The 56,896-nt window shown below is 73.8% G+C and carries 50 protein-coding genes, 1 tRNA gene and 1 pseudogene (1 of these 52 cut by a window edge); 30 read left to right on the forward strand and 22 right to left on the reverse strand.

Annotation, left to right across the window (positions count from 1 at the left end; genetic code table 11):
- Nucleotides 1-342: ABC transporter permease (locus ACZ34W_RS27325; protein WP_465607841.1), on the forward strand; the 342-nt coding region annotated here is incomplete at its 5' end.
- Between the two features lie 279 nt (nt 343-621).
- Nucleotides 622-1,683 (forward strand): LacI family DNA-binding transcriptional regulator, encoded by a 1,062-nt coding sequence (locus tag ACZ34W_RS27330; RefSeq protein WP_465607843.1) that lies wholly within the window; start codon nt 622-624, stop codon nt 1,681-1,683.
- 78 nt (nt 1,684-1,761) lie between these two features.
- On the opposite strand, the gene ACZ34W_RS27335 is transcribed toward ACZ34W_RS27330, so the two are convergent.
- From ACZ34W_RS27335 to ACZ34W_RS27345, 3 genes are all read right to left on the reverse strand, one after another.
- The gene (locus ACZ34W_RS27335) at nt 1,762-4,242 is read right to left on the reverse strand and encodes an RICIN domain-containing protein (protein WP_465607845.1); all 2,481 of its coding nucleotides are present in this window, start codon (nt 4,240-4,242) and stop codon (nt 1,762-1,764) included.
- 90 nt (nt 4,243-4,332) lie between these two features.
- Nucleotides 4,333-5,772 carry an RICIN domain-containing protein gene (locus ACZ34W_RS27340; protein WP_465607847.1) on the reverse strand — a complete coding sequence of 480 codons (1,440 nt, stop codon included), beginning with the start codon at nt 5,770-5,772 and terminating at the stop codon, nt 4,333-4,335.
- Nucleotides 5,773-6,436: 664 nt separating this feature from the next.
- The gene (locus ACZ34W_RS27345; RefSeq protein WP_465607849.1) at nt 6,437-7,033 is read right to left on the reverse strand and encodes a DUF1349 domain-containing protein; all 597 of its coding nucleotides are present in this window, start codon (nt 7,031-7,033) and stop codon (nt 6,437-6,439) included.
- 296 nt (nt 7,034-7,329) lie between these two features.
- Here ACZ34W_RS27345 and ACZ34W_RS27350 point away from each other — a divergent pair.
- Nucleotides 7,330-8,054 (forward strand): annotated as a pseudogene (locus ACZ34W_RS27350) (hypothetical protein).
- 228 nt (nt 8,055-8,282) lie between these two features.
- Entirely contained in the window at nt 8,283-9,077 is a 795-nt protein-coding gene (locus ACZ34W_RS27355; protein ID WP_465607851.1) for a DeoR/GlpR family DNA-binding transcription regulator, read from the forward strand.
- A 71-nt stretch (nt 9,078-9,148) separates the two neighbouring features.
- Here ACZ34W_RS27355 and ACZ34W_RS27360 read toward each other — a convergent pair whose 3' ends face one another.
- Nucleotides 9,149-9,535 (reverse strand): hypothetical protein, encoded by a 387-nt coding sequence (locus ACZ34W_RS27360; RefSeq protein ID WP_465607853.1) that lies wholly within the window; start codon nt 9,533-9,535, stop codon nt 9,149-9,151.
- A 378-nt stretch (nt 9,536-9,913) separates the two neighbouring features.
- On the opposite strand from ACZ34W_RS27360, the gene ACZ34W_RS27365 reads away from it, so the two are divergent.
- Nucleotides 9,914-10,438 (forward strand): peptidylprolyl isomerase, encoded by a 525-nt coding sequence (locus tag ACZ34W_RS27365; RefSeq protein WP_329491613.1) that lies wholly within the window; start codon nt 9,914-9,916, stop codon nt 10,436-10,438.
- A 52-nt stretch (nt 10,439-10,490) separates the two neighbouring features.
- Here ACZ34W_RS27365 and ACZ34W_RS27370 read toward each other — a convergent pair whose 3' ends face one another.
- Together ACZ34W_RS27370 and ACZ34W_RS27375 are read right to left on the reverse strand one after the other, a co-directional pair.
- Nucleotides 10,491-10,844, reverse strand: coding sequence for an EF-hand domain-containing protein (locus ACZ34W_RS27370; RefSeq protein ID WP_465607855.1), 354 nt, complete (start codon nt 10,842-10,844; stop codon nt 10,491-10,493).
- A gap of 295 nt (nt 10,845-11,139) precedes the next feature.
- Nucleotides 11,140-11,298, reverse strand: coding sequence for a hypothetical protein (locus ACZ34W_RS27375; protein WP_465607856.1), 159 nt, complete (start codon nt 11,296-11,298; stop codon nt 11,140-11,142).
- Between the two features lie 366 nt (nt 11,299-11,664).
- Here ACZ34W_RS27375 and ACZ34W_RS27380 point away from each other — a divergent pair.
- The 3 genes from ACZ34W_RS27380 (at nt 11,665) to ACZ34W_RS27390 (ending at nt 12,656) form a co-directional block, all read left to right on the forward strand.
- Nucleotides 11,665-11,744: transfer RNA gene (locus ACZ34W_RS27380), tRNA-Tyr, on the forward strand.
- A gap of 215 nt (nt 11,745-11,959) precedes the next feature.
- Nucleotides 11,960-12,166, forward strand: coding sequence for a hypothetical protein (locus ACZ34W_RS27385; RefSeq protein ID WP_329491617.1), 207 nt, complete (start codon nt 11,960-11,962; stop codon nt 12,164-12,166).
- Between the two features lie 28 nt (nt 12,167-12,194).
- Complete coding sequence (locus ACZ34W_RS27390) at nt 12,195-12,656, forward strand: glycine-rich domain-containing protein (protein WP_465607859.1); 462 nt, start codon at nt 12,195-12,197, stop codon at nt 12,654-12,656.
- Between the two features lie 75 nt (nt 12,657-12,731).
- On the opposite strand, the gene ACZ34W_RS27395 is transcribed toward ACZ34W_RS27390, so the two are convergent.
- From ACZ34W_RS27395 to lanL, 7 genes are all read right to left on the reverse strand, one after another.
- Nucleotides 12,732-14,432, reverse strand: coding sequence for an ABC transporter family substrate-binding protein (locus tag ACZ34W_RS27395; protein WP_359809763.1), 1,701 nt, complete (start codon nt 14,430-14,432; stop codon nt 12,732-12,734).
- Between the two features lie 154 nt (nt 14,433-14,586).
- A complete protein-coding gene (locus ACZ34W_RS27400) occupies nt 14,587-16,740 on the reverse strand; it encodes an ABC transporter ATP-binding protein (protein ID WP_465607861.1) in 2,154 nt (717 codons plus the stop codon).
- Nucleotides 16,737-17,822, reverse strand: a complete 1,086-nt coding sequence (locus tag ACZ34W_RS27405) for an ABC transporter permease (protein WP_465607863.1) — start codon at nt 17,820-17,822, stop codon at nt 16,737-16,739. The genes ACZ34W_RS27400 and ACZ34W_RS27405 overlap by 4 nt, the downstream gene beginning before the upstream one ends.
- Nucleotides 17,823-17,870: 48 nt before the next feature.
- Entirely contained in the window at nt 17,871-18,848 is a 978-nt protein-coding gene (locus ACZ34W_RS27410; protein ID WP_465607865.1) for an ABC transporter permease, read from the reverse strand.
- Between the two features lie 739 nt (nt 18,849-19,587).
- Nucleotides 19,588-19,707, reverse strand: coding sequence for an ALQxL family class IV lanthipeptide (locus tag ACZ34W_RS27415; RefSeq protein WP_329491623.1), 120 nt, complete (start codon nt 19,705-19,707; stop codon nt 19,588-19,590).
- Between the two features lie 29 nt (nt 19,708-19,736).
- A complete protein-coding gene (locus tag ACZ34W_RS27420; protein ID WP_329491624.1) occupies nt 19,737-19,856 on the reverse strand; it encodes an ALQxL family class IV lanthipeptide in 120 nt (39 codons plus the stop codon).
- Between the two features lie 5 nt (nt 19,857-19,861).
- The gene (gene lanL / locus ACZ34W_RS27425) at nt 19,862-22,558 is read right to left on the reverse strand and encodes a class IV lanthionine synthetase LanL (RefSeq protein ID WP_465607868.1); all 2,697 of its coding nucleotides are present in this window, start codon (nt 22,556-22,558) and stop codon (nt 19,862-19,864) included.
- Nucleotides 22,559-23,311: 753 nt separating this feature from the next.
- On the opposite strand from lanL, the gene ACZ34W_RS27430 reads away from it, so the two are divergent.
- The 5 genes from ACZ34W_RS27430 (at nt 23,312) to ACZ34W_RS27450 (ending at nt 27,153) form a co-directional block, all read left to right on the forward strand.
- The gene (locus tag ACZ34W_RS27430; protein WP_465607870.1) at nt 23,312-23,650 is read left to right on the forward strand and encodes a DUF6247 family protein; all 339 of its coding nucleotides are present in this window, start codon (nt 23,312-23,314) and stop codon (nt 23,648-23,650) included.
- The gene (locus ACZ34W_RS27435; RefSeq protein WP_329491627.1) at nt 23,647-23,907 is read left to right on the forward strand and encodes a hypothetical protein; all 261 of its coding nucleotides are present in this window, start codon (nt 23,647-23,649) and stop codon (nt 23,905-23,907) included. The genes ACZ34W_RS27430 and ACZ34W_RS27435 overlap by 4 nt, the downstream gene beginning before the upstream one ends.
- Nucleotides 23,908-24,196: 289 nt before the next feature.
- A complete protein-coding gene (locus ACZ34W_RS27440; protein WP_465607872.1) occupies nt 24,197-25,372 on the forward strand; it encodes a C40 family peptidase in 1,176 nt (391 codons plus the stop codon).
- Nucleotides 25,373-25,741: 369 nt separating this feature from the next.
- A complete protein-coding gene (locus ACZ34W_RS27445) occupies nt 25,742-26,902 on the forward strand; it encodes an inorganic phosphate transporter (protein ID WP_465607874.1) in 1,161 nt (386 codons plus the stop codon).
- On the forward strand, nt 26,899-27,153 hold the full coding sequence (locus ACZ34W_RS27450; protein ID WP_329491630.1) for a hypothetical protein: 255 nt from the start codon (nt 26,899-26,901) through the stop codon (nt 27,151-27,153). The genes ACZ34W_RS27445 and ACZ34W_RS27450 overlap by 4 nt, the downstream gene beginning before the upstream one ends.
- 26 nt (nt 27,154-27,179) lie before the next feature.
- Here ACZ34W_RS27450 and ACZ34W_RS27455 read toward each other — a convergent pair whose 3' ends face one another.
- A complete protein-coding gene (locus ACZ34W_RS27455; protein WP_465607876.1) occupies nt 27,180-27,359 on the reverse strand; it encodes a hypothetical protein in 180 nt (59 codons plus the stop codon).
- 321 nt (nt 27,360-27,680) lie between these two features.
- Here ACZ34W_RS27455 and ACZ34W_RS27460 point away from each other — a divergent pair, with 321 nt between their 5' ends.
- The 5 genes from ACZ34W_RS27460 (at nt 27,681) to ACZ34W_RS27480 (ending at nt 34,735) form a co-directional block, all read left to right on the forward strand.
- Nucleotides 27,681-30,413 (forward strand): DUF7824 domain-containing protein, encoded by a 2,733-nt coding sequence (locus ACZ34W_RS27460; RefSeq protein WP_465607878.1) that lies wholly within the window; start codon nt 27,681-27,683, stop codon nt 30,411-30,413.
- 585 nt (nt 30,414-30,998) lie between these two features.
- Nucleotides 30,999-31,688: a polyprenyl diphosphate synthase gene (gene uppS / locus ACZ34W_RS27465; RefSeq protein WP_465607982.1), complete on the forward strand. Its 690-nt coding sequence runs from the start codon at nt 30,999-31,001 to the stop codon at nt 31,686-31,688.
- 128 nt (nt 31,689-31,816) lie between these two features.
- A complete protein-coding gene (locus tag ACZ34W_RS27470; protein WP_465607984.1) occupies nt 31,817-33,256 on the forward strand; it encodes an oxygenase MpaB family protein in 1,440 nt (479 codons plus the stop codon).
- Nucleotides 33,257-33,427: 171 nt separating this feature from the next.
- Nucleotides 33,428-33,904 (forward strand): hypothetical protein, encoded by a 477-nt coding sequence (locus ACZ34W_RS27475; RefSeq protein WP_329491633.1) that lies wholly within the window; start codon nt 33,428-33,430, stop codon nt 33,902-33,904.
- A gap of 315 nt (nt 33,905-34,219) precedes the next feature.
- Nucleotides 34,220-34,735, forward strand: a complete 516-nt coding sequence (locus tag ACZ34W_RS27480; RefSeq protein ID WP_465607880.1) for a hypothetical protein — start codon at nt 34,220-34,222, stop codon at nt 34,733-34,735.
- Nucleotides 34,736-34,897: 162 nt separating this feature from the next.
- On the opposite strand, the gene ACZ34W_RS27485 is transcribed toward ACZ34W_RS27480, so the two are convergent.
- Nucleotides 34,898-35,815: an RNA polymerase sigma-70 factor gene (locus tag ACZ34W_RS27485; protein WP_465607882.1), complete on the reverse strand. Its 918-nt coding sequence runs from the start codon at nt 35,813-35,815 to the stop codon at nt 34,898-34,900.
- Nucleotides 35,812-37,008 carry an NAD(P)/FAD-dependent oxidoreductase gene (locus tag ACZ34W_RS27490; RefSeq protein ID WP_465607884.1) on the reverse strand — a complete coding sequence of 399 codons (1,197 nt, stop codon included), beginning with the start codon at nt 37,006-37,008 and terminating at the stop codon, nt 35,812-35,814. The genes ACZ34W_RS27485 and ACZ34W_RS27490 overlap by 4 nt, the downstream gene beginning before the upstream one ends.
- 1,032 nt (nt 37,009-38,040) lie before the next feature.
- Here ACZ34W_RS27490 and ACZ34W_RS27495 point away from each other — a divergent pair.
- Entirely contained in the window at nt 38,041-39,888 is a 1,848-nt protein-coding gene (locus ACZ34W_RS27495; RefSeq protein WP_465607886.1) for a phospholipid carrier-dependent glycosyltransferase, read from the forward strand.
- 382 nt (nt 39,889-40,270) lie between these two features.
- Nucleotides 40,271-41,515 carry a glycoside hydrolase family 16 protein gene (locus tag ACZ34W_RS27500; protein WP_465607888.1) on the forward strand — a complete coding sequence of 415 codons (1,245 nt, stop codon included), beginning with the start codon at nt 40,271-40,273 and terminating at the stop codon, nt 41,513-41,515.
- A 364-nt stretch (nt 41,516-41,879) separates the two neighbouring features.
- Here the strand turns inward: ACZ34W_RS27500 and ACZ34W_RS27505 are convergent, their stop codons facing one another.
- The 4 genes from ACZ34W_RS27505 to ACZ34W_RS27520 all read right to left on the reverse strand — a co-directional run bounded on the left by ACZ34W_RS27505 (nt 41,880) and on the right by ACZ34W_RS27520 (nt 44,072).
- Nucleotides 41,880-42,548 carry a phosphatase PAP2 family protein gene (locus ACZ34W_RS27505; protein ID WP_465607890.1) on the reverse strand — a complete coding sequence of 223 codons (669 nt, stop codon included), beginning with the start codon at nt 42,546-42,548 and terminating at the stop codon, nt 41,880-41,882.
- Nucleotides 42,545-43,162, reverse strand: a complete 618-nt coding sequence (locus ACZ34W_RS27510; RefSeq protein WP_329491641.1) for a phosphatase PAP2 family protein — start codon at nt 43,160-43,162, stop codon at nt 42,545-42,547. The genes ACZ34W_RS27505 and ACZ34W_RS27510 overlap by 4 nt, the downstream gene beginning before the upstream one ends.
- Complete coding sequence (locus tag ACZ34W_RS27515) at nt 43,159-43,809, reverse strand: DedA family protein (protein ID WP_465607892.1); 651 nt, start codon at nt 43,807-43,809, stop codon at nt 43,159-43,161. The genes ACZ34W_RS27510 and ACZ34W_RS27515 overlap by 4 nt, the downstream gene beginning before the upstream one ends.
- A 107-nt stretch (nt 43,810-43,916) precedes the next feature.
- On the reverse strand, nt 43,917-44,072 hold the full coding sequence (locus tag ACZ34W_RS27520) for a hypothetical protein (protein ID WP_465607894.1): 156 nt from the start codon (nt 44,070-44,072) through the stop codon (nt 43,917-43,919).
- Between the two features lie 141 nt (nt 44,073-44,213).
- Here ACZ34W_RS27520 and ACZ34W_RS27525 point away from each other — a divergent pair, with 141 nt between their 5' ends.
- The 6 genes from ACZ34W_RS27525 (at nt 44,214) to ACZ34W_RS27550 (ending at nt 50,070) form a co-directional block, all read left to right on the forward strand.
- A complete protein-coding gene (locus ACZ34W_RS27525; protein ID WP_329491643.1) occupies nt 44,214-44,891 on the forward strand; it encodes a response regulator transcription factor in 678 nt (225 codons plus the stop codon).
- Nucleotides 44,884-46,365 carry a HAMP domain-containing sensor histidine kinase gene (locus ACZ34W_RS27530; protein ID WP_465607896.1) on the forward strand — a complete coding sequence of 494 codons (1,482 nt, stop codon included), beginning with the start codon at nt 44,884-44,886 and terminating at the stop codon, nt 46,363-46,365. Before ACZ34W_RS27525 ends, ACZ34W_RS27530 begins: the two co-directional genes overlap by 8 nt.
- Before the next feature lie 266 nt (nt 46,366-46,631).
- The gene (locus ACZ34W_RS27535) at nt 46,632-46,949 is read left to right on the forward strand and encodes a hypothetical protein (RefSeq protein ID WP_329491645.1); all 318 of its coding nucleotides are present in this window, start codon (nt 46,632-46,634) and stop codon (nt 46,947-46,949) included.
- 302 nt (nt 46,950-47,251) lie between these two features.
- Entirely contained in the window at nt 47,252-47,992 is a 741-nt protein-coding gene (locus ACZ34W_RS27540) for a class I SAM-dependent methyltransferase (protein WP_465607898.1), read from the forward strand.
- A gap of 152 nt (nt 47,993-48,144) precedes the next feature.
- On the forward strand, nt 48,145-48,591 hold the full coding sequence (locus tag ACZ34W_RS27545) for a DUF1772 domain-containing protein (protein ID WP_329491647.1): 447 nt from the start codon (nt 48,145-48,147) through the stop codon (nt 48,589-48,591).
- Between the two features lie 387 nt (nt 48,592-48,978).
- Nucleotides 48,979-50,070, forward strand: a complete 1,092-nt coding sequence (locus ACZ34W_RS27550) for a vWA domain-containing protein (RefSeq protein WP_329491648.1) — start codon at nt 48,979-48,981, stop codon at nt 50,068-50,070.
- Between the two features lie 37 nt (nt 50,071-50,107).
- On the opposite strand, the gene ACZ34W_RS27555 is transcribed toward ACZ34W_RS27550, so the two are convergent.
- Nucleotides 50,108-50,899, reverse strand: a complete 792-nt coding sequence (locus tag ACZ34W_RS27555; RefSeq protein WP_465607901.1) for a hypothetical protein — start codon at nt 50,897-50,899, stop codon at nt 50,108-50,110.
- Between the two features lie 464 nt (nt 50,900-51,363).
- Between ACZ34W_RS27555 and ACZ34W_RS27560 the strand changes: the two genes are divergently transcribed.
- Together ACZ34W_RS27560 and ACZ34W_RS27565 are read left to right on the forward strand one after the other, a co-directional pair.
- A complete protein-coding gene (locus ACZ34W_RS27560; RefSeq protein WP_465607903.1) occupies nt 51,364-52,680 on the forward strand; it encodes a M23 family metallopeptidase in 1,317 nt (438 codons plus the stop codon).
- Nucleotides 52,681-53,162: 482 nt separating this feature from the next.
- Nucleotides 53,163-54,062 carry a cytochrome P450 gene (locus ACZ34W_RS27565; RefSeq protein WP_465607905.1) on the forward strand — a complete coding sequence of 300 codons (900 nt, stop codon included), beginning with the start codon at nt 53,163-53,165 and terminating at the stop codon, nt 54,060-54,062.
- A gap of 127 nt (nt 54,063-54,189) precedes the next feature.
- On the opposite strand, the gene ACZ34W_RS27570 is transcribed toward ACZ34W_RS27565, so the two are convergent.
- On the reverse strand, nt 54,190-54,489 hold the full coding sequence (locus ACZ34W_RS27570) for a DUF4193 domain-containing protein (RefSeq protein WP_329491654.1): 300 nt from the start codon (nt 54,487-54,489) through the stop codon (nt 54,190-54,192).
- Between the two features lie 587 nt (nt 54,490-55,076).
- Between ACZ34W_RS27570 and ACZ34W_RS27575 the strand changes: the two genes are divergently transcribed.
- Entirely contained in the window at nt 55,077-55,829 is a 753-nt protein-coding gene (locus ACZ34W_RS27575; RefSeq protein WP_359809551.1) for a (5-formylfuran-3-yl)methyl phosphate synthase, read from the forward strand.
- Nucleotides 55,830-55,837: 8 nt separating this feature from the next.
- Nucleotides 55,838-56,896: the 5' portion of an aldehyde dehydrogenase family protein gene (locus ACZ34W_RS27580; protein WP_465607908.1), read on the forward strand. It continues 348 nt past the right edge of the window; the window shows 1,059 of its 1,407 coding nt (coding positions 1-1,059); its start codon is at nt 55,838-55,840; its stop codon lies off the right edge, out of view.

A 56,896-nucleotide genomic window follows, 5' to 3' on the forward strand; every position in this document is an offset into this window, starting at 1 on the left:
TACCTCGTCTCCGTCTACGCCCTCATCGGCATCGTCGCCGCCGTCGCCGGCATCCTCCTCACCGCCCGCACCGGCTCCGGCCAACCCACCTCCGGCAGCGAAGGCCTCGAACTCAAGGCCATCACCGCCGCCGCCCTCGGCGGCTGCGCCCTCAAGGGCGGCAAGGGCGGCATCGGCGGCACCCTCCTCGCCGTCGCCCTCCTCGGCTGCCTCGAGAACGGCCTCACCGTCGAAGGCATCAACTCCTTCTGGCAGAACGTCGCCCAGGGCGCCCTCCTCGTCGCCGCCGTCGTCATCCAGCAGCGCCGCAACGGCGAACGCGCCATCGGCCTCCCCGCCTGAGGCCTGCCACCCTCCAACCCCCTGATCCTCCGCCCCCTCGCGGAGCCGGACAGCGGCCGCCCCATGGCTGTGGCGTCCGCGGCTCCTCGGGAGGGCGGACCGGCGGCGCGCCGCTGAGGGTCGGCCGCGCCGCCACCGGCTGCCGGTTCCCCCGCCTCCTTACGGGCGGGCGGGGCCGGCAGCCTCCCTTTTTCTCAGCGCATTCCCAGGACCTGCGCCGGTGGCCCCGGGCGGCGCACCGTCTACGATGTTCACGCAGACACGAGAGAACGGACCGGTATGGACCACAGCGTGACGCCCGGCAGCACCACCCGCGGCAAGCAGCGCCCGCCCTCCCAGGCGGACGTCGCCGCGCTCGCGGGCGTCTCCTCCCAAACGGTCTCCCGCGTGGCCAACCACCGCCCCAACGTGGAGCCCGAGACGCGTGACCGGGTCCTGTCCGCCATGCGGATGCTGGGCTACCAGCGCAACAGTGCCGCCCGGGCCCTCACCCTCGGGCGCTTCCACGTCCTCGGTGTGGTCACCTTCGACATCGCCGCCCAGGGCAACGCCCGCACCCTGGCCGCCATCTCCCGCGCCGCCCAGGCGGCCGGGTACTCGGTGAACGTGGTCTGCGCCGAGGCCCAGACCGAGGACGCCGTGCAGCAGGCCGTCCGCCAGCTCACCGACCAGGCCGTGGACGGCCTGATCGTCATCGAGGCGCAGATCCTCGACCGGCGCGGCTTCGACATCTCCTCCGGCGTCCCGGTGGTCGTCGCCGACGGCGACCCCGAACGCCGCTTCCCCTCGGTGGACACCGACCAGGCCGCCGGCGCGATCGCGGCCACCCGCCACCTCCTCGACCTCGGCCACCGCACCGTCTGGCACATCGGCGGCCCGCAGGACTCCTACGCGGCGCGCCGGCGCGCCGCCGCCTGGCACAGCACGCTCAAGGAGGCCGGCGCCCCCGTCCCGCCCCTCGCCCTGGGCGACTGGACCGCCGCCTCCGGGTACGAGCTCGGCCGGGAGCTGGCCGCCCGCCCCGAGGTCACCGCCGTCTTCGCCGCCAACGACCACATGGCCCTGGGCCTGTCGCTGGCCCTGCGCGAGGCGGGCCGCCGGGTCCCGGAGGACGTCAGCGTGGTGGGATTCGACGACGTCCCGGAATCGGCGTACTTCGCGCCCCCGCTGACCACCGTCCGCCAGGACTTCGAGGAGGTCGGCCGCCAGTGCGTCGCCCTCCTCCTCGACCGGATCGACCCGCCGGGCGGACAGCGCGCCGGGACGGAGCCCGTCTCCGTCACACCCCACCTGCTCGTCCGGTCCAGCTCGACCCGCCCCCCGGCCGTCGGCCGGGCCTGAGCACCGCAGGCCTCCCGGGCGCACCACGGGTGCCGGGCCGCCGACGGTGATCACCGTCCGCGGCCCGGCACCCGGTCGTCAGCTCAGCTTGATCTGCTGACTGCGGCCGCCGCCGCAGGTGTTCTGCACCAGCGGGGCGCCGTCGGCGGTCGAGGCCCCCGAGATGTCCAGGCACTTCCCGCTGTGCCGCGCCAGCAGGGTGAGGTAGCCGCTGCCCGTGCTGCGCACCGACCACTCCTGGTTGGCGCCGCCGTTGCACGTGTACTGCACCAGCGGGGCGCCGTCGGCGGTCGAGGCCTCGGCGACGTCCAGGCACTGCCCGCTGCCCCGCGCGACCACGTTCACGTAGCCGGGGCTGCTCGCCCGCAGCGACCACTGCTGGCCGGTGGCACCGTTGCAGGTGGACTGCACGGCGGGCGCGCCGGCCGTGCCGGGGGCGCCGGGGACGTCGGCGCACTTGCCGCTGCTCCGCAGCTGGAGCGCCTTCCAGCTGTCGGGTGCCGTGCTGCGCAGGTTCCAGGACTGGTTGCTCCCGGTCGTGGGCCGGTAGACCCCCACCGGAGCCCCGTCACCCGTGGACGCGCCCGTGACGTCGAGCAGGTCGCCCGTCGCCTTGTTGACCAGGGTGCCGTGGCCGTCGCCGTTGGTGGAGAGCATCCACAGCTGCTGCGCGGACGAGTTGGCCGCCGCGAAGCCGAGCGTGCCCGGGGTGGCGGTGGCGGTCAGGGCCTTGCCGTTCGCCGTGTTGGTCAGGCGGTAGGCGGCCGTGTTGTCGGAGCCGCCGGAGACCTTGGTGAACTTCCACTGCTGCGCCGGGTCGGCCGGGTTGGCGGGGTGCTGGACGGGGCCGCCCTGCGCGCTCGCGGCCGCGGACAGCGCCAGGCCGCTGTTGTCGCTGACGAGCTGCCGCACCTGCCCGGCGGGGGCGGCGGCGGTCACCGCGGCGTCGGTGCCGGTGGCGCCGGGGATGACGAAGGTGGTCACCGAGCCCGGGCCCACCGTGGTGGTGAGCGTCTTGGCGGCGGTGGCCCGCAGGTCGCCGTCGCGCTGCAGGTTCTTCCCGGCGTCGGTGGTGTAGCGCTCCACGGGGGTGGTGGTGCTGACGCTCTGGAAGGCCGCCAGGTCGAGGGTGACGCTCTGCGGCGCGCCGGTGGGGTTGGTGTAGACCGCCACCGTGCCCGTGCCGCCGGGGCGCAGGGCGGCGAGGGTGTTCGCGGAGTCGGTGGTGATCACCCTGGCCCCGGGCCGGATGAAGCGGCTGTAGTTGGCCATGGCCCAGTACTTCTTGTTCTTGCGGATCGGCTCGGCGCCCGGGTTCGTGGAGGTGAAGTCCACCTGGACGAGGCCCCAGTTGGCGTTCTCGTGGGCGGGCGTCATGTTGGCGTAGTCCTCGACGGCCTGCCACATCACCCAGGCGCTCGGCTCCAGCTCCCGGATGTCGTCGGTGACGTGCTGGGCGAAGTCGAGGGCGGGTGACATGTCGGTGAAGCTCTGCGGGACGGTGCCCCCGAGGTCGACCTCGGACATCCACAGTGGCTTGCCGGCGCCCTTGGCGATGTCGCGCGCCCCGGTGCGGCCGCCGGTCTCGTACGTGTGGGTGTTGAGCTTGCCCACGGTCGAGCGCACCGCCGGTGCGTAGGAGTTCCAGTCGGAGCGGAACAGGTCGGGCCTGGTCTCGTCCATCGCCGAGACCGGGGTGCTCACGCCGGCCGCGTCCAGTGCGCCGCGCAGCGCGGTGACCAGGTGGGCCTGCGAGGCGACGTCCCAGTGGGAGCCCTCCTGCCTGCCGCCGGCGCCCCAGTAGGAGGTGCTCGGCTCGTTCATCGGGGAGAGGGCACCGAAGGTCACGCCGGTGGCGGTCTGGGCCCGCTGCAGGGACCCGGCCAGGTAGGCGGCGAAGCGGTCGTACTGGTCGGGGCGGAGGTTGTCCTCCCAGCTGTTGGCCGCGCCGGAGACCAGCCCGCTCCTGGTCATGAAGTAGGGCGCGGAGTTGGAGAAGGCCTCGAAGGTGTCCGCGCCGCGGGTCTTCGCGGCCTTGAGCCACCACTGCTGGTTGGCGTCGGCGGCGGCGTTCCAGTGCGTGGGGTCGGCCGGGTTCCACCAGTCGGCGGGCTCGGTCCAGCCGGCGGTGCCGGAGGCCGGCGGGCCGAACGCCGCGGGGCGGTTCCAGTACCCCGGCACCGCGGCGCCCGGGCGGAGGTAGGGCGTCGTCTCGGGGCTGTCGCCGCCGCCGATGTTGTAGCGGGCGACGGTGAAGCCGAGGCCGTCCGGGCCGAAGAGGTCGTCGGCGAGCTGGGAGCGTTCGGCCTCCGGCCACCCGCCGGTGACGTTGGCGAACCAGGCGAGGGAGGTTCCCCAGCCCTGGAACGGCTGCTGCTGGTAGCCGGGGTCGAGCCGGACGGTGACGTGCGCGGCGGCTTCGTCGGCGAAGGCCGGCGGGGCGCTCAGCGTGCCGGCCGCCAGGGCCGCGGCGGCGGTGACGGCGGCGCCGAGGCCGGTGCGGGCCCGGCGGGTGCGGGCTCTGCCGGCGCGGTCGGTCGGTTGCTTGCGCGGGGACACGGGTCCTCCTGGGCTGATGGTGGTCGGACAGGGCGAAGCCCCTCCGCCGGACACGGTGGTGGTGGAGGGGCTTCGTCGGGGGGGCTCGGGTCAGACGGTGGTGCGCTTCCACTGCTGGTTGGTGCCGGTGCCGCAGGTCCACTGCTCCAGCGCGGTGCCGTCGGCGGTGGACTGGTTGGTCACGTCCAGGCACTTGCCGCTGTGCCGGGCGATCAGGCGGACGTAGCCCGTGGCACCGGTGACCTTCTGGACCTGCCACTGCTGGGACGGCCGGCCGTCGCAGGGGTTCTGGACGGCGAGCGCGCCGTCGGCGGTGGACGCGTCGGCGATGTCGAGGCACTGTCCGCTGTGTCGAGCCATGATCTGGGCGTAGCCGGTGCCGAGGTTCTTGATCCAGAAGTTCTGGTTGGCGCCGTTGCCGCAACCCCACTGGATGAGCTGGCCCGCCCGGGCGAAGGAGTAGTCCCGTACGTCGACGCACTTGCCGCTCTGGCGGCCCGTCAGGCTCTCCCAGGTGGCCTTCATGCCGGCGACGACGCCGGTGGCGGCGTTCACGGTGATCTGCGGGGAGTAGCCCATGGTCATGGTGGTGGCGGTCGGGAACGTCAGCGGCAGCCAGACGTACTGGGAGTCGTTGACCGTCCCGCCGCTGGCGTTGCCCCAGCGGTCGCCCATGTACAGGTAGCCGGTGCCGCCGCTGCCCTGGACGGGCAGCACGAAGGCGGTCTGGCTGGAGTAGGTGACGGAGTCGCCGATGTCCTGGAGGTCGCTCCAGGAGCCGGTGACGCTGGTGGCGGTGCCGTACTTCTGCTGGTTGGGCGCCCAGCCGGTGGCGTGGGAGGAGAGCAGGAAGTAGACGCCGTCGCGCTTGAACATCGCCGGCGCCTCGCGGGACTGGCCGTTCCACAGGCTCTGCACCTGGGCGTCGATGCCGGTGTAGTCGGCGGTGAGCCGGTAGACGTGCAGGTCCCGGTTCTCGTTGGCGGCGGAGATCATGTACCCCGTGCCGTCGTCGTCCACGAAGGTGGTGATGTCACGGGACATCTCGCCCAGCGGCCGGAAGCTGCCGCGCCAGGTGTAGCTGCCGTCGACGGTGGAGGAGACGGCCACCGCGGCCCGGGCCTCGCCGTAGTCCGAGCCGTTCTCCTTGTGCATCCACATGACGAACTGGCCGGTGGCGGCGTTGTACATCACCTTGGGCCGCTCGATCACGGCGTACTGCAGCTCCGGGTCGGTGGACTGGCTCAGCACGTGGCCGCGGAACTCCCAGGTCCGGAGGTCGCTGGAGCGGTAGCTGGAGACGTAGCGGAAGGTGTTGTCGGCGTTGCGGTCCTCGCCGAACCAGTAGTAGTACTTGCCGACCTTGATGACGCCGCCGCCGTGGGCGTGCACCGGGTTCCCGGCGGTGTCGGCGAACTGGGTGCCGTTGGTGATCGTCACCGTGGCCGCCTGGGCGGTGCCGACGCCCTGGAAGAGGGGGAGGAGCAGCGCCAGCAGGGCGCCGAACAGGATCGTTCTCAATCGCGGCATGACTTCATACCTCTGGGTCTCGCAGATGCACGCGTGACGGCCGCGTCCGGTCCTGGTGGCGCGGGACTGCCAGGGCCGACGTGCTGTCAGGCACCCTGTTTCAGGGCATGCCTGACGTCGAATTCCCGCGCACGGCGAATGCGGTGGGGGCGGGACTGTCGTGCGGGCATCTTGGGTGGGGGTGGAATTCGTCGTGCGGGGTCGAGGACGGTGGGCCGGTGGAGCGGCGCGGCGCAGGGGCACTCATTCCCGGTGAAGGAGCTTGCGCGCCGGATCGACAGGCCGGGGGCGGCTTTGTGGGCAGTCCCCGTCGTCCCGTCCGCGGCGTCCGGAGGATGACCGGGGAGTAACCGTCTGTCGGCGCCCCCAGCGCGTCCGTCGCGGGGATGTTGGCGCAAACAAGCGGTCGACGGAGAGTCTCGGAGCGCCGTCCGGCAGTGTCAAGGGTTTCGTCCAAGTTGCGCCCGGACGGGACGAATCGGCCCGTCCGGTAAACTCCGCGTTACCGGTCCATCACTTCTCCGTGACGGAATCGTCGGTGCCGCCCGCAGAAGCGACAGGATCCCCCGGGCGCGCCGGGGATCCTGGTGTGCGTTGTGGTCCGAACATGTGGGTTTCCGGGGTATCCCTCCGAGGGCCGGCGGGCCGCGGCCCGCCGGCGGGCTCAGCGGCCGTCGAACAGGTGGGCCAGCCGGGTGGGCGTCAGGCGGATGTCGTCGAAGTCGACGCGGCAGCCCTCGCCGACCGGCGACTGGACTTCGATGCCGACCCGGACGGGAGCCGGCCCGTCCAGGGCGAACTGCCTGATCAGACGCCAGGTACGGCCGTCGGAGGAGACGTGGAAGGCGAACGCCGGCGCGATCCGGCTGATCCGCAGCCACAGTGCGTCGCCCTCGACCGGTCCCGCGACCGCGTCGTCCGAGCGCCCGCGGGTGACCACCGAGTAGACGCTCGGCGCTCCGTCCGGTGACTGCTCGAAGTTGAGCTTCGCCCAGTGGTCGGCGTCCGACCGGACGATGAGGGCGCCCGCGTCCCACGGCGCCCGGAATCCGACCCGGAGCCGGGCCGAGAACTGCCAGTCCCCGTCCGGCGGGTCGACCAGCGCCGTCGCGGCGTTGCGCCTGGCCTCGCCGGTGAGCGGGTCGGTGAAGACGTCGGTTCGGGGGGCGGCGGTGACGGACAGGACGTGGCCGGCCAGGGAGCAGGCGGCCGGGGCGGGCGCCCAGCGGAGGGGGGAGGCGAATGCGTCGTCGAGGCTCATGGCGTCATTGTTGACACTGGGCGAGGGAGATCCACCAAAGATCCACAGAATCAGCCAGATCCGATCGTCCAGCCGTGATCCGACAAGTCGCCCGATGAAAGACTGTTGCATTATGGTGACTTCGGTTTAATGCTGTGCGTTAATGGAGAGGAGATTCCCGTGGGAGGCGCATCATGAGCAAGTGCACCGGCGACGCCGGCCGCCCGGGCGGCGCGGTCGGGGCCCGCCTGCCGTCGGCCGCCCACCGTCCCACCGCGCCGCGCGTCCCGACAGAACCGTCCGCGAGGGGTGCCGGCGTGCACGGGACGGTCACCAGTCTCGCGGACGGCCGCGAGCTCACCTACTACCACGTCGAGGCCGGGACCGGCCGCGGCACCGCCGACAGCCGCCCGCTCGAACCCACCCCGGGCCACTCCGAAACCAGACTCGACCCGGTGGCCGGCGACTGGGTCACCGTCGCCGCACAGCGCCAGGGCCGCACCCACCACCCACCCGACCACGATGCCTCCTTCGCCGACCTCCCCGAGGAGCGGGCCCGCCTCGTCCTGGACGCCTGGAGCGACCGAACCGCCGCACTGTCCGCCCTGCCGGACGCCGCCGAAGGCGTCGACACCCGCCGCCTGGTCGTCAACGGCGAACACGGGAGCGCCTTCGTCCCGTTCGCCGCCCGCCGGCCCTACGAAGTCCACCTCCACCCCAAGCGCCGGGTGCCCGACCTCACCTGCCTCGACGCGCACGAACGGGCCGAACTCCCCACCTTCTAGCTGTACTTGCTGTGCCGCTCCGCCCGCCTCTGCCACGGCGGAGCGGGCCGGCCGGCCCCGCTCCCCACGTCGCCGCCTGGCACCAGGCCCCCAAGCGGGGCGGGGCGGAGCCGGCCCCGCACCTCGAACTGTTCACCGTCCGCCGGACGGCGGACCGGCTCACGTACCCGGCCGGCGTGGAGCCCGGGGCCGACGCCTTCGTCAACGACGTGTGCCCCGAGGACGCCGCCCGCCGGCTTCGCGAACTCGCCGCGTAGACGCAGGTGGCGGCCGAGTCGGGGGTCTGGCGGTCGGCCCGGCGGCCCGCCGCCGCAGGGCGCCCCGAGCCCTCCCGAGCGCCCTGCCCCCGGCCCCGGGAGGCCGGGGGCGGCCCCCGGGGGCCCGGCTGTCGGTTTCTGATCGTTCCGGCGGTAGCCTGCCCTCTGGACGTAGCGGGACATCGATGCCCGCCCAGGTCGTCAGGGGAGCTCGTGACCGATCAAGGGATGCTGGCACCACAGCGTCAGGCACTGATCCTGGAGGCCGTGCGCCGTCGTGGCGCGATGCGGGTCGCCGAGCTGGTCGAACAGCTCGGGGTGTCGGACATGACCATCCGCCGCGACCTGGACACCCTGGCCCGCCGGGGAACGGTGCAGAAGGTGCACGGCGGCGCCGTGGCGATCGGCGCCTCCAGCACCGACGAGCCGGGCTTCGAGGCGAAGTCCTCGCTGGAGGAGGCCGCCAAGGCCGCCATCGCGGACGCCGCCGCCGCACGGGTGGAGCCCGGCAACGTCGTCGCGCTCTCCGCCGGCACCACGACCTTCGCGGTGGCGTCCAGGCTGCTCAAGGTGCCGCAGCTGACCATCGTCACCAACTCGCTCGCGATCGCCGACCTGGTGTGGGCGGCCGGCCGCGAGGCCGGGGCGAGCACCCCCGCGCTGCTGCTGACCGGTGGATCGCCCACCCGCTCGGCCGCCCTGGTCGGCGCCCTGGCCGAGCAGACGATCCGCTCCCTCCACGTGGACCTGCTGATCCTGGGCGCGCACGGCGTCTCGGAACGGGCGGGCCTGACCACGCCCAACCTGGCCGAGGCGCAGGCCAACCGCGCCATGATCGGCTCCGCCCGCCGGACCGTGGTGGTCGCGGACCACACCAAGTGGGGGGTGATCGGTCTGAGCAGCTTCGCGGAACTCGCCGAGATCGACTGCTTCATCACCGACGACCCGCTGCCGGCGCAGGCCCGCGGCACGCTCGAAGAGGCGGTCGGCGAGCTCGTGGTGGTCTCCACCGCCACCGGCTGACCCGCGCGAGCGGGCGCGGGCGGGTGCGAGCGGGCGCGGGCGGGGCCGAATGCCCCCGCCCGCGGCCGGTCTCAGGCCGCCCGCGCCCCGGACCCCGACCCCGACCGGGGGCGGGGTATCGACACGAAGCGGTCCGGCAGTCTGACCGTGCGACAGTTCGCACCCGCGAACGTGGACGTGATCAGCCGCGCCAGTCGCTCGTCGGTGGAGAACACCCACATGCCCGGCACGAGCACGATCCGGTGCTGCCCGTCGAGGACGGACCTGGTCAGCAGCTCCAACTGCGGGCGCACGCCCGCAGACGGGGCGCCGTTGTCGAAGTAGAGGGTGGGGGCGAGCAGGCCGAGGCGGCTGGCGAAGCGCCGCAGGGCCTCGCGGTGGGCGGCCATGCCCCGGGGGTCGAAGGGGAAGCAGCGCAGATAGGCCGCGGGGGCCAGACGGGCGGTCGGAGCGGTCACGGAAAGCCTCCTCTTCGCAAGCCCCCAGAACCTCGCCGGAACGCCGGCGGCCCACCCTCCGTACGGACGGCCGGGGTGGCGCCGGGCGGACTCTCCCACCCGCCGGTAGCGCCCGGACCGCGTCCTTGCGTTGCATCATCGGGTCCGCCGCGTGCCGAGTCAATGCCCAACCGCATCCTGGGCGGCTCTGGCGTGCGGTCGGCGGTAGCGCGCTCCGCGCGCCGACGCGGCCGCCGCCGTCGGGCAGGGAGGCCGGTGCCGGCCCGGTCGCGGACGGGCGCCGGCGGTGTGATCCACCCCGGGACCGAGCGGTCCTCCGGACGGATAGCCTGAGGGCGTCGCTCGCGTCCGGAGCGTCACGATGTGAGGAGTCCCGACATGGCCGACGCCAAGAACGCTGTGATCCACACCAGCCACGGTGCCATCACCGTGGAGCTGTTCCCGAACCAGGCGCCGAAGACGGTGCGCAACTTCGTGGAGCTCGCCGAAGGCACCCGGGAGGGGGCGACCGACCCGCGTACCGACGAGCCGATCAGCGGCCCGTACTACGACGGCACCCCCGTCCACCGGATCATCGACGGGTTCATGATCCAGGCGGGCGACCCGACCGGAACCGGTCGCGGCGGCCCCGGGTACACCTTCGGTGACGAGCGCTACCCGGACCTCGTCTTCGACAAGCCCTACCTGCTCGCCATGGCCAACTCCGGCCCCGGCACCAACGGCTCCCAGTTCTTCATCACCCTGGGGCCGGCCGCCTGGCTGAACTTCAAGCACACGATCTTCGGCAAGGTCGCGGACGCCGCCTCCGAGAAGGTCGTGGCCGAACTCGGCTCGGTGGCCACCGACGCGAACGACCGGCCGCTTGAGGCGGTCACCATCGACCGGATCGAGATCAAGCGCTGAGACCCCTCGGTGAGCACGAACCGGCCGGACCACCGGCCCCGGGGCGAGTGGCTCAGGGGGACGGGACCGGCGCCGGCGCGGGTCGGCCGTCGCCGTACACGCTCGCCATCGAGGAGGTGCCGGTGGTGAGGAAGTCCCGGATGGCCGCCAGGTAGGTGTCGCGGTCGACGGTGCCGCCGCCGTGGGGGTCGAGGGCGTCGAAGGCCGCGTCGACGTCGCCCTCCGCGTTCCCGGTCGCGGTGCGCAGCCGGCTGAACTCCTCGCGGGTGAGGCGGCCGTCGGCGTCGGCGTCGGCGAGGTCGAACAGCGAGCCGAGGGCGGGCCGGCAGGTCGCCTCGAACGCGTCGTGTCCCGCCCAGGAGCGGTACTCCTCGAAGGTGACGCGGGAATCGTGGTCGGCGTCCATCTGGCGCCAGACCTCCTCGTGGGCGGTCCGGGCCGCGACGACGAGCGGGTCCCGGGCGTCGCGCCCACGGCCGCGGCCGCCCGGTCGACCCGGGCGGCGTACTCCGCCCGCGAGATGACGCCGTCGCCGTCCGTGTCCAGCATGGAGAAGATGCGGCGCTTCGCCGGATCTGACATTGCGTGTCCTCCTGGTGGCTGTCCGGGGTTCTCGCCGGTCGCGCTATCCAGTGGGACCGCCCTGGCGGCGCAGGCGCGTCGACGCCCGACCCGGGCCCGGCTCCGGGCCCGCCCCGGGGTCACAGCCAGCCGCGCTCCTTGGCGCGCAGGGCGGCCTGGAAGCGGGTGGTGGCGCCGAGGCGGGTCATCAGGCCGGCGACGTGGGTGCGGTACCTGCGCAGGGAGATGTTCAGCTCGCGGGCCGCGTTCTCGTCCTTGCTCCTGCCGCTCCTGTTCACGGTCCGCTATCCGACGCTCGCCCGTGCCCGGCACGCGGCCGCGGCGGGCCCGGCCGCCCGGTGAGCACCCCTGACCCCGGTCGCCCGGTCCGTGCGTCGTCCGCGGCGACGGGCCGGGCGGCGTCGTCGTAAGTCGGTTGCCCCGTCCGCCGGGCGGGCGTCACAGTGGGCGCATCGCGCCGAACCACCAGGGAGGAGCGCGACCGTGAACGCCTTCACCCGCTCCCCGTGTCAGCGCTCCCGTATCAGCGCTTCCGGTACTCCCGGATCCGGGGGACGTCCTCGTAGTGCGCCCGCCGGATCCGGCCGGGCCGCCTCGGGGGACGGTCCCCGAGGCGGCCCTCTTCGATGCGGCGCCTCCGCCGAGGGTGAGCTGGGCACGGGAGGGCCCAGGGGTCTGTAACACCCCCGCTTCGGCTGTGACGGTTCGACTCCGTCCTCGCCCACCCAGGCCGGCTCCGCACGGCAGCCGGCTTGCCGCACCGGTGGTCTGACGCTGTTTCAGTGTCAGACCCTCCGAGCATAATGAAGTATCGCCGCAGACGGGGGCCGTCCTGGCGCGGCCGGATCCGCATTCCGAGCGACCCGCGCGAGCGGGCCGGAATCCGTGCGCCGCAGGTCGTCAGGCACCTCGTCCGGCGCCAACTGGGGGAGTGGATAGATGATCATCATCGGTATCGTCATTCTGGCCGGACTCGTCCTGTTCGGCATCATCGCCGGCTCGCTGACGGACGGCGGGGACCGGAAGAGGAAGTCCCGTTACCGCGGCGGGGATTCCGGCAGCGGCGACTCCGGCGGCAGCGGCGGCGGTTGCGGCGGGGGTGGCTGTGGCGGAGGTGGTTGCGGCGGCGGCTGCGGCGGCAGCTGAGCGCCCGGCCGCCGGGAACGGAGCAGGCGTGCTCTCACGAACGTACTCCCGTCGCGTCGACCGCGTTCAGGCGGCCGTCGAGGCGCTCGAACTGCCCCCCGCCGTCTACCGGACGTGCCCGTTCGAACCGCGCGAGCTGGTCGAGACCGGGCTGCGCCAGTGGCTGCGCTGCTGCGGGGCGGCGATGCTGGACCGGGAGGTCATCGGCATGCCGTCGTTCGCCGTGGACGAGGCGTGGCACGGGCTGATCCTCTGCACCGAGCGCTACGCGGCCTTCTGCCGGAGGGCCTACGGGCGGTACCTCCACCACCATCCGCAGGGCGGAGAACTCGCCGGCAGCGCGCGGCGCGCCGGATCGATGGCGGAACAGCTGCGCCGCACCGCCGTGGCCTGGTCGTTCGTGGCCCGGCCCGGTGAGGAGTGCGTCCTGTGGGACCTCGACGTGCGGGTGGGCGTGCCCGAACCGTGGGGCGCGGGCACCCGGCCGTAGTGGCGACGGTGCCCGCGGCCGACATGGTTCGGGGCGGGTCGGCCGGGATTCCGGCCGACCCGCCCCGGGATCGTGTTACTTGGTGAAGCCGATGTTCTCGTACAGGTAGTCCGAGAGGCCCGGGGCACCGAGGTTGGCGACCGACTTCTTCACACCGAAGATGGCGGGGCGCTGGTACAGGGTGACCAGGGCGGCGACCTTCCAGGCCTCGGCGTCGGCCTTGTTGATGGCCGCGAACTCGGTCTCGGGGGTCTGGGCGGCGGCGGCGTCGGCCATCGCCTGGTCCAGCTCGGGGCTGCCGACCTGGCTGTAGTTGGCGCCGCCGTCGGTCTTGAAGTTCGCGGTCGCGGAGCTGGCCGGGAACGGCGTGCCGATCAGCGAGAACGCCGTCATGTCGAAGTCGTACTTGTAGATGTACTTGTCGAAGAACTCGTTCGACGGGGCGGTGAAGATGTTCACCTTGACGCCGACCTGCTGCAGCATCTGGGTGAGCATCGAGCCCTCGTTGGTGGCGATGGTGACGCCGGCCGGGATGACGAACTTGAGGTTGAGCTCCTTGCCGTCCTTCTTGCGGACGTCGCCGTCCATCTTCCAGCCCGCCTCGTCGAGCATCTTCTTGGCGGCCTCGGGGTCGAACTTGCTCAGGCCGTCCGAGTTGTCCTTGTAGCCGTTCTGGTTCGGCACCAGGAAGTGGTTGTTCATCGCGGCGGCCGGCCAGCCCAGGCCGGTGAGGTCCGACTTGGCGATGGTCTCGCGGTCGATGGCCTTGAAGAGCGCCTGGCGGACCTTGGGGTCGGTCAGCATCGGGCTCTTGCCGTTGAACATGAAGTGGCGGAAGTTCGGGCCGCCGGCCTCGCGGACCTCGCCGTCGGCGGTGGACTGGATCTGCTTGAAGCCGGACGCGTCCGGGCCGTTGTCGTAGAAGTCGATCTCGCCGTTCTGGAACGCCTGCGGCATGGTGTTGGTGTCCATGGCCTTGTAGACGATCTTGTCGAGCAGCGGCTTCTGGCCCCACCAGGCGGGGTCGGCGACGACGGTGACGGTCTTGGCGGTCTGGTCGATCTTGTCGAGCTTGAACGGGCCCGCCGAGGTCGGGATCTTGTCGACGTACGCGGTGTTGAAGACGTCCGGGGTGGCGACGTACTTGGCCGGGAACAGCGGCGCGTTGGCGGCGTTGTTGAACAGCGCCTGCCACTCGGAGAACGGCGACTTGAAGGTCATGATCGCCTGGTAGTCGTCGGCACCCTTGACGACGCTCTCGACCTGGTCGAAGCCGGTCGTCGAGGTGGCCTTGAACTCCGGGTTGGTGCCGTTCTGGGCCTTCCAGTTGGCTTCCAGGTCCTGCCAGGTGATCGGCGTGCCGTCGTTCCACTTGGCCTTCGGGTTGAGGGTCCAGGTGACGACCTGCTTGCCGTCCTTGGTCTCGGACTTGGCGTCGAGCAGGTAGTCCTTGTTCGGGGTCTGGGTGCCACCGGCGTCCGAGTGCCAGAAGGTCGGCATGAGCGCCTTCATGACGTCGGTCGTGGAGACCTCGTTGCCGTCCGCCTCCAGCGGGCTCCACTGGCTGGAGAGCTGGTCGATCGCCCAGTTGAGCGTGCCGCCCTGCTTCAGGTCGGCACGGTCCTTCTCGTTCATGGCCCGCTGGGTCATCTTCGGGGCCTCGGACTTGGCGGGAGCGGCGTCCCCTCCGGAGGAGCTGCTGGAGCAGGCGCTGAGGCAGAGCGAGGCGGTGGCGACGGTGGCGACCAGCGCGACCGGGATCCGGGTGTGCTTCAAGGGATTCCCCAGGGAGTGTGCGGAAGGGTGGATGGACCCAGCGGGCCGCCGGAGCGGAAGGTGCTGGAGGGTTGGCACTGCGGACTTGCGGGTGGGGCCGGACCGGGCTGTTCCGCCGGGCCCGGCCCCCTTTCGTGGGGGTCGGATCGTGGGGTCAGATCACTTCGAGGGCGGCGGCGAAGTGGCAGGCGGCGACGTGGTCGTCGGAGAGCCTGCTGTTGCCGGGGTCCTCGTCGCGGCAGCGCTGCTGCTCGGCCTCGCTCAGCGCCGGGTGCTTCGGGCAGCGGTTGCGGAACCGGCACCCGGTCGGCACGTTGGCCGGGCTGGGCAGGTCGCCGCTGAGCAGGATCCGGGTCCGCTCGCGTTCCCGGCGCGGGTCCGGGAGCGGGACGGCGGAGAGCAGCGCCTGCGTGTACGGGTGGGAGGGCGCGTCGAAGATGGACCGGGAGTCGCCCAGCTCGACGATCCGGCCCAGGTACATCACGGCGATCCGGTCGGCGATGTGCCGGACCACCGAGAGGTCGTGGGCGACGAACAGGTAGCTCAGACCGAGCTTCACCTTGAGCTCGTCCAGCAGGTTGAGCACGCCCGCCTGGATCGAGACGTCGAGGGCGGAGACCGGCTCGTCCAGGATGACGAGGCGGGGCTCCAGGGCGAGCGCGCGGGCGATCGAGATGCGCTGGCGCTGGCCGCCGGAGAACTCCTGCGGGTAGCGGTCGGCGTGGTCGGGGTTGAGGCCGACCATCTCCAGCAGCTCGGGGACGCGGGCGGCGATCCGCTCCTTGTCCCAGCGGTGCGTGCGCAGCGGCTCGGCCAGGATGTCACCGATCGGCATCCGGGCGTCCAGGGCCGCCATCGGGTCCTGGAACACGATCTGCATGTCCCGGCGCAGCGCCTTGCGGTCGGCCCGGCCGAGGCCGCGGACGTCCTTGCCGAACACGGTGACGGTCCCGGCCTGGCCGCTGGGCAGGTCCAGGATCTCCAGCAGGGTGGTGGTCTTGCCGCAGCCGGACTCGCCGACCAGGCCGAGCGTCTCGCCCTCGCGGATGTCCAGCGTGATGCCGTCCACCGCCTTGACCACGCCCACCTTGCGCTTGATCACGGCGCCCTGGGTGAGCTGGAAGTGCTTGGTCAGCCCGTCGATCTCCAGCACCTTGGGGCGCTGCTCGCGCGGCACGCTCTCCAGCGTGACGGCGGCCGGGAGTTCGGGCACGGGGTAGATGGTGGCGGGGTCCAGCGCGCCGGCCAGTTCGTGGCTGCGGTGGCAGGCGGTCGGGTGGGTGTTGCCCTCCTTGACCGACAGCGCCGGCTCCACCTCGCGGCAGCGCTCGACGGCGATCGGGCAGCGGGCCGCGAACGGGCAGCCCTCGGGCAGCTCGACCATCGACGGCGGGGTGCCCTCGATCGGGGTCAGGGCCCGGCGCCCGGTGTTGTCCAGCCGGGGGATCGAGCCCAGCAGTCCGATGGTGTACGGCATCCGCGGGCGGTAGTACACCTCGTCGACACCGCCGGACTCGACGGCCCGGCCCGCGTACATCACCTGGACGCGGTCGGCGAAGCCGGCGATCACGCCGAGGTCGTGGGTGATCATCACGATCGCCGCGCCGGTGACGTCCTGGGCCTTCTTCAGGACCTCCAGGACCTGCGCCTGGATGGTCACGTCGAGGGCGGTGGTGGGCTCGTCGGCGATGATCACCTTGGGGTCGTTGGCGATCGCCATGGCGATCATCGCGCGCTGGCGCATGCCGCCGGAGAACTCGTGCGGGAAGTTGTCCACCCGGCGCTTCGGGTCCGGAATGCCCACCACGTCCAGGAGTTCGACGGCCCGGGTGCGGGCCTGCTCCTTGGTCATGTCCTGGTGGATCCGCAGCGCCTCGACGATCTGGGTGCCGACCGAGTAGACCGGGGTGAGCGCGGACAGCGGGTCCTGGAAGACCATGCCGATGTCCTTGCCGCGGATCTTCGAGAGCTCGTTGTCGGACAGGCCGAGCAGCTCACGGCCGCCGAGCCGGACCGAACCGGAGACCTCCGCGGCTTCGGGCAGCAGCCCGAGCACGGCCATCGAGGAGACGGACTTGCCGGAGCCGGACTCGCCGACGATGCCGAGCACCTCGCCCGGGCGGACGGCGTAGGAGACGCCGCGGACGGCGCGGACCTCGCCGGCCTCGCTGGGGAAGGAGACCTGAAGGTCCCTCACTTCGAGTACGGGCTGCGGCTTGTCCAGCCGGGTGTCGGTCACCGGTCGGAGTCCTTCCTTGGTACCGGGGGTGCTGGTGTCGGGCTGCGGGGGCTGGAGCGCGTCCGTCATGACGAGCTCACGACGTCCCGGGTGCCGCCGGGGAGCGTGGCGCCCCGGCGGGCGGCGTTGCGCTCGGCGAGGGCCCTGCGGCGGCGCCCCTTCGACTTCGCCCCGCCGGAGGTCGGGTCGAAGGCGTCGCGCAGACCGTCGCCGACGAACGCGACCGCGATGCCGATCAGCACCAGGCAGGTGGCCGGGAAGTAGAACAGCCACTGGAAGGTCGGCGCGTTGGTGGTGTTGTCGGCGATGATCGTGCCGAGCGAGACGTCCGGTGCCTGCACGCCGAAGCCGAAGAACGACAGGCCGCTCTCGCCGATGACCGCGGCACCGACCTGGATCACCGTGTCGATGATCAGTAGCGAGGCCATGTTCGGCAGGATGTGCCGGATGATGATGACCGGGCCGGGGACGCCCATGTACTTGGCGGCCTTCACGAACTCCCGGTCCTTCAGCGTCAGCGTCATGCTGCGGACCACCCGTGCGGTGATCATCCAGCTGAACGCCGCGAGCAGGACCACGAAGATCAGCCAGCTGGAGTTGCGGAAGATCGGCGACAGCACGGCGATGATCAGGAAGCTCGGCAGGACCAGCAGCAGGTCGACGAACCAGGTCAGGCCCTTGTCGATCCAGCGGCCGTAGTAGCCGGCGAAGGCGCCGACGAAGCCCGCGACCACGGTGCTGATGCCGCCCACCAGCAGGCCGATCACCAGCGACTTCTGCAGTCCGCGCATGGTCAGCGCGAAGAGGTCCTGGCCGCCCTGGTTGGTCCCCCACCAGTGGTTCCCGCCGGGCGGCGCGTTGAAGGCCATGTAGTCGTGGAAGCGGTAGTCGTACTTGCTGAACGACGGGCCGGCGTACGCGGCCACGAACAGCACGACCAGGATGCCCAGGCCGACGAGGGCGAGCCTGTTGCGGGCGAAGCGGCGGGCGGTGAGCCGGCCCCGGCCGGTCCGCTTGCGGGCGGTGGCGGGGGACTTCGGGGCGCTGGCGGCCGGGGTCTGCGGGACACCGGCCGTGGCGGCGGCCAGGGCGGAGACCGCCTCGCCGCCGGCGGCGGAGGTGTTCGAGGGGGCGGGTTGGTCGGCGCTCATGTTCTCTCTCCTCTACGGGTGTTGGGGTGCTCGGCGGGGCGGGGTGCGTCAGCGCACCCGGACCCGGGGATCGAGCGCCGCGTAGAGCAGGTCGGACAGCAGACCGGCGATCAGCACCAGGCCGGCGGTGAACAGGGCCACCGCCGACGTGGTGTTGACGTCGTTGCGGGTGATGGAGTTGATCAGCAACTCGCCCATGCCGTGCCAGCCGAAGGTCTTCTCGGTGAAGGTCGCACCGACGAACAGCAGCACGATGTTGAACACCAGCAGCGGCACCACCGGGAGGATCGCCGTGCGCAGGCCGTGCTTGACCAGGGCGGTGCGCCGGCGCAGGCCCTTGGCCCGGGCGGTGCGCAGGAAGTCGCTGCCGAGGACGTCGAGCATGGTGCTGCGCTGGTAGCGGCTGTACAGGGCGATCTGGATGAGGATCAGCGTCAGGCCGGGGAGCAGCATGTGCTCGGCCCGGTTGCCCAGGGCGGCGAAGTCCCAGCGGCCGGCGAACTCGGCGTCCGTCTCACCGGTGAAGTGGATGGTGCCGGCGCCCAGGAACTTGATCGTCAGCAGCTTCAGGAAGAGGCCGAGCACGAAGACGGGCATCGCGAGGACGAAGAACGAGGCCAGGGTCGTGAACCGGTCGAAGAACTTGTACTGCTTGATCGCGCCGATGGTGCCGAGCGCGACGCCGCCGACCGAGCCGACCAGGGTCGCCAGCAGCAGCAGCCGGGTGGAGACGCCGATCCGGCGGCCCACCTCGCTGTTGACCGGCGAGCCGTCGATCGACTTGCCCAGGTCCCCGTGGATCACACCGTTCGCCCAGGTGCCGAAGCGGCTGACGATCGGGGTGTCGGGGTTCATGTTGACGTCGTCGAGCGTCTTGCTGATGGTCGCCTTGGCCAACGGGGGGTTGCGGCCCTCGTAGTTCGCCTGCGGGTGCAGGCTGAGCCCCGCGACGAAGTACGAGAGAGAAGCCGCAAGTATGACGAGTATCAAATAGTTGGCCAACTTGCGGAGCATGTAGCGGCCCAAGGCGGTTCTCTCCCTCGTGCGGACCCGCGCCCACCGACGGAACAGGACTCCGGGGTCCGTGAGGACGGAGGACCGTGCGCGGACTGCCGTGGAGCGTCTTTGATGTCGGACGGATGGTCGGAAAGGTCGGCCGCCACTGTCAGGCGGCTCGGATGCACATCTTGCTGACCGGGCGGAGGGCTGTCGACTGACGCTTTGTCAAAGGTTAGGTAAAGAAGGGTTCAGTCCTTTGGGTGGCAGCCCTCTTTGACCATGGCTTCCTCGGTCCGAGTCGCAGGCCACGAGGTGTTTTGCAGGCTCAGGGGCTCCCGGAACGCATGGTTCCACCGGTCGAAGTGTTTGTCCGGTTATGTTCGTGCATGTCCCGCCAGTGGCGAGGATTCGCCAACAAACGGACGCCGTGAGCTGCCTGATCGAGCAGTCATTTCACCGCCTCCCAGCTGTCACTCCGGCCCCACGGGACGGTGTCGCGGGATCGTCGGGACGGTTGCGGCAAGGGGGTCTCCCATCGACCTTAGTTGACGTGTGCGCGTCGGGCGTGATCATTTTCGGTCGACCGGGACGGATGCCCTGGCGCGCGGTGCATCGGTGCCCCGGAGGCAGGGCCGTGCGGGTGGGTGTGCGCCGGAGGTTCGGGGCCCGGAACGGGGCCGGTGCGGGTGACCGAGGGGGCTCGGTCACCCGCACCGGGGGTGGGGTGTCGCCGGGGGTGTCGTGCTGCTTCACCCCGTGGTCAGGCTCAGTTGTCGCCCATGCTCCAGTTGCCGCACTGGAAGATGCTGAACGGGAAACAGATGTAGCCGCTGCCGGCCTGCTCCTCGCTGTCGAGCAGCTGCAGGGCGTTGACGTCCTCGGTCATGGTGTTCTCCTTCTGTGGAGGGGGAGTTGTCACATGTCGTTGATGCTCCAGTTGCCGCACTGGAAGATGCTGAACGGGAAGCACATGTAGCCGGTGGTGGTCTGCTCCTCGCTGTCGAGCAGCTGCAGGGCGTTGACGTCCTCGGTCATGGTGGTCACCTCCTTTCGGCCGGGTCGGGGGCGGGGAGCCAGAGGCGCGGTCCGCCGTGGTGGAGCCGTACCAGCAGGCCGAGGGGCCCGCCGAGTCCGGTGTTGTAGCCGACGCCCACCCTGGTCAGGGTGTCGTCGGGGATCAGGAGCAGCCCGTCGTGGACGACGTGGCGTGCGTGGGCGCAGGCGAGGAGTTCCTCGGCGCGGCGCCGGTGGAGGGGCTCGTCGAGGGCGTCGGCGAGGTCGAGGAGGAACTCGGCGTTGCCCGCGAGGCCGTGGCAGGCGGCCGGTGAGCTCTGCCACCGCCAGCGGTACACCTCGGCCGCGGCCTGTTCGGCCGTCTCGCGGTAGCGCGGGTCCCCGGTGGCCTGCCAGAGCCGGATCAGGAAGGTGCCGATGCCGGAGGCGCCGCTGCACCAGTGGGGCGCGTGGGCGGGGGCGTCGGCGCCGCGGTCCTCGACCGGCCAGGCGGCGGCGCCGTCACGGACCCGTGCGGTGGCGAGCAGCGTCTCGGCGGCGACCCGGGCGGCGTGGACGAAGTCCTCCCGTTCGGCGGTGAGTCCGGCGAGGAGCAGGAAGGTCGCGACGCCGGCGACGCCGTGGGCGAAGCCGAGGTGGGTGATGCCCGCGAGTTCGGAGTCGAAGTCGGCCGGGACGGGCCACACCACACCGGAGCGGCCCTGCGCGGCGGTGGTCAGCAGGTGTTCGGCGGCGGTCACCGCGCGTCGGCGGAACTCCTCGTCGCCGGTGGTCCGCCAGAAGTGGAGCTGGGCCAGGCCGGCGCCGGCCACGCCGTGGCAGACGTCGGGGTTGGGCCACCGCAGCGGGACGGCGCGGGCCAGCTGGGCGGCGTGTGCGGCGAGGCCGTCGTCGCCGAGCAGCCGGGCCGCGTCCAGCAGCGCCCAGGCGGTGCCGGAGCGGCCGAAGTGCAGTCCGGGCAGCAGCTGTCCGCCGGTCCCGGCCCGGGCGGCGATCCACTTCGCCGCCTCGGCGACGGTGGCCCGCAGCCGCGGGTCGGCGCGGTGGGCGGCGGCCGCGGTGAGGACGGACAGGACGCCGGCGGCACCGTGCTGCACGTTCAGCGGATCGGTCCCCTCGCTGGAGGGGCCGGCGGGCCAGAGCCGTACCGGGTCCTGCGGGGTCATGGTGTCCATCAGATGGGTCAGCCCGTCGGCGAGCAGCCGTCGCGCGGTCCGGTCGTCCAGGACGGTGCCGCTCCCCGGGGCGGCCGCGGTGGCGGCGGGCAGCGCGGCGAGCGCCGCGCGGGCCTTCGCCAGGCTCCACCGCTCGTTCCGGTCCTCGGCCATGAGCCCGAGGACGAGCGGGCGGAGGTCGGTGAGGTCCGGGCGGTCGGCGAGCGCGGTGGCGAGCAGGGCGGCGGTCCGTTCGTCCCGGCCGCGGGCCGCCCCGCGGTCCGGGGCGAGCGCCGGGTCGGTACCGGTCAGCAGGTGGAACAGCACGGCACCGAGGCTGTAGAGGTCGGACTCCGGCGCGGGGGCGGGGCCGCTCGGTGCGCCGTCGACGACCTCGGGCGCGCCGAAGCCCGGGGTGTGCAGGCGCAGGACGTGCTCCCCGGGGCGGGCGAGGGACTCCAGGTCGATCAGGCGGACCTCGCCGTCCGGGGTGACCATCAGGTTGTTGGGGTTGAAGTCCCGCAGGACCAGGCCGAGTTCGTGGACGGCCGCGACGACGTCCAGCAGTTGCCCGGCCAGGTCGAGCACCTGGGCCCGGTCGGGGCGCAGCCGCTCGGACACCCAGGCGCGCAGGGTGCGCCCGGCGACGAGCTCCTCCACGAGGTACCGGTTGCCGCCCTGGCCGAAGACCTCCACGACCTGCGGACATCGGCCGAGCGGTGCGAGCAGGGCGTGCATGGCGGCCTCGTGGTCGAGCAGGTCGCCGGCGTCGGTGCCTTCGAGGACGGCCCCGACGTGCCGGCGGGCCTCCTTGACGACGACCTCCAGGCCGGTCCGCCGGTCGGTGGCGAGGAAGACGCCGCCCTTGTAGGCGTGCCGGATCGCCTTGTGCACGACGTAGCGGTTGTTCAGCAGCACGCTCGTCCCGGGGGCGGCCGGGGGAGTGTCGGGGAGCGGGAGCGGCGAGGCGGCCCAGGCGGGCGGGGTGAACCCGGCCGTGCGCCGGTCGCGGACGAAGGTCCCGTCCGGCGCCTGCAGCATCGGTTCGACCGAACCGTCGTTGGTGAGCCGCGGGGAGCCACGGAAGGCCCCGTAGCGGTAGTGGACCGGGCTGTCCGGCCGGTACCGGCGGTCGGAGAGGATGCCCGGCCCCGGCAGGTGCGCGGTGGCCCGGTGCAGTTCCTCGGCGAGCCGGCGGAAGTGGTCGTCGTCGTCCGGGTAGACGGTGATGAACTTCCCGCCGCCGCCCCGGTCGTAGCGGGCGGAGACGAGTTCCGTCAGCCGGCCGGGTGTACCGGCGCACTTGAACGGGGCCCGGGCGGCGACGAGCACTTCGGCGGCCCGGGTCAGCACCGTCGGGGCGGAGAGCGGGGTGGCGGACACGTGCAGCTTCCAGCCCTGCCGGCGGCCGAGGCCGGCGTCGCCCGGCCGGACGTGGCACCAGAAGTCCCCGGGAGTGACGGTCCAGCCCCGCGCGCCCTGACGGCGCAGCACCGCCCCGATCAGGTCGGGGTAGAACGTGGCGTACGGATCCGCCGAGCCCTGACCCGCCGTCTGCCCCTCTGCCATCGTTCTTCCTTCGTCCGTGGAGCCCTGCCGGAGCCGGTCGGCCTCCGAGCGCATCGCTGATCCTGGCGGCGCGGGGACGTCCGGTTCATGGGGGACGACCACGTATCTTCCGGCCGTGAACCCCCATGGGGCCGGTCGACGGCTCGCCGAACGGTCCCGACCCCGGGCCGGGTCCGGTGGGTCCGCCGGGGCGCGTGGTGCCGTAACGGCTCCGTCGGCCGCCACGGCCGGCGGGCGGGGGCGGGTTGACGTGCCCGTTACCTGGGCGGAGCGGGAATCGCGCGCAGGTTCGGAAACTGTCGGCCGGCGAGGCGAGGAGTGGGTTGTTCCCGTACCGGGGGGCCGGTTCCGGTCCTGCCCCGGCCCGATCGGGCTTTGAGCCGTACCCGGGGGCGGCCGAGACGCCGGCCGGGGAGCCCGGACGGGCCGGGAGATGCCCGGCTCGGCGCGGTGCGCCGTCGGGCCTGCTGACGCTCCCGGCGCCCGGTCCGCGCGATGAACCGCCCGTTCGGCCCGTCCGCGCGGGGCGGGGGCCTGGTAGCTCCGGGGGAGGAGCCCCCGACCCCCGGGTGGCGGAGCCGTCCTCGGCACCCACGAGGGGCACCGATCCTCGTGAACATGTCCAGCAGCGTCGGCTCCGCCGACCCACCGGTGCGGCCGGCCCCGATCGTCGGCTGTCGGCGCACTCGAATCGGCCAACGTCGGGGGAGATCCGGCTGAGGTCCCGCCGCCGGCCGCACCGATTGCCGTACCGTGACCGGCAGCGAAGTGGAGGACCCTTTGAGCGCCCAGCCCGACCACCTTCCCGCCGCGCCGGCGGCTCCGGCGCCGCGTGCCGCCGCCCGACTGCTCGCCCGTATCCACGCCGAGCCGCCCGAGCGGGCCGCCAGGTGGCTGTCGGCGTTCGAACGGGACTGGGCCAAGGCGCTCGACGACTCGCGTCAGACCTACGACCTCTCCCCGCTGCACCACGTGGTCCGGACCTGGCGGGTCCGTCTGGACAGCGCACCGGCGGTCGACGCGTTCGTCGCCGCCGGCCCGGACGACGGGGACGGGGTCGACCTCGCCGAACTCACCGGGACGGACCGGTGAGCGACCGCGTCTGGCCGGCCCGGCTGTCCCCGCAGGCGGCCAAGACCTTCGTCGACCTCCCCCCACACGCCCAGCGGACGGTCCGCGACCTGCTGGACATCGCCTCCCGAACCCCCTGGGGGTGGCCGCAGTGGGACGCCACCGACCTCGAAGGCGAAGACGTCCGCTGCGCCTCCGTCGGCCAGCTCAGCCTCGTCTACCTGGTGAACCGCCCGGCCGGGCGCCTGCACGTCATCGACATCGTCTGGCTCGGCTGACAGCCTCCGCGGATCCGGCCGACCTTCACGGCGGGGGTCGACCCTCACGGCGACGGCGGCCCGAACGGGCCGCGCCCGACGGTCGCTTCGGACGACGGTCGGCGACGCTCCGGTCCTCCGGACGGCGACCGGCCGTGGCTCCGTGGACGGTCGGGCGGCCCAGGCCGGCGGACCAGAACGACGGCATCCATCGAACCGAAGTGGCGGAACCCCTCGTTCCAAGTGCTGTAGAGGGAACGGCCGTGGAGCACCGTTCTCGACGTTCCGTCCCCCGAAGGAGCCCGCCGCCATGGGAAATCACCGCAAACCCAGCCGTCCGAGCCGGGCCCGCCTCGCTGTCCTCACCACGGCCGTGGCCGGCGGCGCGGTGCTCGCCGCCGGGACGGCGCACGCCGAGCCGGCGCCCACCCTGGCCTCCGTCAAGGAGCAGGTGGACAGGCTCAACGGGGAGGCCGAGCAGGCCATCGAGCGTTACAACGGGTTCCAGGAGAAGCGGCAGTCGCTCCAGGCCGACGCCAACCGCATCCAGGACAAGGTCGCCCGCGGCCAGGACTCGCTCAACGAACTGCGCACCTCGCTCGGCGCGGTGGCCGGTGAGCAGTACCGCAGCAACGGCATCGGCCCGGGCGTCCAGCTGATGCTCGACTCCGACCCGGCCGGCTACCTGGAGCGCGCGGCCGTGCAGAACCAGGTCGCCGACAGCCAGGCCGCGTTGCTGAAGCAGGCCCGCGACGCGCAGCGCAAGCTCGACCAGGACCGCGCCGAGGCCACCGCGATGCTCGCCCGACTCGACGCCGCGGGCGCGTCGCTGGGCGAGGAGAAGAAGCAGATCCAGGCCAAGCTCGCCGAGGCCGAGGCCCTGCTCAACAAGCTCAGCGCCGAGGACCGGGCCAGGATCAACGCCCAGGAGAGCGCCGAGAAGGCCAAGGCCGCCGCCCAGCAGGCCGCTGCGGCCGACCGCGCCGCGCGCGCCGCCGAGCGGCCCGCGCAGGCCGCCGCCACGGCACCCGCGACGCGCCCGGCCGCCGGAGCCACCCCGGCGGGAGCCGCCCCTGCCGGAGCCGCTGCCGAAGCCCCTGCCGGAGCCGCCGCCGGACCCGCTCCGGCGAGCGCGGGCGGCCGGGCCGCCGACGTCGTCAAGTTCGCCACCGCCCAGCTCGGCAAGCCCTACGAGTGGAGCTCCACGGGACCGAACTCCTTCGACTGCTCAGGCCTCACCGGCGCCGCCTACCGCGCGGCCGGCGTCAAGCTCCCCCGGATATCCCAGGACCAGTGGAAGTCCGGCCCGCACGTCGCCCGGGGCGACCTCCAGCCCGGTGACCTCGTCTTCTTCTACGACGACATCCACCACGTGGGCCTCTACATCGGCGACGGCAAGATGATCCACGCTCCGCGCAAGGGGAAGAACGTCGAGGTCCTCCCGATCAGCGTGATGCCGTACATGGGCGCGGTCCGCCCGGCTTGAGCCGCGGTGGCCGGGGCGGCCGTGCCTCGGTACCGCCCCCGGCGCCACGGGCCGGCCGCCCGCGGGCAACGCCGTAGCGAGGCGCTGCCCCGGCGGGGCGCCGTCGGCGCGCTCCTCGGGGAGGGACAGCGGGGCCACGGCGAAGCCGTGTCCGCACCGACGGGCAGGACCGCCGGAGGAACGGGCCCGTCCCGCAGCAACCGGCAGCCCCGTGGGGTGATCACCCGAGGAGGGCGACGCCGGCCCGGCCGTGCTTTTGCGCCCGGTGGCCCGGCGACGGCGTGCCGCCGGGCCCCGTCCGGTCGAAACCCCGGCGCGCCGGGCTCGTCCACGGCCGGTCCGTCCGGGCCGGAAGCTAGGTTCGGCTCCGTGACGGGCAACGACGCGGTCCTGGCCCTGGTGGTCACCACCGCGCTGGGTTTCGACTTCACCAACGGATTCCACGACACCGGCAACGCCATGGCGACCTCGATCGTCACCGGCGCCCTACGCCCGCGCGTGGCGGTCGCCCTCTCGGCGGCGCTGAACCTGGTCGGCGCGTTCCTGTCGACCGCCGTCGCGGCGACCATCGCGAGCGGCCTGGTCGACAGCGCCGACGTGACCCTGGTGGTGGTCTTCGCGGGACTGGCCGGCAGCATCCTGTGGAACCTGACCACCTGGTACCTCGGCATCCCCTCCAGTTCCTCGCACGCGCTCATCGGCGGCGTGGTCGGGGCGACGATGGCGGCGGTCGGGGTCTCGGCCGTCAAGTGGCAGGGGTTGGTCTCCAAGGTGATCGTGCCCGCCACCCTGTCGCCGTTCATCGCCGGGACGGTCGCGGTGGTCGGCACCCACCTCGTCTACCGGCTCACCCGCGACGTCTCCCAGGGCCCGCGCGACCACGGCTTCCGGATCGGCCAGATCGGTTCGGCCTCGATGGTCTCGCTCGCCCACGGCACCAACGACGCGCAGAAGACCATGGGCGTCATCACCCTGGCCCTGATCGCCAACGGCACCCTCCAGGCCGGCGCCACCTCCCCGATCTGGGTGATCACCTCCTGCGCGATGGCCATCGCCCTGGGCACCTACCTCGGCGGCTGGCGGGTCATCCGGATGCTGGGCAAGGGACTCATCGAGATCGAGTCGCCGCAGGGCATGGCCGCCGAGTCGGCCTCGGCGGCGGTGATCCTCTCCTCCACCGACTTCGGCTACTCGCTGTCCACCACCCATGTGGCCACCGGGTCGATCCTGGGCGCCGGGGTCGGCCGCAAGGGCGCCGTGGTGCGCTGGAACACCGCCCGCCGCATGGCGGTGGCCTGGCTGCTCACCCTGCCGGCCTCCGCGACGGTCGGCGCCGCGACCTACTGGGCCGCCCACGGGATCGGCGGGACCATCGGCGTCGTAGTGATCTTCATCGTGCTGGTCCTGGCCTCGATCGCCTTCTTCGCGGCCTCCCGCCGGCCGGCCGTGGCGGTGACGCCGGAGAACGTCAACGAGGCCTGGACCGGTTCGCTGGTCCCGGCCCCGGACGCCGGCGAGGTGGCCTCGTGAACTCCTGGATCAACCTCGACGCACTGTGGGGGATCGTCGTGGTGGGCCTCGTCGCCGGAGCCGGCCTGCCGGCCCTGTTCGCCCTCGGCCTGCGCGCCCTCAACCCGTCGGCCCGCCCCGCCGGGCGGTCTGCCGTGACCGGGCCCCCGGCCGCCGTCGGACCGGTCGGCTACGCCGTGGCCGTACTCTGCTTCGCCACCGTGCTCGCCGCGATCGCCTGGGGCATCTTCGTCATCGTCAACCACAGCTGAACGGCCGTGCCGCGGGCGAGGGAGCGTCACCCCGCCGCCGGGGCCCGCGCGGTGAGGGACCAGGGGGCGGCCCACAGCGGAAGGACCTCGACGGTGGCGCGGGCGTCGCGCCGGTGCCCCTCGGCGCCGCGCGCCGGGCCGACGGCGGGACAACGGGGACGGGTGCCGGCCGGCTGACGGGCAGCCTCGGAGTTCACTGGGCTCATGCGTCGCAACCTACTCCGGGGCACTGACAGGCCCGGTGCGGGCGGATCGACGGTCCGACCGGCTACCACCTTCCGGCACGGAACGGGCGGTGGTGGACCGAGTCGTGCCCCCGCCGGTTCGGACGAGCCCGGTCGTCGGAGTGGCCGGGACGGGCCGTGCACCCGGCGGCGCCCCGCAACCGTCCGGGCGAACGGTGCGCCGGGGTGGGGGTGCTGCTCGACGAGGGGGTGGCCGCCGGGGCCGGCGGCCGTCGCGCCCGCGGTGTTGTCGGTGTGCCGGGTTAGGTTGACGACCATCAGCCGGACCGGATGGGGGACGTCGTGACCGACCGTACGAGCGAGTCGATCAGCTGGGAGGAGACGCGCGCGCTCATCGCCGCGCGGATCCCGCAGGGGGTGATCGACCGGCTCCGGCCGGTGCCCGCCGGTGAGCTGCGCCATCTGCGGACCCCGTTGCGCAAGCTCCGCACCGAGCTGGTGCGCGAACTCTCGTCGGGCGACCGGGGCCGGTACTCCACCGCGTACGACCAGCTCGCCGCACTGCAGTTGGCCGGGATCCTCGCTGCCGCCACCCCGGCCGAGGCGTTGGAGTGGCTCACCTCCCGCCGCCTCCTCGACGTCACCTGGCCGCGGCCGGGCGGCGGCTCCAGCAGCCCCGACCACCACACCGTCCTGCTGACCCTGCTCGCGCCGCACCGGGACGCGGCGTTCCACCGCGAACTCGCGGGCCGGCTCGCCGCATGGCTGCCCGCACGTGGCGACGCCGCCCGGTGGCGGATCACCCAGGGCCTCGCCCTCCGGTCCGGCGCCGAACCCCCCACCACCGACGGCTACGTGATCGGGTGGCTCCGCGAGGGCCGGCTGATGGGCTCCCACCACCGGGAGATCGGCGAGTGGCTCGCCGACCAGGGCCTGCGCGAACCGGTGCCGCACCACCACTCGCTGCTCTCCTGGCTGCGGGCGCAGCCCCGGCTCGCCGAGTTCACCCGTCGAGCGTTCGAAGTCCCGGACGCCGGGGCCGAGTTCACCGAGGCGCTGTCGACCTGCGGCTGGGCCGAGTCGCTCGCCGTCGTGGCGGCCGAGGGACTGTTCGACCGCGCCGAACTGATCGACCTCTGCCTGGGCCGACTGCTGCGCGGCGACCGGCCCGGCAACCTGCGCGGATTCCTGCGGCTGTACGCGGTGCTGGCCCTCGACGCCGACGAGATCCTCGCCCGGGCCGGGGACCACGTCCGGCTGGCCGCCGACGGTGCGCCGGGCGCCGCCAAGGCCGCCCAGGCGGCGCTGGTCTCCGTGGCGGAGCGGCTGCCGGCCGAGCTGTTCGTCGAACTCACGGGCGCCGTCCTGGCCCGCCCGGAGAAGGGCCTCGCCACCGTCCAGCTGGGCCGGGTCGACGCCGCGCTGCGCCGCGACCCGGCCGGGGCCGACGGCCTGCTGCCCGCCGTCGCCGTGGCTTTCACCCATCCGCTCCCCGCGGTCCAGGAGCAGGCGCTGCGTCTCGTCGCCCGTCACCTGTCGCACGCCGCACCCGCCGTCGCCGGGGCCGTGCGCGCCGCGGCCGCCGATCTCGGACCCGCCCTGCGGCCCGACGCCCACCGCCTGCTGGAGATCCCCGCCCCGCCCGCGGAGCCGCAGTCGGACGCGCCGGTCGCGGCGGTACGCGTGGCGTGCGCCGAACTGCCCGCCGCACCCGCGGGGCCGCTCGACACCGCCGAGCGGCTGAGCGCCCTGATGGCCGACCGGGTGCCCGACCCGGGTGAGTTCGAGGTGGTGCTCGCCGCCCTGGTGGCGGAGCACCACCGTGACGCCGCCGCGCTCCGGGCCGCGCTGGCCCCGCTCGCCGCACGGCGCGCCGCGAACCCGGACCGGTTCCCGCCCCTCCGTCAGGTCGGCGGAGCGCTCGGTGTCCTGCTCGACGCCCTGACCGGCCGGCCGCAGGCGCCCCGGGCGAGCCTGGCCGTGCTGCTGGGGATGCCCGACTTCATGCGCACCCTCGGTGTGGTCACCGCGGTGCGCGTGCACGAGGCGGCGTGTTCGGTCACGGAGGCGCCGGTGCCGCTGCTGCTCGCCACGCCCACGGCCGGCGACGGCACGATCGACCCGGCCGTGCTGCTCGACCGGCTCGCCGCGTACCGGACCGCCGGTGCCCGCCCCTCACCCGCCGACCTGGCCCAGGCGTTGCTCCGGGTGGCCCCGCCCGCGCTGCCGGCCGTCCGCGCCGCGGCCGCCGGGCTCGGCTGCGAGCTGCCGCCGGACGTCGCTCCGCCCGCACCCCGGGGGTTCCACACCCAGACCGCGAACATGCCCGAGCGGCTCAACGGCGTCGGCCGGGCCCCTGCTCCGGTCGTGCGCATCGCACCGTGTGCCCCCGAGGCCGCGCCGGCACCCGAAGGCGTCACCGGCCTCCTCCACGCCGTCCCCGACCCCGCCGAGTACGCCCGGTTCGTGGACGTTCCGTCGACGCCGGCCATCGAGCTCGTCCAGTTCGCCTGGGTGGCGCCGTGGCACCCGGAGGCCGTCGCGGCGCACGGCGTCCCGGGCGCGGTGTTCCGGGTGGACGCGCCCGGTCCCCGGGAGCCGAACCCCCTGCTGCCCCGGCTCGCGGAGGTGCCGGGCGAGTTCGGACCGGTGTGCCACCTCCTGCTCGCCTACGGGCTGACCGCGTCCCGGGCGGAGAACCGCACCGCCGCGCTGGACTTCCTGCTGGCGGCGGGCGCCCAGGGCCGGCTCCGGCCGGATCTGCTGGGCGGATGGATCGCGGCACTCTGGAGGCTGTCCGTGGCCAAGCCGAACCGGGTCCTGCCCGTCCTGGCCGAGGCCGCCCGCACCGGTGCGGGCCGGACGACCTGGGCCGTGCTCACGGCCGTGATCACCGAGTTCGCCACCGAGCCCGGCCGGCGAGGACTGGCCGACGCGCTGGTACTCGCCGCCGAGTGCGCGGTGGCCGAGGGCATCCGTGAGGCGCTCCCGGCCCTCGACGCCCTGAGCGCCGCGGGGGCGCCGGCTCGCGTCCGGGCGGAATCGGCCCGACTGGCCGCAATCCTGACGGGGTGACGGCCGCGCGGGCTGTCGACGGCCCGGTCCAGGCGCCGGCGCGCGCCGTCGTCGTCCACCGCACCGCTTCGCGGTCCGCACCGCCCGGGTCCACCGGTGCGACCGTCATCACCGGCTGGAAGTACGCCGGCTCCGCCGGTTCGCCCACCGGGGGGCGGCGGCCTCGATCCAGGCGAATTGACGGCCCGTCCGGTCATCACCTCGCAGTCCGGCGTACGCCGGTCCGTCCCGGGCCGGCCCGGCGTACGCCGCCGGGCGGCCGAGGGCGACCGACCCGGCAGCTGGAGGCCGGTCCGGACCTCTGAGCACCCGGGCCACCCTTCGGCCTCCGGTGCCGCAGGCGGTGGCGGGAGGCCCCGCCGTCACCGGATCGGGTGAAGATCGCCCGATCGCCGGACAGTACGGCCCGGGCCCCGGCACGCTCATGACGGCCTCGCGGCGAGCGCGGGCCGGCGGCGAGCGGAGGGGGCGGCAGTGGTGGTGGAGCAGGTCTTCGGAGGTCTCGCGCCGCCCGGGGGAGCGGCCGTGCCCCGGCCGGCCGCAGGGGAGCGCTCGGCCCCGGTGCCACGTCACGTCGCCTGTGTGATGGACGGGAACGGCCGCTGGGCGGCACGGCGCGATCTGCCCCGCACCTCCGGTCACCGCGCGGCCGAGGCGACGGTGATCGACGTCATCGAGGCGGCCCGGGCGTCCGGCGTCCGGTGGCTCAGCCTGTACGCGTTCTCCACCGAGAACTGGAGCCGCCCCGGCGAGGAGGTCGACTACCTCCTGCACCTGGTGCGCCGGGTCGTGCGCAAGCACGCTCCGCTGTTGCACGCGCGCGGGATCCGCTGCCGCTTCCTCGGCGGCGCGGATCCTCGGATCCCGGCCGCACTGGCCCGCGACTTCGCGGACCTGACGACGCTCACCAGCCGCAACCGGGGCATGACACTGACCGTGGCGTTCGACCACGGCGGGCGCCGGGACATCGTCGAGGCCGCGCGCTCGCTGATCCGCAGCGGTGCGGCGGCCGAGACCCTCGACGAGGAGGTCTTCGCGGCCCACCTGCCGTTCCCCGACACCCCCGACGTGGACCTGGTCATCCGGACCTCCGGGGAGCAGCGCATCTCGAACTTCATGCTCTGGCAGGTCGCCTACGCCGAGTGGATCTTCCCGCCGGTGCTCTGGCCCGACTTCCGGGCGACGCACTTCCTGGAGTGCCTGAACACCTATCAGCGACGCCACCGCCGCTTCGGCGGGGTGGCGGCCGACACGAATGGAGAGGCCGGACCGTGACCCGGACGACCGACGACCACCCGGAGGGCGAGCACACCGCCCCCGGAAGCGGAGCCACCCCCACAGCCGGGGCCACTCCCACACCCGGACCCACTCCCGGAGCCGGGTCCACCGCGCGGCCCGGACCGCTGTTCGGCCCGGGCACGCGGTTCCACCGCCTCTTCGACGACCCGTGCTGGGCCGTGGCCATGATCCGGGCGACGGTCCTGGAAGCCGCCCACCCGCAGATCGGTGCGGCCCTGGTCGACAGCTCCACCTTCCTCACCCACCCCTGGCGCCGGATGGCCAACACCCTGCGAAGCCTGCAGCGCGTGACCGGTGCGGACGAGGCGGCCCGGGACCGGGAGGTGGCCCGGCTCAACCGGATGCACGCGCGGATGAGCGGCACCGACGCGGCGAACCGGCCCTACGACGCGATGGACCCGGCGGCCCGCGCGTGGGTGGTCGCCACGATGTTCGAGAGCGCCGTCACCATGTTCCGCTGGAGCGGGCGGCCGCTCGACCAGGCCGCGATGGAGGAGCTGTACGCGCAGTTCCTGGCCTTCCAGGCGCTGCTGGGCGACTCCTCCGGCCAACTCCCCGCCTCACTAAGGGACTTCTGGCCGTACTACGACCGGGTGGTCGAGGAGGAGCTGGAGAACACCGAGGCGCTGCGCACCATCCTGTACCACCTCTTCGACCACCTTCCGGCGCCTCCTCTGCTGGAGGGCGTGCCGACGCTGTGGGCGGCCGGCCGGGCCCTCGCCGGGCCGGCGATCGGGGTGGTCACGGTGGCCTCCCTGCCGGAGACGTTCCGCAGGCGGGCCGGACTGACCGAGGTCCCCGGCGCCCAGGCCCTGAGCCAGGCCGCCTACCTGGCCCTCGGTTCGGCGCGCCTGCTGCCGGACGGCTGGGTCACCGCCGACAACCTCCTCGACCTGATCTCGCTGTCACCCGACAGCGACGACCCCCGGGCCAGGGCGCTGGCCGCCGTGGGCGACGGGATGAAGCGGTTCGGTGCCCTGCTGCGACTGGTCACCCCGCTCCCGGACGAGCCCGGGCGGCCCGGCGCCGGGAGGCCGTCGGGGCGGTCGGCGCGGGCGGGTGCCGGGCGGCGCGGCGCCGAGGAGTTCTTCGACGCCGTGCTGGACCAGACCGGGAACGGCTACCTGGACTGGCCCGACCTGGCGGCCATGGCACGGGAGCTGTCCGGCCGCCTCGACCTGGACGAGCCGGAGGAGACCAGGCTCTACGACGCCTATGCCGCCTGGTGGCGTGAGCTCCAGTCGACGCTCGACACGGACGGCGACGGCCGGGTCAGCCGGCAGGAGTACGCGGAGGCGGTCCCCTCCCTCGCCGGCCCCGCCCTGATCCGGGTCGCCGAGGTGCTGTTCGACGTGACCGATGCCGACGGCAACCAGAGCATCGACGCGGACGAGTACCGCGCGCTCTTCCGCACCGGCTTCCACCGCGAACTGCTCGACTCGAACGGGACGTACACGCGGGCCGCGTTCATCAAGGACTTCCTCGCCTTCATGGCGGGCCGTCAGCGCTCCACGGCCTACGACCCGCTGCTCGCCCAGGCGTGATCCGGCCGGGGCGGTGAGGTGGGGGACGTCGGCGGGCACGGCGGCGGCGCTCGGGGCGACCCGGTCACGCCGCCGTCACGGGAAATTCACAGCACGGGGTCTACTCGCATAGAGGGCGCCGGGGCCATCCTGGCCCGGTCCGAGGTTCAGCGCCCTCACCGGGAGACGCAGATGAAGCCCCGCACCGCAGCCACCGTCATCGCCCTGGCCCTGGCCGGGCTCGCCGTCACGGCGCCCACGGCCGGCGCCAGTGGCACCAAGGTCTCGCAGTCGACCGCCGCCGGTCAGTTCAGGAACGCCGGCATCACGTGGAGTTCCAGTGGCGGCTGTACCACCCGGTCCAACTCCACCTGCACGTCGTTCGAGCAGATCAACTCCGGCACGGTGAGCACGATCATCACCCTTAAGCAGTCCAGCGGCTGCGCCATCAACATCACGGGCGGCACCGAGGTGGGCCACGCCTCCGGAACGTACAGCCACTACAACGGCTACAAGGTCGACATCTCCCGCAACTCCTGCATCGACGCCTACGTCCAGAACTCCTTCACCTACATCGGCTACCGGGGTGACGGCTACCCGCAGTGGAAGGCCGCGTCGGGCAACCTCTACTGCAACGAGGGCAACCACTGGGACATCCTGGTCTACTGACCCCGGCCTCCGGTGGGGGCGGGCCCGGCCTGCCCCCACCGACCGGCCGGACCGCGGTGCCGCGGGAGCCCGACGAACGCGCGTCGCCGCGGTCGGGGCGACCGGCGGCGACGGAACTCCGCTGCGGCGCAGCCCACTTCCGCCGGCCGCGCCTCCTCTCCCCGGCCCGCTCCCTGCTCCTCACCCCTGCTCCTCACCCGTGCCCCGCGCCGGGAACCGGCCCGGCATCGGCCCGGCGGCGAACCCTGGCCCGGTCGCCGGCCGTTCAAGGGAGGAGGAGTACGGAACAGTCGAACCAGCCCGCGGGAGTGACAGATGCCGAAGTACCGAGGCGCCCACCGGATCACGGTGACCGGCGTGCAGGCCGACCGGCCGCAACGGGCCGTGGCGACCGTCCGGGGCGGCGGCACCGTCGTGGTGCCGGGCGTCGTCGGTGCCAGCGAGCTGATCGATGCCGCGGACTGGGAGCTCTCCGTCGAGCACGAGCACGACGGCGTCTGGGGGCCCAGCATCCGCGCCGTCGTGGGCCGCTGGGAGGAGCGTGGCGGCACCCACAGCCAGGTGGTCCGGTGCACCGACCGCGACCGGAGCGGCTACCCCGGCGGCCGCAGCCTCGTCCTGCGGATCGACCGGGAGGACCCGCGCCCCCCGGCGGCCCCCGCGTCCGCCCCCGCGCCCCGGTGGGCCGGTACCGAGTCGGCCGGCCGCCAGGAGGCCCCGGGCCGGGGCGCCGCCCGGATCAGCACCTCCGGCTCCGACCTCCCGTCGACCCGAACCGCCGACACGGCCGCCACCTCCGGCGGCTTCCACACCACCTCCGGCGGCTGGTAGTCCGCGGCCTCGTCGGCCGTCCGGGGGCGGGGTCCACGACGTGGGCACCGCCCTGGCGGCCGCTCGCGCACCCGCCCGGCCCGTGCCCGGTACCGCCCCCGTGACAGTGAGGTCGCAGACCGGGAGCGCGGGGCCCGGAGAGCGCCGGCGACCCACGGCGGCTCAGCGCAGGTCGTGGCGGGTGCCGTCGCCGACGGCGCGGAGCTTGTCCGGGTTGGCCACGTTGTGGATCGTCGAGATCCGCCCTTCGGGGTCGAACTCGAAGGTCAGCGTGGCGACCACGCGGTCCGGGCCGCGGAAGACCAGGCCCGGGCCGCCGTTGATCGAGGTGAGCTCCGCCCGCATCTGCCCGGGCTCGATGCCCTGATAGGTCACGCTGCCGAGCGCGGCGAACCAGCGGGCCACCGTCTCCAGGCCGACGACCGGCTTGAGGGCCTGGCGGACCTTGCCGCCGCCGTCGGTCCACAGCGTCACGTCCGGGGAGAGCAGCTCCATGAGGGTGTTGATGTCGCCGCCCGACGTCGCCGCGAAGAACCGCTCGGTGACGTCGCGTCGGCGGGCGGGGTCCGCCGTGAAGCGCGGCCGGCGGGCCTGGACGTGCTCGCGGGCGCGGTGCCCCGCCTGGCGCACGGCCGGCTCCGAGCGCTCCACCGCCTCGGCGATCTCCGCGTAGCTGAAGGCGAAGACCTCCTTCAGGACGAACACCGCGCGCTCCAGCGGGCTCAGCGTCTCCAGGACGACCAGCAGGGCCATCGAGACCGAGTCGGCCGCGGCGATGTCCTCGGCGGTGTCCGGGAGGGTGAGGATCGGCTCGGGGAGCCACGGGCCGACGTAGGTCTCGCGCTGGTGGCGGGTCGACCGGAGCCGCTCCATCGCCAGGTTGGAGACGATCCGGGCCAGGTAGGCCTTGGGGTCGGCGACCTGGGAGCGGTCGGCCGCCGACCACTTGAGCCAGGCGTCCTGGACCACGTCCTCGGCATCGGCGGCGGTGCCGAGGAGGCGGTAGGCGACGGAGAAGAGCAGGGTGCGGTACTGCTGGAAGACGAGCTGGTCGGTGTCGTCCTGTCGCGGCTGGGTCACTTGGCGCTCCGGATCCTGGTGTAGCGGCCGCCGTGCGGCCAGAACGCGCCCGAGGCGGGCATCTTCTTCATGCGGGCGAAGGTCGGCCACGGCGCGGCGCTGACCGTCTCCTTGTACTTCGCGGCCCGCTTGCCGGTCAGCACGAGCCGGCGCGGGGTGTCGTCGGGGTGGGTGAACTGGACGACGGCGTCGTGCCGGCCCAGGCTGACGGGTGTGTGGTAGTAGCCGAAGCGGAAGGGCTTGGGCTCCTTGCCGGCCAGGACCCGCAGGATCGAGAGGGCCGCGTGCACGCCGGTGGGCATGCCGCTCTGGCAGGTCCCGTGCATCACGCCGTAGCCCTGGCGGACCGCCGCCGCGTCGCCCACGGCGTAGACGTCCGGGTGGGAGACCGAGCGCAGGGCCGGGTCGGTGACCACGCGGCCGCGCTCGTCGACGGTCAGGCCGGCGGCGGCGGCCAGCGGGGAGACGCGGGTGCCGCTGGTCCACAGCACCGCGTCCGCGGGGAGGACGGTGCCGTCCGCGAGTTCGACGCCGTCCGGCAGGACCTTGGCCACCTCGACGCCGCCGCGCACCCGCACACCGAGCCGGGCGAGCGCCGCGTCCAGGTGGGCCTTGGCCTTCGGGTGCATGGTCGCGCCCGGCTCCTGACGGCCCAGCAGCTCCACCCGGAGCTCCGGGTACCGCTCGGCGATCTCCGCCGCGGCCTCCACGCCGGTGAGGCCGCTGCCGCCGACCACGACGGTCCCGCCGCCGAGCCGGGCCAGCCGGTCGGCGAGGAGCGCGGCGTCCTGCGGGCTGTTGAGGGTGTGGGCGTGGTCGTCCACGCCGGGGACGGCGTCGGTGTCGGCGACGCTGCCCAGGCCGTAGACCAGGGTGTCGTAGCGCAGGACCCGGTCGTCGTCGATCCGGACGGTCTTCGCCCCGGCGTCCACGGCGGTGACCCAGCCGCGGACGAAGGTCGCACCGGTGCCGTCCAGCAGCTCCGGGATGCTCATCGCGGCCGTCTGCTGGCCGGTGGCGGTCATGTGCAGCCGGAGCCGCTCGGTGAAGTGCTCGTCGGGGTTGACCAGCGTCACCCGCAGATCCGCGCGCTTGCGGGTGCGGGCCGCGAGCTGGATCGCCGCGGAGAGTCCGGCGTAGCCGGCTCCCAGGACCAGGACCTCGTGCTGCCTTGTTGCTGTCGTGTTCGTCATCGTCATCGTCGCCTTCGTGTCGGTCGTTCCCGCCGTGCGGACAACCACCAGACGCGAGCTGCCCTCCCGTTCGTGACACGGGGCCGAAGTGACCCGCGTCACATCGCCGGGAGGAGGGCGCGGGGGCGCGGCACAAGCCCCCCGAGTGCCGCGACGCAGAGCATTCAACCATGATCGACTCGGCGTCGCGGGGGACCCTGGGAACGGCGGGACCCGCAGGTCGGCGGCGGCTCCGGTCCCTCCGCACGCCGCCCGGCCGTGCCCACCGTCGGTCCGGCGCCGGCTTTCGGAGGAGCTCCGGAGGTGTCCACTAACTTCCCTGTGTTCTTTCGAAGTTGGCCGCCCGAGCGGGATCGGCCCGGTAGGAATGGGGGCGCTCGGCCCGCCCGGGCCGGGCGGAGGGGGCGTGGGGCACGGAGCCGGCCGCCTCCGGGTGCGGCGGCCACACCCGGGTCCTGGGCTACGTCGACACGGCCCACGGCACGCTGCCGCAGGCCGTGGTCCGGGCCACCGTGGACGACTGCCTCGGGACCGCCGACCACCGGCCTCCCAGTGGTACGGCGTTCTGGCGCCTGGTGTACGACACCCCGGACGCGACCGCCGTGCGCGCCACCCTGGACACGGCCTTCACTCGCGGCGCCGGCTACGTCTACGCCACCGACGACGAGCTGGACATCCCGTGGGACGCCGCCCCGGGTTGGGGTTTCGCCACCGAGACCGCCTACGCGGCCACCAAGGGCAGACGGGGGGTCTGCCCGTCGCCGGGGTCAGGGTGCCCCGGCGACGACGGCGGCGGGCGTCACCCCGGTGGGGTGTCCTCGCCGCCGCCTTACGAAGGGCCGGGGCTGAACCGGAGTGCGGCTCCGTTTCGTTCTTCCTGGTGTCCTCGGGCGCTCCGCCGACTCGTGCCGGAGCGCCCGGACCGTCGGTGCGCACCCGAACGCCCCGCCGGCGTCCGGTGCTCCGGGGTCCGCCGCCGCGGCGGGTTGCTCTTCTGGACATTATATGTCGGTAGCCTATATATGTAGCTGCATGACACAACGCTCCACGCAGCCGCAGACCCTGCCGCGGCCCGCCGTCCCCGACGCGGGCCGGGCCGGTGCCACGGAGACCGCCGGGCCCGCCCGTCCCGCCGACGGCCTGTCAGGCCTGTTGGGCCTGGTGGCGCTGCGGTTCGAGGTGGCCCGCGGCCGGCGCTGGTTCTGGCCGGCGGTCCTGGTGGCCGGATACGCGGTCGAGGTCCTCTTCCGCCTGGTGCTCGTCCGGCACCTGAGCTACCCCTCGGTGCACCCTGACGAGGACTCCTACCTGGTCCTCGCCCGCGTGCTGGCGGGCCGGCCGACCACCGAGATGCCGGTCGGCGTGGTGATCCCGGGCGGCTACCCGCTGCTGGTCTCCCCGGCGTTCCGGATCGCCGACGACCCGGTCACGGCCTATCACCTGATCATGGGGATCAACGCGCTGCTGAACGCGCTGGTCTTCCCGCTGGCCTACCTGGCGCTGCGCCGGCTGGGCCTGCGCCGGCTGCTGGCGTACGTGTTCGCCGGGGCCACCGCGCTGCTGCCGCCGGTGATCTTCTACTCCGAGTTCGTCATGTCGGACACCGTGCTGCCGGTGCTGATCCTGGCCTGGCTGCTCTGCCTGCACGGCTGGCTGAGCGAGGGCCCGGTCAAGCACCGCTCCTGGTACGCGGCCGGCACCGGCGCGGCCGCCGCGTACACGATGGCCGTGCACGACCGCGGCGGCGTGGTGGTGGCGCTCACCGGAGTGGTCCTCGTCGGCGTCCTGGTGCTGCGCTGGGCCCCGTGCCGCACCACGCTGGTCGGCCTCGGCTCCCTGGGCGTCGGCGTGGTGGGGGTCAAGGCGCTGTCCTGGTGGCTCGACCGCCAGTTCACCGTCGAGCCGAGCGACGTCGGCGGCTACCTCTGGAAGGGCCTCACCGACCCCGACAAGACCGGGATGACGCTGACCCGGGTGGCCGGGCAGATCTGGTACTTCACCGTCTCCACCTGGGGCATCGGCGGCCTGGCGGTCGTGGTCTGCCTGTTCGCGCTCTTCAGCGGCCGATTCCCGCGGCCGGACCGGATCGTCGGCGGGGTGCTGGCGGCCCTGCTGGTCGGCACCGCGCTCGCCTCCGCCGCCGCCCTGCCGGACGACGGGCGGGTCGACGACTGGGTCTACGCCCGCTACCTCTCGTTCCTGGTCCCGGCGGCCTTCGTCGTCGGCGCCGCCGTGCTCTCCCGGCTCGGCCGCCGCCGGCTCGCCGCCACGGCGGCCGTCACGGTCGGCCTCACGGTGCTCCTCGGCAAGCTGGTCGTCTGGTCCGCGGGCTCGGCGCTGACCACCAAGCTGTTCATCGGCTGGGCCCTGCCGGACGTCACCTTCCTGGCCACCGACTGGATGCGGCTGAACGTCATGCGCTCGTCCGTCGCCGCCTTCGTCGTCCTGGGCGCGGTGGTCCTGTTCCTGGCCGCGGGCGGGCGCCGGGTGCTCTGGGCGATCGGACTCTCCCTCGCGCTGTTCGCCGGCTTCGCCACCGCCACCATCACCGAACAGGTCAGCTACCCGCACGCGAACTACCGCAAGCCGCTGGCGACCGGCTTCACCAAGGCCTCCGGGATCAAGCCCACGGACAACGTGGTCCTGGCCTGGGACCTCGACGGGGGTCTGCGCAACGCCCAGGCCTTCGAGGTCTACCGGGGCCGGGTCTGGTACCGCGACCCGCGCTGGCAGCCCGTCCCCGCGGAGGCGACCGTCCTGGTCACCCCGGCGGCCCCGGAGGGCAAGGCCACCGACGGGTACTGGCCGGAGCACCCCGCCGAGTGGTACGTCGCGAAGGAGAACCGGGCGCAGGGCTGGGCGCTCTGGCGCAAGTCCTGACCGCGGGCGCCCGTCGGCCGTCGGCTGGCGCCCATGCCCGTCGCCCGCCGGGCCGACCGCGCGACCGGGTCGGCCGGGCGGGCCGACGGGGTCCGCCGAGCGGACGGCGCGGTCCGGCCGAGCGGACGCCCCGTGTGGCCCCGGTCACCTGTGCCGCACCTCACAGGTGTTCCCGCAGGTGGCCCTCACACCCGCGCTGACCTGCTGGTTCGCCCGTGGGCAGGCCGTCGCCCCAGGTGCCTGCACGGGGTGGGCCCGGGCTCCGCGGCTTGCGAAGGACGCGTCCGTTCGCACAAGCTCCACCCTCGACGGGCTCTCCTCCGCTCCTGCCGCGGACGGGGCCCGCGGCTCTCCAGGGGGGCAGGAAAGGTACTGCCACAGCATGAGAACCCTGCGAAACAACGCCCGACACCGCCGGGGCGCGCCGACGGCGTGGAAGCGGCTGACCGTCGCCGGACTCGCGGCCGCGGCCGTGACCGCCGGCACCGCGACCTGGGCGGTGCAGTCCGAGGCGGCCACCAGCCCGGTCACCGTCGACTCGCTCGGCATCACGCCGACCTCGCCCGCGCCGGACTCGGCCGTGACCGCCACCGCCAAGGTGCACGCGAACAAGCGGCTCAAACTGCAGAGCCTGACCATCGCGGTGCGCTCGGCGAGCGGCGCCAACTACGACTTCCCCGGGGCCGTCGCCACCACGCTGGGCACCCGGCAGACCACCGTCACGCCGAAGAGCCGGACCTTCCCCAGCGGCTCGTACACCTATTTCGTCGCCTACCAGGCCTCGGACGGCTGGCACAACCTGACGCCGGTCCACAGCTTCACGTCGAGCGGCGGCACCGTGACGCCGACGCCGACGCCGACGCCGACGCCGACGCCGACGCCCACGCCCACCCCGACCCCCACGCCCACCCCTACCCCGACTCCGACGCCGACCCCCACCGGCGGTCCGCTGGGCATCGCGGGCAGCTGGCGCCCGGTGTTCGCGGACGAGTTCAACGGCAGCACCGTCGACAGCGCCAAGTGGACGCCCAACTGGTTCGGCTGCCAGACCTGCACCACGCAGCCGGTCAACCCCGACATCGAGCTGGCGGCCTACGCCCCGTCGCAGTCCACCGTCAGCGGCGGCTCGCTGCACCTGAACATCGCCCAGCAGCCGACCGTGGTGAACGGCAAGACCTACCCGTACCGCTCCGGCATGCTCTCCTCCAACGGCAAGGCGGAGTTCACCTACGGCGCCTTCGAGGCACGGATCTACCTGCCCGCCGACGGCTCGCAGATCGCCAACTGGCCGGCGTTCTGGACGGACGGTCACAACTGGCCGGCCGACGGCGAGATGGACGTCATGGAGGGCCTGGGCGGCCAGGCCTGCTACCACTACCACTCGCCGTCCGGCGGCCCCGGCGGCTGCGCCACGGGCAACTACAGCGGCTGGCACACCTACGGCGCCGAGTGGAAGCCGGGTTCGGTGACCTACTTCTACGACGGCAAGCAGGTCGGACAGATCACCACCGGCATCAGCTCGTCGCCGCAGTACCTGATCCTGAACAACGCCGTCTGGTCCGGCGGCGGTCCGTCGGCGACGCCGGCCGACATGCAGGTCGACTACGTGCGGGTCTGGCAGCACTGACCTGCCGTCCAGCAGCACAGTACGGCGGTGGCCCGACCTCCCGGGGTCGGGCCACCGCCGTTCCCGGAGCGTCCGCGTCGTCGGATCCCCGTTCGGCCTCCGGGGCCCGAACGGCCGCCGGTCGACCGGGCCGGACCAGGTGCGCGTCCGTGGCCGACCGAGGCGGGGAACCGGAAACCGGCTCCCCGCGGGTGCGACCGAGGCCCCGCGCTCCGGGGGAAGCGCGGGACCTCGGTGGATCAGGAGCCCGGACCGGGCGACCCGGCCGGGCCGGGGGCGGTCGCCGTCCGAGCGGTGCGGTTGTGGTGTGCAACCGCCGCACGGCGGGGTTTCCCGTCGAGCCGTGCGCAGGCTGGGCCGGCCGCTACGGGACTTCGGGCGCGGGAGCCCTCGATCGCGTCGGGGGACGCGGAACGATCGAGGCGGCGGCCAGGCAGCCGGCGGCGAGGAGCCAGGCGCCGAGGACGTCCAGGGGCCAGTGCACCCCGAGGTAGATGCGGCTGAGGCCGATCGAGCCCGCGAACAGGGCCGCGGTCACGACGGCGGCCCGGGCCGCCCGGGGGTGGGCGCGGGCGACGGCGAGGGCGAGCAGGCCCGCGCAGAGCGCGGAGGTGAAGGCGTGTCCGGACGGGAAGGCGAATCCGGAGGCGGTGAACGCCCAGTCGGTCCGCGGCGGCCGGGGGCGGCCGAAGGCGTGCATCAGGCCCTGGCGCAGCAACTGGCCCGCGGCCAGGCAGAGCACGGGGGCGAGCACGGTCCCGGCGGTCGCACGGCGGGACCGGGGGGCGGGGGAGGCGCGCAGGGTGACGAGGCCCGCGGCCAGCACCAGGAGGTAGGGCGCGACACCCGTGCCGAGCGAGGTGACGGCGAGGGCCACCGTCTCGGCGACGGGCGGGCGGTGCGCGACGCTCCAGTCGACGGCGGTCCGTTCGAACGGGAAGGGTGTCCAGTCGTGCGCGGCGAGTACGGCCGCCAGCACGGCGAACGCCGCCCAGCTCCCGGCGAGGACGGCGGGCCGTCGGCGGCCGGTCACGCGGTGAGCCATCGGTGCGCGCCGCCCGACCGGGCCCGGTCCACCACGCCCCCGCCCCGCCCGGCCAGGAGGCCGAGCCCGTATCCGGCGCAGACGCCCACCAGCGCGCCCAACGCGACATCGTGCGGGTAGTGGACGCCGACCAGCACCCGGGAGGCGCCCATCGCGGCGGCCAAGAGCAGCGCGAGCGCGCCGATGCGGCGGCTGACCTGCCACAGTACGGCGGCGCCGGCGAACACGATGACGGTGTGGTTGCTCGGCAGCGACCAGTCCCCGGTGCCGGGGCACGCCTCCAGCGTGGTGCCGGCGTCGAGGACCTGGCACGGCCGTGGCTCGTGCAGCAGGGTCTTGAGGACGGTGTCGGCGGCGAACACGGCGGTGACCACCAGCGGCGCGCCGAGAGCCCGGGCCATGGCGGCGCCGTCGTCGGCGCGGGCGCGCCACCAGGCCCAGAGCAACAGGACGGCCAGAAGTCCCAGCCCGTAGGCGGAGAACGCGGTGATCACCTCCCGGGCGGGAGCGGGAAGGTGCTGGGCCCAGTGGTCGGCGCGCAGGTACAGGCCGGCGTCGATCGGGCGGCCGTCGAGGGCGAGCGCGGTGGCGGCGGCCGTCATCGGGCTTCCCGGCGGCGGCGCGAGCGGAGGACTTCGAGCACGAGGGGCAGCAGGGAGACCGCGATGACGACGCCGACGATCGGCAGGAGGTAGTGGTCGACATCGGGCACCGACGAGCCGAGCGCGTAGCCCGCCAGGACGAGACCGAAGGTCCAGACGAGGCCACCCACGGTCTGCCAGATCGTGAAGGTGCGGAGGTCGACCCCCAGGGCTCCGGCCAACGGGTTGAGCACGGTGCGGACCACGGGGACGAACCGGGCGAGGACCACGGCCTTGCCGTGGCCGTAGCGGGTGAGGAGTTCCTCGGCCCGCAGAGCTCCCTCGTGCAGCCGTCTGTTGCGGGAGCGGGCGAGCAGCGCGTTGCCACCGCGCCGCCCGATGACGTAGCCGACCTGGGCACCCGCGAGGGCCCCGACGGCGGACGCGCTCAGGACCTGGGCCAGGTCGAGGTGCGGTCCGCTGTGCGAGCCGGTGGTGCACAGCAGGCCCGCGGTGAACAGCAGGGAGTCACCCGGCAGGAAGAAGCCGATCAGCAGACCGGTCTCCGCGAAGAGGACCACGGCGATGCCCAGGGCGCCGAACGCGCCGAGAAGGGAACTCGCGTCCAGCGGATTGACGGCCAGCAGGGCGGATGAGGAGAGCGTCACGGGGTTGCGCCTTTCCAGAGGGAGCTGTTCGAGCCAGTCGGGGCGGCCGCGGCCGGAGCGCGGTTGCGGTGTCTCCGCGCGCGGCCCGGCCGCGCCGACCCGGTGGATCAGCCGCCCAGGACCGCGTTGCCGGTGACCGTGCCGGTGGCCCCGTCGACGGTCACCAGGTGCCGGACACCGTCCGGGCCGAGGACCACGGCCTGCCGGCCCCGGCCGCCGCCCGGCTCCTGCGGCGACCGCGTCCCGCCTCCGGGCACGCTCACTGCGCCCACCCCGATCCTGTGACAAGGCCCGGGACCTGCGCCCGGACGGTACGGCCAGCATGACCGGGCGTTGCTGAAGGACAGCTGAAGACCTGAAGGCACCTTCAGCCGCCCGGTCCGCGGACCTGCCACCCTGGGGGCATGCGAGTACTGGTGGTGGAGGACGAGCGCCGACTGGCCCTGGCGCTGCAGCACGGGCTGACCGCCGAGGGGTTCACCGTCGACATCACCCACGACGGCCTCTCGGGCCTGGCCAAGGCCATGGACCAGGCCTACGACGTGATCGTGCTCGACATCATGCTGCCCGGTCTCAACGGGTACCGGGTGTGCGCGCGGCTGCGGGCCGCCGGCAGCGACGCCGGCATCCTGATGCTGACCGCCAAGGACGGCGAGTGGGACGAGGCCGAAGCCCTGGACACCGGAGCCGACGACTACCTGTCCAAGCCGTTCTCCTTCGTCGTCCTCGTCGCCCGCCTCAAGGCCCTCGCCCGCCGGATCGGCAGCCGCGCACCCCGGCGCACCGTCCTGGGCGACCTCGTGGTCGACTCCGCCGCCCGTACCTGCACCCGGGCCGGCACCGCCATCGCGCTCACACCCCGCGAGTTCGCCGTCCTGGACCACCTCGCCCGCCGGGCCGGCGAGGCCGTCTCCAAGCGCGAGATCCTCGACGCCGTCTGGGACAGCGCCCTCGACAGCGACCCCAACACCGTCGAGGTGCACGTCAGCGCGCTGCGCCGCAAGATCGATACCCCCTTCGGCAGGGCCTCGGTGCAGACGGTCCGCGGCACCGGCTACCGCCTGGCGGCCGACGGTGGCTGACCCGACCGCCGGCCCCGCACCCCGCCGGCCCGCCGCCTACCGCCGGGCACGCACCGCCCTCGGCAGGCTCCTCGGCCACCCCCGCACGGTGGCCCTCCTGGACCGCCTGGCCCCGCGCTCGGTCCGCACCCGGACCACCGCCGCCGCCTGCCTCAGCGTCGCCGTCGTCCTCGCCGTCGCCTCGGCCGCCGTCATCCTCCTGCTGCGCGTCAACCTGGAACGCACCGTGGAGACCGGCGCCCGCGAACAGGCCCAGGCCGTCGCCCGGCTCGCCACCGACGGGCACCTCGGCAACCCCTTGCCGCTCGACCACGGCACCGACTTCATCCAGGTCGTCGACGCGAACGGCACGGTGGTCGCCGCCAGCCAGAACCTGGCCGGCCACCCGCCACTCACCCCCGCCGGCCACCGGGAGGGCCACGACACCTTCAACCTCGGCGCCCTGGGCGACGAGCACCACCAGCGCGTCACCACGGTCACCGCCGCCACCCCCACCGGGCCCGCCACCGTCCATGTCGGGGCCTCCCTGCGCACCGCGGACGCCGCCGAGGACCTCACCACGGGCGCCCTCGCCGCCCTGAGCACCGTCCTGCTGCTCACCGTCGGCGCCCTCACCTGGCGGGCGACCGGCCGCGCCCTGCGGCCGGTCGAGGCGATCCGCGCCGAGGTGGCCGCCATCGGCGACCGGGACCTCGACCGGCGCGTTCCCGACCCGCGCAGCGACGACGAGATCGCCCGCCTCGCCGGCACCATGAACGCCATGCTCGAACGCCTGGAGGCGGCCGGCACCCGACAGCGCCGCTTCATCGCCGACGCCTCCCACGAGCTCCGCAGTCCCCTCGCCGTGCTGCGGACCCAGCTGGAGGTGGCGCTCACCCACCCCGACGCCGAGGTGCGCGCCGACCTGGTGGCCGGCGCGCTCCAGGACACCGAACGGCTCCAGTCGCTCGCCACCGACCTCCTGCTCCTGGCCCGTCTCGACGCCGGCGGCCACCACCACCCCGACGAGCCGGTCCGCCTCACCGAACTCGTCCGCACCACCGCGCGGGCCTACGGACCCCAGCCCCACCCGGTCGTCCTCGACGCCCCGGACGAGATCACCGTCCCGGGCAACGCCCTGTGGCTCGGGCGCCTGCTGACCAACCTCCTCGACAACGCCCGACGCCACGCCCGACACCGCGTCACCGTGCGCCTGTTCGAGGACAGCGCCACCGGGTGCGCCGTTCTGGACGTGAGCAACGACGGCCCCCGGATCGACCCCGCCGACCGGGAGCGGATCTTCGAGCGGTTCACCCGCCTCGACGACGCCCGCAGCCGCGACGACGGCGGCTCCGGCCTCGGCCTGTCCATCGCACGTGACATCGCCACCGTCCACGGCGGCACCCTCACCGTCCTCGACACACCGGACACCACCACGTTCCGCACCCGGCTGCCCGGCGCGAGCCCGGAGCCCGGGGCACGACGGCCTGCGTAGCCGCCCCGAAGGCCGGCCGGCGGCAGACCCCTCCAGCTGGCGACGCGACCGGACGATCTCCGGCCGGCGCGGGCGGTGAGCCTCGGTGCCGCGCGCGCGAGGCGCGTGGTCGCCCCAGTGGTCGGAACCGCCGGGAGTCCTGCCGACCGCCGACCTGGGTGGATGATCATGCCTCTGAACTGGGAGGAAACATCGGGCACGGGACATCCGGGGGGCGCACGGCCCCGCCGAGGTTTGCGATGCCGGGTTCGGGTGACACGTAGGGCATGGGCAGCTATGTGATCACCATTCCCGGAACAGTCCAGCGACCGGTCGAGGACTCCGCTCGCCGTACCCTGCTGGCCGTCGTGCGCGGCGCCGATCCCGAGGAGGTCGGTACGGAGGAGGTCCCCGACCTCGATGTGCTGACCCTGGACGAGCCGGAGGGGACGTTCGTGCTGCGCCTGGAGGTCGAGGCGGCCGACCGCACGGCCGCTGGTGAGGCGGCCCTGGACCTCACCAGGCGGGCCTTCGCGGCGGCCGGGTACGAGGCGGACGCGGTGGGCATGGGCACCCCGGCGGTCACCGGCATCGACGTCGGCTGAGCCGCCCCCGGGGTCCGGCTTCCGCCCCGCTGTCGTCCACGTCCGTGGACGACAGCGGGGCGGTCGGTGTTCGGTTCCGCAGCGGTCAACACGGACGTCCCGAACGCGGCGGCCCCGTCGGCCGCCGCCTTCGTCCGGCGCCTTCGCCCACCCGGGAGTCACCGATCGGAAGTCACCGATCGGGTGGTTTCGCCGGTGCGGGGTCGAACGTGGGGTGAAGGTTTCGGTCGGCCGGTTTCCGCCGCCGCAGGGCCCGGTATGGAGGCTGTCACCGCTGCCACGACCCAGGGAGAGACCAGCTGATGAGTGATTCGGAGCGCTACGTACGCGCGTGGGAGGGGTTCTGGGCGGAGAACACGGGTGAGCCGGGCGAGCCGTTCTGGGACGCGGATCCGGCGCTGACGGCGGCCCCGCACACCGCCCTGTTCGCGAGCCACGCCGACCGCACGCTGCCGATCGTCGACCTCGGGTGCGGCAACGGCACCCAGACCCGCTACCTGGCCGGACGGTTCCCCCGGGCGGTGGGCGTCGACCTGTCCGCCTCGGCCGTGGCACACGCCCGTCGGGCGGACCGCGACGCGGTGGCCGAGTTCGAGCAGCTCGACCTCACCGACCTGGCGGGGGTACGGCGCCTCGGTGACCGGCTCGGCGACGCCAACGTCTACCTGCGGGCGGTGCTCCACCAGAGCGAACCGGCGGACCGGCCACCGGTCGCGGCCGCCGTCGCCCTGCTGCTCGGCCGGCGCGGCCGGGGCTTCGTGGTCGAGCCGACCGCCGCCGCGAAGACGGTGCTCCGGCAGGTCGCCGAACGGCCGGGTGGGCCGCCGGAGAAGCTCCGCCAGGTCCGCAAGCACGACCTGCGCCCGGCCGAGGTCACGCCGGGGGAGATGCCCGGGCTGCTGCGCGGCGCCGGGTTGGAGATCCTCGACGAGGGCGGGACGGACCTCGCGATGAGCGAACACCACCCGGACGGCTCCCGGGTCGCGCTGCCGGCCCACTGGTACGTGGTCGCGGCGGCCGGGGGCGGTCCGGCGGGCGGCTGAGGTCGGGGCGACGTCCCGGGGAGAAGGCGGCCGGGACGACCCTCCGCACCTTGGAGGTTAGCGGCGCTAGACATCCGAGCGGCGACACCTCTAGCATTGCCCCATGACCTAGCGGCGCTAGAAGGCGCCGGGTCCGAACTCGGGGAGGGAACATGCAGAACGCACTGGCCGTCGTCGCGGTCGTGGTCGTCGGCCTGCTGGTGGGTGTGGAGTTCGCGGTGGCGGTCTTCGTCAACCCGATCGTCGACGGGCTGCCGCACAACGGCGGACTCGCCGCCCGCAGCGAGGGGGCCCGGCTGCTCGGGCGGGTGATGCCGTTCTGGTACATCGGGTCGGTGGTGCTCGGCGTGGCGTGGTCCGCCGTGACCTGGGGGGACGCGGGGGCGGGGCTGGTCGCCACGGCCGCCGGGCTGCTCGTCCTCAGTGTGGTGATGTCGGTCGCCCTGCTCGTGCCGATCAACTCCCGGGCGGCGCACTGGACACCGGAGAGCGCCCCGGCGGACTGGCGCGAGCAGCTCGGCCGCTGGGACCGCCTCCACTACCTGCGGGTGGCCGTCATCGTGACCGCGTTCCTCCTCCTGGTCATCGCCCTCGTCTGAGGGTCCGGCGCCCCTCCAGCAGCGTCCGGCGGGCCTGGTCCCGGCGGGCGTTCTGCGCGTCCGGGCCGGGCGGGTGACCGCTGGGCCGGGTCGCGGTCCGCGTTCGGGAGCGGGGCGAGGTCGACGGCGAGGAAATCCGCGCGGGACGGTGGCGGGTGCGGTATTCCGAATTCGGGTGACCGCCGGGCGACGAGCGGTGATTCGTCCGACCCGTGCCCGGCGCCGCATTCCGGTTTCCCGTCCTCGGACAGGCGAATCAGACGGGTCGTCAATGGGCGGTGAAGCCCCAGGCCAGGGAGGATTGTCAGTGCCTCACCGTAGTGTGGAACCAACGTTGGAGGGGGCGCCGGAAGGCGTCGCGAGCGCGTTGGGACAAGGGGTAGAAGAATGTCTGCGAACAGGATCAAGCACAAGGTCAACCACGTTTCCCTGGTGGTCGACAATTCCGGCTCGATGCGCCAGCACGCGGCGCAGCTTGTTCGCGTGGTGGACGAATTCGTGAAGGGCCTTCAGGAGGAGTCCGACCGGCTCGGTCACGAGACCCGCATCAGCCTCTACGCGTTCGACCACGAGGTGGAGAACCTGGTGTGGGACATGGACGTCAAGCACCTGCCGTCGCTGCGCGGTCTCTACAAGGTCAACGGCGGTGCGACGGCGCTGATCGAGGCGGCCGTGAAGTCCGTCGACGACCTGAAGAACATCTGGGAGGGGTACGGGGAGCACTCCTTCCTCCAGGTCGTCGTCACCGACGGTGAGGAGAACGCCTCCGGGTTCTCGCAGAACGGCCGGATGCACACCCAGATGAACGGCGGCCGGGGCAGCACGGTGCTGAGCACGTGGCTGAGCCGCATCCAGAAGGCCATGGACGACCTCCCCGACCACTGGACGTCGGCGATCCTGGTCCCGAACTCGCTGGCCAAGCGCACCGCTCAGGAGTACGGCTTCCCCGCGGGCAACATCGCGATCTGGGACGCGGACTCCAGCAAGGGCGTCGAGGAGGCGATCGGCACCGTCAAGTCGGCCGCCACGAGCTTCCTGCGGGGCCGCGAGCAGGGTGTGCGCGGCACCAGGAACCTGTTCGCGATGGGCCAGGACTTGAGCACCGCCGACGTGACGGCCAATCTCGACGCCCTGGACGCCGGCAAGTACATCCTGGTCCCGGTCGACGAGGCGATGCCGATCCGCGACTTCGTCACCGGCGCCGGGCACCCCTACAAGACGGGCTGCGCCTACTACGAGTTGTCCAAGCGGGAGAAGATCCAGGGCTCGAAGCAGCTCGCGGTGGCCGAGAAGGACCCGGCCACCGGCCGGATGACGGGCAGGGTGTTCTCCGGTCCGGCGGCCCGCCGGCTCCTGGGCCTGCCGTCGGCGGAGGCCACGGTGAAGCCGGGTGACAACCCGTCGTACACCGTGTTCGTCCAGTCGACCTCGGTGAACCGCAAGTTGGTGACGGGCACCAAGCTGCTCGTCATGCTGTGACGGGCACCCGCGGTCCGGCCGGCCCCCTCCGCCACGGTCAGCGCGACGGCGAGGGCGGCAGCGGCTCGACGGGGAGGACGCGGTCCGCTCGCCCGGCCGCACGGGCCCCGCGGCTCGGGTAGACGCACAAGGTGTCGCCGTCCCGGCCCAGTTCGGGATCGGTCCACGCCTCGGTGGCTCCGGGCACGAGGATCCGCGTGGCGGCCAGCTCGGCGTCGTGGACGACCAGCGACAGGACGGTGCAGCCGAGGTGTCCCATCGTGTGGCCCTGCTCGGGGTGGTCCTGCGGGCCCTCGGCCTGGACCACGTAGTACCGTCCGTCCACCCAGTAGCCCGAGCTGTCCAGCGTGATCCCGTCCGCCACCCGGACGCCGTCCACCCAGGCGTCCGTCCTGGAGCGGTCCGACGGGTCCTGGAGGTGCACGGCGCGGTGCCGGTCGTCGGCGGTGAACTCGACGTCGATCCCGTACGCGCTCCAGCAGTCCTTGAACCCGCTGCAGGCGCCCGGAACCGGACCCGTGCGGTGCCGGGGTGCGGCGGTCGGGTCGTCGTCGGCCCGGTCCTGGCCGCACGTCCCCGGATCGCGGCACGGCCGGTCGATGCGGCGGGTGCACCCGATCCCCAGGGCCGCCACGTCCCGCGGTGAGGCGCGGGACAGCAGCTCGGCCAGCCGCTGGAGGTAGCGCTGCGGCCCGACGAGGGCGAGCAGGTCGCCCCCTTCGTCCCGCCACCACACCAGCAGGTCGACCCCGACGGGGGAGCGGCGCAGCCAGTCCTGCCACTGCTCGGCCCAGGGCCCCCAGCGATGGCTCCACTGATGTGCCGCCACCGCCGCGGGACGCTCCTCGGGGAGCGGGACGGCCTCGGCCGTCGCCACGGGCTCGGGGCCCGTGGCGGTCCTCGTGCGCCGTCGCCACCTCACCAAGGCACCCCCGTTCTGCCTCGACCACGGTCCGGCGGCCCCCGGACCCATGGCGTACCGGCCGGCGGACCCGACGATCGTAGAGGGTGCTCCCGGGCAGGCGCGCGCGGATTCCTCCGCGCGCGCCTGCCGTCCTCAGACCATGGCGGTCGCACCGTCGCACCGTGGCCGCTCCCGCGAGCGGCAGGCGGCGACCCGGATCCGGCCCCTCGGCTCCGGTGTCGACCGGACGGGTGGTCTTCGCCAGGGGTCGGCACCGGCGTCGGGCGGAGCCGGACCGGCATCGCCTTACATGGGCATGCGCCCCAGCCGATGGGGCGCGCCGCCGTCCGTCTCGGACGGACCGGCTCCGACGACGAACCGGGAACACCATGACCGACCCGGACCCAGCAGCCGGCGGCCGCATCGGCGGCCGGCCCCTCCTGCGCCGCCTCGCCGCCGTCCTGGGAGCCGTCGCGCTGGCCGCGGCGGGCACGCCCGGCCACGCGGCCGGACGGCCCGCCCTCGCACCGGGCACGCAGTTCACCCCCTTGACCGCGGCGGTGATGACCGAGCCCGCGCCGTTCGACGCCTCGGACGGGAAGGTCCACCTCTCCTACGAACTGCTCACCACCAACGCGCTGTCCACCAGCCTCGCGGTGCGGCTGGACCGCGTGGACGTCCAGGACGCCGCCACCAAGCGCGTCGTCGGCTCGCTGAGCGGGTCGGCGCTGGGCGCGGCGGCCAATCCCGTCGGGGACCCGCTGCCGGGCGCGGTCGGCGACCGCCCGCGCGACCCGGCGGCCGACGGCGGCCGCGGTGCCGCGCCGCCGCCCGAGCCACCGGCGGAGACGGTGATCCCGGGCTCGCAGCAGTGGGTGCTCTGGATCGACCTGGCGCTCGCCCCGGGCGAGCCGGTCCCCGAGGTGGTGGAGCACCACCTGGTGGGGGCCGTCCTGTCCGCGTCGGGCTCCTCGCCCTTCGAGGAGACGGTGCAGCCCACCCGGACCGCCCGTACGGCGCCGCCGGACCTGCTGCCGCCGGTCCGCCCGGGCAGCTGGTACGCCAGCGAGTCGTGCTGTGACAACACCCACCACCGGCGCGGACTCGCCCCGATCAACGGCGCGTTCTACGTTCCGCAGCGCTTCGCGATCGACTGGTACCGGGTCGGCGGCGACGGGCAGACCTGGGAGGGCGATCCGGGGCAGCTCACCAGCTATCTGACCTATCGTCAGCCGGTCCTCGCCGCTGCCGGCGGCCGGGTGGTGGAGGTCCAGGACGGCGTCCCGGACAACCCGCCGCCGTACCCGCCCGCGGTACCGCCGATCGAGGACACCGTGGGCAACCACATCACCCTGGAGGTCGCCCCCGGCCGGTACCTGCTCTACGCACACCTCCAGCCGGGATCGCTCCGGGTCCGGGCGGGCGACTGCGTCGAACCCGGGCAGGTCCTCGGGCTGATCGGCAACAGCGGCAACTCCACCACCCCGCACCTGCACTTCCAGGTGATGACCACGGCGGAGTTCTTCCCGACCGACAGCCCGCCGTTCACCTTCCGGGAGTTCCGGGTGCTCGGCCATGTCGCGCCCCGGCTCTGGGACGACAACCTGGGGCTGCAGCCGACCGGCGTGCTGCCGATCGACCCTTCGCCCTACGACGGCCCGCACCGCTCCGCGTACCCGCTCGACCGCCAGGTGCTCGACTTCTGACCGCCGGCCCGTGGCCCGTCACCCCGTACCCGGGGTGGCGGGCCACGGCGGCGTCCGGAGCGTCGCGGCGAAGGCGTGGGGCGACGTCCGCGGGCCGGTGCCCGGTAGGCCTCGCGCGGGGTACGGACGGGACCGTCCGCCGGGCGAACGGGGCCGGCTCCGTGCGGACGTCCAGGGCAGGTCATGCCGCTGCGGCGGGCGGCCCGCTCCCGGGCACCCGGGCCACGAGCACCCGGGACCGGCCGGGGCCGGGGGCGGACCGGCGCGCCCCGGGAGGAAGGCCCAGGTGGACCCGGGCGGCGCGGGCCGACCGGGCCGCCCGGCCTGGTCGGAGCCGCCGCGACCCCCGGAGAGCGGGCGGCGAAGGCCGTTGACGGCCGTGCGCCCCGCCCTACAACGAACACGTGGGCCCTCGGCGCGGCAGGTCGGGGCCGGTGACGCCGCCCCGCCCGGGCGCCGCACGAACCCCGAGGAGCAGGCCCGTGACTCCCGAAGACAGTGGCTGCCCCGTACTCGACATGGCCGCCCGGGCCCCGCAGGCGCAGAACGCGCTGCTCCGCTCCGCCGGGCCCGCGGTGCGGGTCGAACTCCCCGGCGGCGTCATCGCCTGGTCCGTCACCCGGAGCGAGGTGATCCGCGCACTGGCCGGCGACCCCCGGGTCTCCCGGGACCCGCGCAAGCACTGGCCGGGGCCGGCCGACGTGCCCGAGGGGTGGCCACTGGCACCGCTGGCCCTGCAACAGACCTTCTTCAACCTCTACGGGGGCGAACACCGCGCGGCAAGGCGGCGGATGACCCCCTCGTTCGCCGGCGGCGACGGCCGGCCGACCGAGGAACAGTCCCGCGACACCCTCTTCCTGATGATCGGCGCCGGCTACGAGGCCGCCGTCAACCTGATCACCAGCGCCGTCCACGCCCTGCTGACCGACCGCCGGTTCCTCGCCCTGGTCCACGAGCGAACCCTCGGATGGGAGGACGTCATCGAGGAGACGCTGCGTCACGAGGGCCCGGTGATGCACCTTCCGCTGCGGTACGCGCTGGAGGACATCGACCTCGGCGAGGGCGCCGTCGTCCGACGGGGTGAGCCGATCCTGCTGGCCTTCGGCGCGGCCGGCCGCGACCCGGATGTCCACCCGGACCGGCCGGACGACTTCGACCCGACCCGCCCGGCCAAGGACCACCTGGCCTTCGGCCACGGCCCGCACTTCTGCCTCGGCGCCCCGCTGGCACGCCTGGAGGCCGAAGTGGCCCTGTCCGGGTTCTTCGGCTCCTACCCGGACGCCGTCCTGGCTCCGGAGGGCCCGCCGCCCGTGCGCCTGCGGTCCGCCGTGGTCAACGGCCCGGCCGAGCTCTGGATCGTGCCGGCCCCGGTACCCGCGTGACGGCCGGTCCGGCAGTCGCCTGCCGGAGCCGGACCGGGGCGGCGGTACCGCGGCCCCGGTCCCCGGTCGCCGTCGTCGGCCGGTCGCGGTCGTCGTTCAGCCGCGGTCGCGGGCCGGCGGCCGTCGGTCAGTCGCAGTCGACGCAGAGGGGGCGGCCGTTCTTCATGCGCGAGAGACGGCTGCGGTGGTGCACCAGGAAGCAGTTCACGCAGGTGAACTCGTCGGACAGCATCGGCTGCACGGTGACGGTGAGTTCCTCGCCCGAGAGGTCCGCGCCGGGCAGCTGGACACCGTCCGTCGATTCGAGCTGGTCGACGGCGTCGATGGCGCCGGAGGAGGTGTCGGTGCGGCGGGTCTTCAGCTCCTCGATGCTGTCGTGCGACCCGTCGTCGTCGGTCTTGCGGGGGGCGTCGTAGTCGGTTGCCACAGATGGTCCCTTGTCGTCGTGGTTGAAGTTTACGCCGTGTGCGAGGTGCCTGGTGGCGGCCGCGGTGGTCCGCTGGGCAGGGCTGGCGGCCCGGCCCTCGGGTGGTCGGAGGCCTGGTGGGGGCGGCGGTGCGTGCGGCCGGTCGGGGCGGTCGGGGGCGGGGCGGGGATGGCAGGCGTCCACTCGCGTCCGACGCGGGTGTTGATCATGCCATGAAGTCCGCCGGGATCCGCCGTCCGCACCCCCGACCGCGATCGCGTGCCACCAGGACGGTGACGAAGCTGCGGGTCGTCCCGGTACTGTACGGCGGCCGCGCCCCCGACCACGACCGCCGGGCCCGCGCCGCCCCGGCCGGCGTACCCCGGCGGCCCGGCCGGACGGCCCGGCCGGTTCACGCGGTACGGCCGGCTCGCGTCGGCGCGGACGGCGCACGGTGCGCCGGGCGCGCCGTCCCCACGACCCGTTCGCACTCCGTGCGCTCTACCGACGTCCGCGGGCCGCCGCGATGATGAGCGGACCGCACGTGATCCGGGCGACTCCGCCCACCTGCCCCCGGGCAGGCGGACCTGCGGTGGAAGGGGCCCACCGTGTTGCTTCTCATCTCCCCGGACAGCGTCGAGGAGGCCCTCGACTGCGCGAAGGCCGCGGAGCACCTCGACATCGTCGACGTCAAGAAGCCCGACGAGGGCTCGCTCGGCGCGAACTTCCCGTGGGTGATCCGGGAGATCCGCGACGCCGTCCCGGCGGACAAGCCGGTCTCCGCCACCGTCGGCGACGTCCCGTACAAGCCGGGGACGGTCGCGCAGGCGGCGCTCGGAGCGGCGGTCTCCGGAGCCACGTACATCAAGGTCGGCCTCTACGGGTGCACGACCCCGGACCAGGCCGTCGAGGTCATGCGCGGGGTGGTCCGGGCGGTGAAGGACTACCGGCCGGACGCCTTCGTCGTCGCCTCGGGCTACGCGGACGCCCACCGGATCGGTTGCGTCAACCCGCTCGCCCTGCCCGACATCGCCCTCCGCTCCGGCTCCGACGCGGCCATGCTCGACACCGCGATCAAGGACGGGAGCCGGCTGTTCGACCACGTCCCGCCGGACGCGTGCGCGGAGTTCGTCCGCCTCGCCCACGAGGCCGGGCTGCTCGCGGCCCTCGCGGGCAGCGTCCGACTCGGCGACCTCGGCGAGCTGACCCGGATCGGGACCGACATCGTCGGGGTGCGCGGGGCGGTCTGCGAGGGCGGCGACCGCACGGTGGGCAGGATCCGGCCGCACCTGGTGGCCGCCTTCCGGGCCGAGATGGACCGGCACGCCCGCGAGCACGCGGCCGCCGTCGCACAGAGCTGACTGCCGGCATGCTGCCGACAACCGTGCCCCGGCGCTCGCCGGGCCCACGCGGCGAGCACTTCGCCGTCCTCGACCCGGCGACGGGCGAGGCCTTCGACGAGGCTCCCGACCAGCGGCCCGAGGAACTCGACACCGTCGTCGGCCGGGCCCACCAGGCCTGGCGCGGCTGGCGGGCCGACCCGGCCGCCCGCACCCGCGCGCTGCTCGCGGCGGCCGACGCGGTGGAGGCGGCCGGCGCCGAGCTGGCCCCGCTGCTCACCCGTGAACAGGGCAAACCCCTCGCCGAGTCGTCCGCCGAGGTCGCCCGTACGGCGGCCCGACTGCGCTACTTCGCCGGGCTCGCCCCCGTGCCCCGGCCGATCGACGACGGCCGGCCGGTCCGCAGCGAGGTCCGCTGGCGGTCGCTCGGGCCGGTGGCGGCGATCGTGCCGTGGAACTTCCCCCTCCAGCTCGCGGCGGCGAAGTTCGCGCCCGCGCTCGCGGCGGGCAACACGGTGGTCCTCAAGCCCTCCCCGTTCACTCCCCTCGCCACCCGGCTGCTGGGGTCCGTCCTCGCCGGCGCGCTCCCCGAGGGCGTCCTGACGATCGTCACCGGGCTCGAACCGCTCGGTGCCCGGCTCGTCTCCCACCCGGGGATCCGGCACGTGAGCTTCACCGGGTCGATCCCGACCGGCCGGGCCGTCGCGGCGGGCGCGGCGCCCTCGCTGGCCCGGGTCACCCTGGAGCTGGGCGGCAACGACGCCGCGATCCTGCTGGAGGACGTGGATGTCGAGCGGATTGCGGACCGGCTGTTCTGGGCGGCGTTCCGCAACTGCGGGCAGGTGTGCATGGCGGTCAAGCGCGTCTACGCCCCGGCCCGGCTCCGCGACCAGGTGGTCGAGGCCCTCGCGCAGCGCGCCAGGGCCGCCGTCGTCGGCCCCGGGCTCGACCCGGGCACCCAGCTGGGGCCGCTCAACAACGCCCCCCAACTGGCCCGCGTCGAGCACTACACGGCCCGGGCCCTGGCGGACGGCGCCCGGGCCGCCGCCGGCGGCCACCGGCTGGACCGGCCGGGCCACTTCTTCGCC

Source organism: Kitasatospora sp. NPDC022856 (genome assembly GCF_055561235.1).

Coding starts and splice junctions, on each gene's coding strand:
- ACZ34W_RS27330 (WP_465607843.1), top strand. CDS start 622: ATGGACCACAGCGTGACGCCCGGCAGCACCACCCGCGGCAAGCAGCGC.
- ACZ34W_RS27340 (WP_465607847.1), bottom strand. CDS start 5,772: ATGCCGCGATTGAGAACGATCCTGTTCGGCGCCCTGCTGGCGCTGCTC.
- ACZ34W_RS27345 (WP_465607849.1), bottom strand. CDS start 7,033: ATGAGCCTCGACGACGCATTCGCCTCCCCCCTCCGCTGGGCGCCCGCC.
- ACZ34W_RS27355 (WP_465607851.1), top strand. CDS start 8,283: ATGCTGGCACCACAGCGTCAGGCACTGATCCTGGAGGCCGTGCGCCGT.
- ACZ34W_RS27365 (WP_329491613.1), top strand. CDS start 9,914: ATGGCCGACGCCAAGAACGCTGTGATCCACACCAGCCACGGTGCCATC.
- ACZ34W_RS27370 (WP_465607855.1), bottom strand. CDS start 10,844: ATGGACGCCGACCACGATTCCCGCGTCACCTTCGAGGAGTACCGCTCC.
- ACZ34W_RS27385 (WP_329491617.1), top strand. CDS start 11,960: ATGATCATCATCGGTATCGTCATTCTGGCCGGACTCGTCCTGTTCGGC.
- ACZ34W_RS27400 (WP_465607861.1), bottom strand. CDS start 16,740: ATGACGGACGCGCTCCAGCCCCCGCAGCCCGACACCAGCACCCCCGGT.
- ACZ34W_RS27405 (WP_465607863.1), bottom strand. CDS start 17,822: ATGAGCGCCGACCAACCCGCCCCCTCGAACACCTCCGCCGCCGGCGGC.
- ACZ34W_RS27415 (WP_329491623.1), bottom strand. CDS start 19,707: ATGACCGAGGACGTCAACGCCCTGCAGCTGCTCGACAGCGAGGAGCAG.
- ACZ34W_RS27420 (WP_329491624.1), bottom strand. CDS start 19,856: ATGACCGAGGACGTCAACGCCCTGCAGCTGCTCGACAGCGAGGAGCAG.
- lanL (WP_465607868.1), bottom strand. CDS start 22,558: ATGGCAGAGGGGCAGACGGCGGGTCAGGGCTCGGCGGATCCGTACGCC.
- ACZ34W_RS27440 (WP_465607872.1), top strand. CDS start 24,197: ATGGGAAATCACCGCAAACCCAGCCGTCCGAGCCGGGCCCGCCTCGCT.
- ACZ34W_RS27455 (WP_465607876.1), bottom strand. CDS start 27,359: ATGAGCCCAGTGAACTCCGAGGCTGCCCGTCAGCCGGCCGGCACCCGT.
- uppS (WP_465607982.1), top strand. CDS start 30,999: ATGGACGGGAACGGCCGCTGGGCGGCACGGCGCGATCTGCCCCGCACC.
- ACZ34W_RS27475 (WP_329491633.1), top strand. CDS start 33,428: ATGAAGCCCCGCACCGCAGCCACCGTCATCGCCCTGGCCCTGGCCGGG.
- ACZ34W_RS27480 (WP_465607880.1), top strand. CDS start 34,220: ATGCCGAAGTACCGAGGCGCCCACCGGATCACGGTGACCGGCGTGCAG.
- ACZ34W_RS27490 (WP_465607884.1), bottom strand. CDS start 37,008: ATGACGAACACGACAGCAACAAGGCAGCACGAGGTCCTGGTCCTGGGA.
- ACZ34W_RS27495 (WP_465607886.1), top strand. CDS start 38,041: ATGACACAACGCTCCACGCAGCCGCAGACCCTGCCGCGGCCCGCCGTC.
- ACZ34W_RS27500 (WP_465607888.1), top strand. CDS start 40,271: ATGAGAACCCTGCGAAACAACGCCCGACACCGCCGGGGCGCGCCGACG.
- ACZ34W_RS27510 (WP_329491641.1), bottom strand. CDS start 43,162: ATGACGGCCGCCGCCACCGCGCTCGCCCTCGACGGCCGCCCGATCGAC.
- ACZ34W_RS27525 (WP_329491643.1), top strand. CDS start 44,214: ATGCGAGTACTGGTGGTGGAGGACGAGCGCCGACTGGCCCTGGCGCTG.
- ACZ34W_RS27535 (WP_329491645.1), top strand. CDS start 46,632: ATGGGCAGCTATGTGATCACCATTCCCGGAACAGTCCAGCGACCGGTC.
- ACZ34W_RS27540 (WP_465607898.1), top strand. CDS start 47,252: ATGAGTGATTCGGAGCGCTACGTACGCGCGTGGGAGGGGTTCTGGGCG.
- ACZ34W_RS27545 (WP_329491647.1), top strand. CDS start 48,145: ATGCAGAACGCACTGGCCGTCGTCGCGGTCGTGGTCGTCGGCCTGCTG.
- ACZ34W_RS27550 (WP_329491648.1), top strand. CDS start 48,979: ATGTCTGCGAACAGGATCAAGCACAAGGTCAACCACGTTTCCCTGGTG.
- ACZ34W_RS27560 (WP_465607903.1), top strand. CDS start 51,364: ATGACCGACCCGGACCCAGCAGCCGGCGGCCGCATCGGCGGCCGGCCC.